Source organism: Streptomyces cinereoruber (assembly GCF_009299385.1).
GTDB lineage: Bacteria > Actinomycetota > Actinomycetes > Streptomycetales > Streptomycetaceae > Streptomyces > Streptomyces bikiniensis.
The window spans coordinates 6,021,507-6,076,704 of the sequence record NZ_CP023693.1; the positions used below are offsets into that span (position 1 = coordinate 6,021,507).

Consider the following 55,198-nt stretch of genomic DNA (forward strand, 5'->3'; position numbering starts at 1 on the left):
CGACGACGCGCTCGCGGCCTTCCACCGCGTGGCGATGTACGGCTGACCGGCCCGGCGACGGGCGCCCTCTCCGGGATCAGGCCGGATCCACCGGAAGCGCCTCCCACGGGGGAGGCGCGAGCCGGTCCGTCCAGGCGGCCAGGGCCTCGCCGTCCACGCAGACGATCCCGCACGTGGCCGCGTACTCGGCGGCCGGCGCGGTGAAGGAGCTGGTGGTCACGACCACGGCCACGTCGGCCCCGTGGACGGTGAAGCAGGTGCCGCCGAACCGCTGGAGGTCCTGGGAGCCCACGCGGTGGTCCTCCGCGTACTGCTTGCACTGGAGTATCACGCGCCGCCCGTCCAGGCTCGTCGCGATCACGTCGGCGCCCAGGTCGCCCGCGCCGCCGACCACCTCCACGGGGGTGCAGCCGTCCCGCGCGCAGAGCGCGGCGACCGTGTGCTCGAAGCCGTCCGGGTCCACCGCCGTGTGGTCCAGCGCCTCCGTCCCGACGTCGGGCACGTCCGGGGCCGGCGCGGCGGGCGTACGGAGGTCTCCGCGCCTCCCGGCGGGCGCCGCGCCCCGCCGGAACAGGGCGAGGGCCACGCCGAGCGCCCCGAGGGCGGCGAGCGCCACCAGGAGGGCGGCCGGCACGCCCGAGCCCCGGTCCCCGGCCGCCCCGGCGGTCTTGAGGAAGAGCGCCAGCCCCCCGACGCACGTCCCCACGAGCCCGATCACGAGCACCAGATCGCGCCCGATCGCCGCGGGGCGACGCCGGAGCGCACCCCTGTCCTCCCCGACGGATCCCATCGGCCCCTCCCTCCCTCGCGTACGACCCTGCCCGTGCGGCCCCCCGCCCACAGCCCACCCGGCTCCGCACGCGCCGCGCCCCCGACCCGCGAGGGGGCCGGGGGCCGCGGCGCGTGCCGGCCCGGAGGGTCAGCGCTTGAAGGCGTCCTTCGTCTTCTCCTTGGCCTCCCGGGCGTCGCCCTTGGCGCGCTCGGCGCGGCCCTCGCCGGCCATCCGCTCGTTGCCGAGCGCACGGCCCGTCGTCTCCTTGATCGAGCCCTTGACCTGCTCGCCCTTGGCCTTCATCTTCTCGTTGCCCGACATGTCGGCTCCTCTCCGAGAACCTGGAAAACCGTTGCCTTGGTGGAATGCCGCATAACCGCGAACCGGCCCCCGAAACGGGGCCGGGGGTTCCGGACCGCGATAATCGCCGTGGGCCACGCGCGCGTGCGTACGGCCGACCATCCCGAGGACGAAGGGCCGACGATGCTGAAAGAGGGCCGGCGAGTACGGCTCGCGGTGGACCTCAGGCTGGCCGGCGAGGTCGTCCCGGCCGGCGGACCCGCGGCGGAGACGGGCACCGGGGCGGGCTTCCTGGCCCTGGCGGCGGGCGTCGGGGGCACCGTCGAGCGGGTGACGGACGAGGACCGCCCCCCGGGCCCGGAAGTACGCGAGTACGAACGGCTCAAGTCCCTCCTGGACGACTTCGGCCACCAGATGCCCCCGGCCAGCAGACGGCAGCTCGAAGAGCAGGTCACCGCCCTGGAACCGGCCTGGACCGCCCACCTGGAACGGAAGCTCCGCACGACCGTCCGCGTCCGCTTCGACAACGGCTTCGTCCTCGACGACGCCCCCGGGGACCTCTTCGCCCCCGCCTGACGGGCCGCCCGGTCAGCGGGCGTCCTCCCCGACGCCGGTCGAGAGGGCCACGTGACGCCATCGGTCGAGTTCGCGCCGCACCAGGTCCAGCTTCGCCTCGACGCGCTCGACCGCGTCCGCGCCCAACTGCAGCCGCAGGGGAGGCTCGGCGGCCTCGGTGACGTCGACGACGGCCCTGGCCGCCTTCGCCGGATCGCCCGGCTGGCGGCCGTCGTTCCGGGCCAGCGCCTCGCGCACCGGCCCCGCGCCGAGGGCGTAGTCCTCGATGACGGCCGGCTCGACCCGGAGGCTGGAGGCGCTGAGGAAGTCGGTGCGGAATCCGCCCGGTTCCACGATCGTGACGCGCACGCCGAGCGGGGCCAGCTCGCCGTGCAGCGCTTCGGAGACGCCCTCCAGGGCGAACTTCGACGCACCGTACAGGCCCGCCGCCGGAGCGGTGGCGAAGCCGCCCACGGAGCCGATGTTCACGACGTGCCCGGACCGTTGGGCGCGCAGCGTCGGCAGGGTCGCCCGCAAGGTGTTGAGCACGCCGAACACGTTGACGTCGAACAGCGCCCGGACGGCCTCGTCGGAGGTCTCCTCGATCGCGCCCACCAGGCCGTGACCCGCGTTGTTGACCACGACGTCGATCCGGCCGAACTCCTTCAGACCCGACTCCACCGCGGCCGCCAGCTGCTCCGGCCGGGTCACGTCCGCGCTCACCGCCAGCAGTCCGTCCGGCTTCTCCTCGTACGCGCGGAGCACCGCCGACGCGTCCCGCGCCGCGGCGATCACGCGATGCCCGCGGCCCAGCGCCTCGCGGGTGATCTCCGCGCCGAGCCCGCGCGAGGCACCCGTGACAAACCAAACACCCATGTTCTCCCACCGTCCGATCGCCTTGTGGCCGACGTCCCGACGCTAGGACTTGGAGTGTTGTCGAAGTCAACAGGGTGGTGACGGAAGGACGTTCGCGGATCCCGCGCGCGAGGCCGTCGCCCGGCCGCGGTCGCGGCGGGAGCCGGGCGGGCGGGCGACGGCCGGGGCGGGCGACGGGCAGGCGGGCCTCAGGCGGCCGGCTCGGCCGGGGCCGCCTTCCGGACGTCCGCGAGGTACGCGGTCATGGCGTCCCGGTTGCGGGTCAGCCGGTCGATCCGCTGCGACATGCGGGCGCACTCCAGCTCCAGGAGCGCGATCGTCTCGGGCGTCGGGTTCGGGATGTCGATGCGGCCGGGCGGCCCGAGGCAGGGCAGGATCCTGCGGATCGTCTGCGTCGAGAGGCCCGCGTCGAGCAGCCCGCGCACCTGTTGGACGCGGTCCACGCAGGGCTCGGGATAGTCGCGGTAACCGTTGGCGCACCGATGGGAGGCGATCAGGCCCTGCTCCTCGTAGTACCGCAGCATCCGGCGGGAGACCCCGGTGCGTTCCGACAGCTCCCCGATGCGCACGCCCCCGCCCTCCCCGCGTTCCCGCGACGCTCTTCCGGATCCCGCTCGACCTTCACACCGCTTGACCTTCACATCAATGGAAGGGTTCGAGCATGCTGCCATGTCGAGCACAGACCTGACCAGAGGGCCCTCGCGCGGCCCCGCCCCCTCTCCGCGACGGGCCGAAAGCCCTTCCCCGCCGGGGAAGTTGAACCTGCCGGCGCTGCTCGCCCTGGCGACCGCCGTCTTCATCACGAGCCTCACCGAGACGCTGCCCGCCGGGCTGCTGCCCGCGATGGGCGGCGACCTGGGCGTCAGCGAGTCCGCCACCGGGCAGACGGTGACGATCTACGCCCTCGGCACCGTCCTCACCGCCGTCCCGCTCTCCGCCGCGACCGCCGGGTGGCGCCGCCGCCGGCTCCTGCTGACCGCGATGACCGGTTTCGCCGCCGCCAACACCGTGACGGCACTCTCCACTTCGTACCCGCTGACGATGACGGCCCGGTTCGCCGCGGGGGTCGCGGCGGGCCTCGCGTGGGCGCTGCTCGCCGGCTACGCCCGGCGGACGGCCCCCGCCCACCTCCAGGGCAAGGCCATCGCCGTGGCCATGGCGGGCATCCCCGTCGCGCTCTCCCTCGGCGTGCCCGCCGGGACGTTCGTCGGCAGGGCCGTCGACTGGCGGACGGCCTTCCTCGTCATGACCTGCCTGACCCTCGTCCTCCTCGGCTGGATCCTGGCCGCCGTCCCGGACTACCCGGGAGACCGCCCGGAGGAGGGTTCCGCGCCGCCGATGCTCGGGGTGCTCAAGGTCCCCGGCGTCGCCCCCGTCCTCGCCGTGACCCTCGTCTTCGTCCTCGCCCACACCCTCCTCTACACCTACATCGCGGCCTTCCTCGACCGGCTCGGGATGGGCGGCCGGGCCGACACCGTCCTCCTGGTCTTCGGCGCCGCCTCGCTGCTGAGCATCTGGGCCGTCGGCGCCCTGATCAACCGCCGGCTCCGGGCCCTGATGATCACCGGCACGCTGCTCGTCGCGGTGGCCGGCGGGATCCTGGCGCTGTTCCCGCGGTCGCCCGCGCTCGTGTACGGGGCGGTGGTGCTCTGGGGCCTGGGCTGGGGCGGCGCGCCGACCCTGTTGCAGACGGCGGCGGGCGACGCGGGCGGGGAGCGGGCCGACGCGGCGCAGGCGATGCTGGTCACCCTCTGGAACGTCGCCATGGCGGGCGGCGGGGTGGTCGGCGGCCTCCTCCTCGACGCGTTCGGCACCGGGGCCCTCCCCTGGAGCGTGCTCGCCCTCCTGGTCCCCGTGGCGGCCGTGGTCGTCGCGGCCCGCACCCACGGCTTTCCCGCCCGTCGGAACGCCCCCTGACGGTCCCTCAGGCGCGGGGCGCGTCCAGGGCCGCCCGTACGGCGGCCAGGACGGCCGTCTCGTCGGCGCCCGCCGCCCGGGCCCCGGCGACGTACGCGCGGGCGAGCCGGGTGAGGGCGGCGGTGTCGACGGGCGCCGCGCCCGGACGCGCGGCGACCCTGGTGCCCGCGCCGCGCCGGGTGCGGACCAGGCCCGCCGCCTCCAGCTCCTTGTAGGCGCGGTTCACGGTGCCGGGGGCGAGCCCCAGGTCGGCGGCGAGCCGGCGGACGGTGGGGAGCCGCTCGCCCTCCGGCAGGACGCCGCCGTCGATGAGCGCCGCGAGCTGGGAGCGGATCTGCTCGTACGGCGGGACCGGACCGGCCGTGTCCACGCGTACGGTCGGACCGTTCACGGCCTGCTCCGGAGGGAGGCCGGCGGGGCGAGGACGGTGAGCAGCGACCACAGGGCCGTGCCGGCGGCGACCGCGGCGACCGGGAGCAGGAGCAGGCCGGCGGTGTGGACCAGGGGGCCCACGCAGGACAGCGAGCGCAGCGCGCCGGAGGCGAAGAGGGCTGTGCCGCCCAGCGGCGCCGAGACCAGGAGGCCCCACGCGGCCGTCACGACCCGGGCGCGTTCCCGGCGCCGGCGCGCGTCGGCCGCCGCCACCGCGGAGTCGCCCCCGGGGACCGGGCGCCCGGTGATCCGGCGCAGCGCGTAGCCGCAGGCGGCGGTGCCGACCGCGAGGGCGACGAGCAGCGGGGCGCCGTAGAAGAGGCCGGGCCAGGGCCCTCGGGACTGGGTGAGGCTCCCGCAGGCGACGCTGAGCGTGCGACCGGCCCTGCCCGTGTCGTCCGGGGAGGCGGTGAGCGCGGCGACGGCGAGCAGGGCGAGGAGCACGGCGGCCTCGGCGGCGAGCAGGAGGGCGAAGCGGGCGGGCAGGACGTCGCGGACGCGACGCGGGACGAGGCTCGCGCGACGTATCGCGCCCCCGGGCCCGGGGGCCTGCGCGTCGGCGGCCAGGACGCCCGCCGTGACGCAGACGGCGAAGACCGGCAGGGCGTGGAGGACCCCGAGGCCGAGGGCGGCGCCGTGGGCGACCGTCCAGGCCGCCGCCGCGCCGACCGCCGCGCCGCCCCACCGGACGAGCAGTTCGGCACGGGCGGGCCGGGTCGGAGGGGACAGGGCGGAATCGAGCATGGGGACCCCCGTCGGAACTCTTGTGTCAAGTGATGAGTACAAGATGGCGGTCACTGCCCCTTGTGTCAAATGGATGACACAAGAGGGTGCGGGTGGGGAGTCGCGGACCCGGCGGCCGACCGGCCCGTGAGCGGTCTCGGCGTCCACCACCGCACCGGTGTTCCCCGGGGCCGGGGTCAGTGCGCCGTCCGCTCCCGTACGGTCGTGGCCCACGCCGGCTGCTCCTCGGCGGCCTCGCCCTCGGGTTCGGTCCGTCGGCCGCCCCGGGCGAAGAAGTCCGCGAGCGGCAGGATCGCCGCGCCGACCGTGACCGCGTCCGGGCCCAGCGTGCCCAGGCCGATGTCGACGTGGGCGGCCGGGTGCTTCAGGGCGTACTCCCGCGCGTACCCCTCGACCGTCTCCAGGAAGCGGGTGCCGAGCTGGAGGCCGGCCCAGCCGCCGACGAGGATGCGCTCGGGCTGGAAGAGGTTGATCAGGTCGGCGAAGCCCGCGCCGAGGTATTCGGCGGTCTCCTCCAGGACGGCGAGGGCGGTCGCGTCGGGCGGGGTTCCGGCCTCGGCCGGGTAGGCGGCGGTGAGCATCGCCGTCAGGGCCGTCTCCTCGTCCGCACCCTCCGGGGGCCGCCCGCCCGCCTCCCGCCAGCGCTCCAGGAGCGCTTCCGCGCCCGCGTACGCCTCCAGGCAGCCCAGGGCGCCGCAGCGGCAGCGCCGGCCCCGCACCCGCACCTTCAGATGGCCCCATTCGACCGCCCGGCCCGGCCCCGTCGGATCGGTGACGACGCAGGCGCCGACGCCGGAGCCGAAGAGGACGACGACGGCGCTGCGCGCGCCCCTGCCCGCGCCGAACCACATCTCGGCCTGGCCGAGGGTCTTGGCGCCGTTGTCGATCCAGTACGGCACCGAGGCCGGGAGCTCCACGCTCCCGCGCAGCAGGCGCTCCAGCGGGACGGCGTCCCAGTCCACGGTCTGGCCGTGCACGACGGCGCCGTCCTCGGGGGTGCGGGCCACGATCCCGGGCACGCCGACCCCGATGCCGAGCAGCTGCTCGGCGGGCACGTCGGCGGTCCGCAGTACCTCCGCGATGCCGTCCCGGACGTGCCCGACGACGACCCCGACCTCGTACCGCTCGTGCGGATGCGGGCCGCCCACGGCCAACGGGCGCTCGGTGCGGGCGAGTTCGGTGAGGGCGAGGTCGAAGAGCTCGATCCTGATCCGGGTCTCGCCGACGTCGACGCCGATCATGAAGCCGCCGCCCGGGGAGACCCGGAGCAGGGTGCGGGGGCGCCCGCCGGTCGAGTCGACGCTGCCCGCCTCCTCGACGATCCCCTCCGCCACCAGCTCCGCGACCACGTTGCTGACCGAGCCGGAGCTCAGCCCGGTCGCGGGGCCCAGCGAGAAGCGGCTCATCGGCCCGTCGAAGTACAGGCGCTGGAGGACGGCGGTGCGGTTCTCGCGCCGCAGATCACGGACGGTGCGTCCGTTCCGCATGGTCACTGGGCCCCCTGATGGAATAGTCCTGATCGCAACATACCGCTGCGGGACCCCGGGAAGCGACTTTATCTTTAGCTTTAAGTCATGACCTGAAATAAGGGAATCGAGTTCCTGTCGCCTTCACTTCCCGAACGCGGGGCCTCCCAGGACGTTCCCTGGGGCGCCCCTAGGCGCCCAGGAGGGTCCGGAGGTGGGCGCAGGCGTCCGTCTCGTCCGGGTGCACCGCGACCGGTTCGTACGCGCCCCGCTCGTACACCCCGGTCTCCCAGCCGCCCCCGCCCGGCGCCGCCCGCATATAGGCGAAGTCGGTCGGGACGGGGGAGGGCTCGTGGACGCCCTCGATCCAGTAGTAGCCGGCGGGCACCCCGGCCTCCCGCAGTGCCCGCTCCAGCGCGCGGCGGTGCTCGGTCACGCGGGGACGCGCACGAGGTAGCCGTTGTCGAGCAGCCACTTCACGTTGAGGCGCTGCCCCTCGCCCGGGTCCAGGAAGGCCGGGTCCAGCTTGATCTGCCGGCCGCCGCCCGGCTGCTCGAACCAGGGTGCGATGGAGCCCTCCCAGACCACGAACGCCCGCGTCACCTCGTACACGTGGTAGTCGCAGGGGAAGGCGGCGTCACGGGTGTTGAGGTTCTGCGGGGGCAGCGCCCGCTCGGCGTAGGCGTCGCCCGCCGGGGCCAGGTAGCCGCCGAACTCCGAACCGAAGCGGTCCAGGTGCTCGCCCTTCACCAGGAGCTCGGGCGCCTTGTCGACCTCGCCGTTCACCTCGCCGAAGCCGTCGTTGGGCGGGTACTTCCAGCCGCCGGTGTCGGCCGGGCCCTCCCAGTACTTCTTGAGGAAGGCGGCGGGGGAGAGCTTGCCGGTCCTGTGGTAGCCGTCGAGCAGCGGCCCGACCGGCTCCTGCCGCTTGTTCGGCAGGTGCTGCGGCCCGAGCCGGGCGTCGCCCCGGAACTCCCCGGTGCAGGGCGCGGGCCGGTGCTTCCCCGCGCTCTCGACGGGCGCGGCCTGCGCCGCCGGGGCGGCGGTGAGGGCGGCGGTGACGCCCATGGCGGCGAGTACGGCGCGGATCCTGGGAACGGTACGGCTGTGCTCCACGCGGAGGTCTCCCTGGGAGGGGTGGTCAGTGGCGCGGCACAGAGTAGTCGAGCGGGTGCGGGGGGTGAGGGAGGGGCGGGGGTGGAAACCGGCCATTCGCGGCGGGGGTCTCGCTGATCGAAGCCTCGGGCCTCAGGCCTCGGGCCTCAGGCCTTTCGGAGGCCGCTGAGGAGGAGTTCGGCGAGCTGGTCGTACGCCTCCGCGTCGGCCAGGCCGGTCGCGGCGGCGACCTGGCGTCGCTGGATGCGGACCATGACCGAGGAGATGACGTCGGCGGCGAAGGTCACGTGCACCTCGCGGAAGACCCCGGCCCGCACGCCCTCCTCGATGAGCTGCTGGACCCGCCCGGCGGCCGCGCGCGTGTTGCGCTCGTACACCTCGGCCGCGGGCTCGAAGGCCGCCACGTCGTCGAAGAACTGCGGCGAGACCGGCGCCAGTTCGGCCGAGACCGCCCGCAGGTAGGCGGCGAGCCGCTCGGCGGGGCCGGTGGCGGCGGCGAGGACGGCCTCGACCCGGCCCGTGGCGCGCCGGAAGAAGTGCACGACCGCCGCCCGGACCAGCTGCTCCTTGCTGCCGGCCAGGCCGTACAGGGTCCGCTTCGAGCAGTGCAGGCGGGCGGCGAGGTCGTCGAGCGTCAGGCCGGCGAAGCCCTCGCCGACGAGGAGGGCGACGAGCTCCTCGAAGAGGGCGGAGCGGCGCGCCGCCCCGCGGCCCGTCAGCTGCGGGGTGTCGGCGGCGGAGGTCTCGATCACCCGCCCAGTATTCCAGGCCGCGCCCGGAGGGGGCCGTGGCCCCGCGCACGCGGTGCCGGTCCGTGCGGCGCGGCTCCAGGGGTTGCGGCCGACCGCCTCTGCGCTACTCTGACCGGTACTGGAGTACCCTCCCCAGTACCACTTTGCGCGCCGCTGGAGTCGCCATGGATGTCGACCGCCTGCTTCCCACCCCCGAAGCCGCGGACCTCATCGCCCTCACCCGGGAGATCGCCGACAAGGAGCTCTCCCCCCGGGTGGACGAGCACGAGGCCGCCGAGACCTATCCCGAAGGGCTCTTCGCGACCCTCGGCGAGGCGGGACTCCTCGGCCTCGCGTACCCGGAGGAGTACGGCGGCGGGGGCCAGCCGTACGAGGTCTACCTCCAGGTCCTGGAGGAACTGGCCGCGCGCTGGGCGGCCGTGGCCGTCGCCACCAGCGTCCACACCCTGGCCTGCCACCCGCTGCACGCCTTCGGCACGCCGGAGCAGAAGGAGCGCTGGCTGCCCGCGATGCTGGAGGGCCGGACCATCGGCGGCTACAGCCTCTCGGAGCCGCAGGCCGGCTCCGACGCGGCCGCCCTCAGCTGCAAGGCGGAGCGGCAGGAGGACGGCAGCGGGTACCGGGTCACCGGCACCAAGGCCTGGATCACCCACGGCGGCCGGGCCGGCTTCTACACCCTCTTCGCCCGTACGGCCCCCGGCAGCCGCGGCGTCTCCTGCTTCCTGGCCCCGGGCGCCACCGAGGGCCTCACCTTCGGCGCGCCCGAACGCAAGATGGGCCTCCAGGCCGTGCCCACCACCGCCGCCTACTGGGACGGCGCCCTCCTGGAGGAGGACCGGCTCGTCGGCGAGGAGGGCCAGGGCCTCCAGATCGCCTTCAGCGCCCTCGACAACGGGCGCCTCGGCATCGCCGCCTGCGCCACGGGCCTCGCCCAGGCCGCCCTGGACACCGCCGTCGCCTACGCCAACGAGCGCACCACCTTCGGCCGCCGGCTCGTCGACCACCAGGGCCTCGGCTTCCTGCTCGCCGACATGGCCGCCGCCGTCGACGCGGCCCGCGCCACCTACCTGGACGCGGCCCGCCGCCGCGACCTCGGCCGCCCCTTCAGCCGCCAGGCCAGCGCGGCCAAGCTCATCGCCACCGACACGGCCATGAAGGTCACCACGGACGCGGTCCAGGTCCTCGGCGGCTACGGCTACACCCGGGACTTCCCGGTGGAGCGCTACATGCGCGAGGCCAAGATCATGCAGATCTTCGAGGGGACGAACCAGATCCAGCGGCTGGTGATCAGCCGGGGGTTGGCGGTCCCGGAGAAGTAGCGGGTCGGGCGTGGTTCCAGTCGGCTTCCCGAGGTGCGAGGCCGGGCGCTTTCTCGTCTTTGTCGGCATCGCCGCGACCCTCGTCCGCCGGCGGTGTCCGGCCAGGACGTAACCCTGACGACGGCAATGGTCCGGCTGGATACGCTGCCCTGTCATGACCGGCTGAAAGGCGCAACGATGAGCCAGTACTTCGACCTGGGCGACGAGACGCTGTGGAACCCGTCCAATGGGGCTTCTCTCATGTTCCAGCGCCAAGTGGCGGTCTTCGAGGCGGAGCTGGAACTTCCGTCGGGCATCGGGCCGATGGAGAACGACGAGTGCCGGATCAGCCCCGGCACCTTCGAGACCTTCGTCGAAGCCCTCCTGGAGGAGCACAGAAGAACGAGCCACACCATCTGGCTCGCGCTTTCCGAAGGCTTCACTGCCACGGTGCTGGTTCTTGCGGAGCGCGCCGGGATCACCGTGGACTGGGCACGGTACGGCGCCACCCCGGAAGCCCCGTTCGAAGACGTGCAGGTTTCCACCGTCACAGGGATGTCCGCCCCGGCGGACGGCGGAGCTTGGGCTGCGGGCCTGCGCGAGAAAGCACGCCAACTCGGACGGCATATGCCTCGTTGACGGCAGCAACGACGTACGACGAACCGATCAGAGCCCTTCGTCACCGCAGCCCGCCATGAGAAACGGCGTCCAAGCCGCAATGCGTTCGGGCGGAGACTTTTCACCTCGCCGACGACGTGACGGGCTTACGGGTCGCTGAAGACCTGGTCGCCGTTCTTGTCGTCCGCCGGCCTCGCGGGTAATGCGGCGGAGCAGACCGATTCGACCTCGCGCTTCAAGTCGTGCTTCCCCCCGACGTCCGTCGGGACGACAGGGGCCTGTCCTCCCGGTGGCCCCTGCGTGTCCTGCTCAACCCGGAGCACGGCGCGGTCGTGTCAGGGACGGCCCGGTTCCTTCTCGGACGTCGGGCCGCAGGCAGGCACCGCGAGCCTCGCGGCCACCCGGCACGCCCGCACCGTGAAACCCCGACTCCACACTGCGGACGGGCTACGTCATCGACTCGATGTGCGGATGCTCGGGCTCCGCCGGGCAGACGAACAGGTGTTGCCGGTAGCCGCTGCCTATCTGGACCCCGGTCGCGTTGTGGCCGCGGTGGCCGGGGTACGGTCCAGCGCCTGGGTGGGGGTGCGGAGACCAGCTGTTCCCGGCATCGTCCCCTTCCTCGAACGTGGCGACGGTCATCAGGAGCTCCATGCCGGTGCCGCACTCGGAGCAGGACTGCGGGCTGGGGTCGGTGGAGTTCCAGGCGGGCCAGCCGCCGACCTTCCAGCCGGGTGCGTTGGACAGCACGCAGTCGTAGTACGTGTCCGGGTCCATGCCCTCCTCTGCCGCCTGCGGCACGCTCCACTGCCTGAGCTGCTCCTGCAGTTCTTCGCTCAGCTCCAGATGGTCGGGGTACTCGGTGATCTGCTCCGGTTCGAGCACGCACGGTTCCGGCAGATAGCCGTCGAACTGCACTGCGGACGGCTCGGGGGGCGCGTCGAGAATGCCGGTGACGGCGGCTGCCGAACGCCAGAAGAGCAGGGTCCTGGGCATGATCGGGTGATCGAAAGGGCACCACAGGACCTGCAGCAGGTCCTTGCCCTCCGGCGGGCTCAGATCGGGCACATCCCGTACGTACAGTTGCGCGACGGGCAGCATCGCTATGGGGCCGTCGTACGCCTGGACCGCCAACCTCACCGGATGCGTCCGAGGGGGCCGGATCCGCTCGAGGGTCTCCCGTTCCTCCGGAGTCAGGTCCCGGCCGTGCGAGGCGGCGAAGATCCGTCGTTCCAGCCGCAGATCCGCCAGGGACAGGGCCGGGTTGATGCCATCCACCACATGCGGTTCCCGGCAGTACGGCCACGGCTCCTCGGCGGGCCACAGCAGCGGCCCGCCGATCGAGCTGTCGTGCCATGTCGGTGCCCCGGGACGGGGGTGCAGGCGGGTCGCCGTGCGGGCCAGCGGAGCCAGTCGGGGAAATACCGCGGCAACGTCGATCGGCCGTGGCGGAGTGACAGGAGTGACGTTCATGGCCGCAATCCTGCCAACCGCCTCTGACAACGGCCCTCGTGGCCATCCCACGAAGAGTTCCGGCACGGGACGCTCGCCGTGAGCACTCGAACAAGGGACACGAGCGTTCACAGAGCAGTTGGAAACGCAGACGGTCGTCCTCCAGCCCGGGTGGACGACGAGCAGAGCGAGCGGCCGCTCCACGGCGTAGATCCTGCACGTTCACTGTCGGCCGGCATGCCGTCGGGCACCGGCAAGCGGTCCGGACCCGCCCTCGGGCCGGACCGCGTCCATGTGCGGCCCGCACTCCGCCGCCAGCCGTTCTTCAGGAATCAGGAGCCCTTGACCTTGACCAGTGTCAGGGTGATGGGTGGAAGTTGACGCGTTCACGGATGACGGGGAAGCCGGCCTTGGTGAAGTTCGCGGCCGTGGGGAAGTCGGCCCGGTCCGTCGCTCCGCCGACGAACTCCGCGCCCTGCTCGACGAGGAGGTGGGTGCACTCCGCGAGGAGGTCGTAGGCGTAGCCGCGACCGCGCCGTTCCGGGACGACTCCGATGAAGCCGATCGTCGGGCCGGAGGGGTTGTGGGCCGGGATGTGGATGCCGGCCAGGTCGCCCTCCGGCGTGTGCGCCGTCCGCCACCACTGCCGTGGGGAGGGGCACCGGTGGAAGAGGTCGAGTTCCTCCCGGGCGGTACGGTCGCGGTTCCCTGCCGCGGCCCCTCCCCGCCGTGTCCTACGCGCAGGACTCCTCGAACTTCACCGCGCGCAGCGTCACCGGCTGGCCGTTGAGGGCGGTGCCCGCGGCCGGTTCCTGGGAGCAGATCTTCCAGTTCGACTCCACGAGGATGAAACGGTCCGCGCCGGAGGCGTCCTCGATCGTGAAGCTGGTCGAGGAGTCCAGGGTCTGGCGGGCGACCTTGACGGACTTGCCCTTGAGGTCCGGCATCGTGGAGCCGGCGCTCTCGGGGACGGCCCCCGCGTCCGTCGCCGGGCAGTCCTCCTCCAGCTTCACGGTGCCGAAGTCCACCTTCGTGTCGCTCGGGTGCCGGCCCGGGGCCGGCGTCTGGGAGCAGACCTTCCAGTTCCGGTCGGAGACCTGGTTGCGGCCGCGGCCGAGCGCGTCGTGCGACGCGAGGTGGTGGAAGCCGAGTTCCTGGGCCTTGTCCTGGGCGGACTGGAGCCCCATCCCCACGAAGCTCGGCAGGGTGCCGGACTCGGCCTTCTTCTCCGGAGCGGCGCTGGTGGGCGCCGCCGTCGTGGGCTCCGGAGCGGGCGTCTTCGCCGCGGTGCTCCCGGCCGCCGCGGGCGGCCTGCCCGCCTTGTCGTCCGTGGGGGTCTCGTCGCCGACCGCGAGGCCGAGGGCGACGAGGAGGACGAACACCCCGCCGACCACCACGGCGATGACCGCGCCGGTGGAGAACCGCTTCCGGGGAGGCCCGTACGGGCCGGGCGCGGCCGGGTGGGGAGGCGGCTGGTGCGGCGGATACTGCTGGCTCACGGGCCCTCGCTTTGTGTCACCGAATTGATTGATCGGTGAACATATCGTGGAGGGCCCGAGAACGCCAAAGTCCGCGTGAGACCCCTGCCCCCGCCCTTTTCAGGGGCCTATGCCGGGGGCGGGCCGGAGGACGGTCAGGTGACCGACCGGCCGAAGAACTCCAGCTCCGCGACGGCCACCTGCTTGCGCGGATCGGCGCGCCAGGCCGTGCGGAGGACCAGGCGGACCGAGAGGGCGTCGCGGACGCGGAGGTCGACGCGCTGGGTGCCGCCGTCGTTGATGCGGTGGTGGGAGACCCGGATCTCGCCCGACGCGTCCTTGACCACCAGGTCGAAGGTGCGCGGGGTCGCCTGGCCGTCCGCCTGGGTGGTGTTCTTCGAACTGCCCGGGGTGATCAGGAGGCTCAGCAGGTCGGTCGGCTCCGCGAACGCCGCCTCCAGGTACTGGCCCTCCGAGTCGCCCGCGTACCCCGTGCCCCACCAGGTGTTGGAGTAGCCGTCGCCCGCCAGCTTCGGCTCCTGGTTCGGCGCCGAGTGGGACGCCGTCCAGGAGACGGGATGGACCGGGACCCGGGTCGCGAAGTGGTCCTGGACCGCGCGGGCCGCCGGGGGACCCCCGAGCACCCCGCCGACCACCACGGCCGCGACCCCCGCCGCGATCAGCGCCCGGACGATCCAGCGGCTCCGGTCGCGGGCCAGACCGGGGCGCCGACCCGCGTACGGGCCCTCGGCCGTGGACAGCCGCTCCGGGACCATCGGCGTCGCGCAGAAGCGGCAGAAGTGGCGGCCGGGCGCGTTCGCGAGCGAGCAGGCCGGGCACGGCGTCCCGCCCGGGACCGGGGTCGCCGCCTCCGCCGCCCGGACCGCCGGCCGCGCCGCCTCCGGGCGCGCCGGGAGCACCGGGGCCGCGACCGCCGGCTCCGACGGGCGGTCCTCCGGGACCGGGACCAGCAGCGAGCGCGCCACCGTGTGCGGGGAGGGGGCGGGGGCGGAGGGGTGGTCGGGCGCCGGGGGTTCCGGGGCGCGGGGTGCTTCCCGTACCGGCTCCGGGGCCCGGGCCGGGGCCTCCGGTTCCGTCTCCCGCTCCGGGGGGACCGCCGGCAGGGGTGTCGTCGTCTCCTCCGGCTCCTCGCGCGTCGCCACAGCCGGGGCGTCCCAGCGCAGGAACGCTCCGCAGCCGTCGCAGAACGACTGGTTCGCCGCGCGCACCGGGCTCGCGCAGTCCGGGCAGGGGCGGGTCTCGGGGGCGTCACTCATCGGGGTCGGGCTCCTCTGCAAGGGGTTCGGGTGTACGGGACGGGGTCACCGCGACCGTGAACGGCAGGTGTGCGGGGCGGGCCGCCGCCACCACCGCGTGCAGGCGGTGCGGGTCCACGGCGGCCGGGTCGGCGACCCGCAGGGCGACGTGCAGTCCGGCCGCCGGCGCCCCCGGGAACGGGCCGAGCGGGCGGGCGGACCAGGCCGCCCCGCCGCTCTCCGTGATCTCCGGCGGCACGCCGAACGCCAGCCGGACCGCCGCCGCGAGCCCCTGCCGGGTGCCCCGCACCCGGTGCAGGGCCACCGCCGAGGCGACCGCGCGCCGGCGCAGCGCCAGGGACTCGGTGCCCTCCAGCTCCGCGCCCACCCACGTCGCCAGGTAGTCCACGAAGTCGGCGGGCGCCAGGGCGGGCGTGAAGTACGCCTCCAGCGAGTCCAGGACGTTGAAGAGGGGGGCGAGGACCACGTCCAGGCCGGACACGAACCGCTGCCCGAAGTCGTCCTCCGCGTAGACGGCCGGCAGCGCCGCCCCCAGCGGGTACGGGGTCGCGAGCCCGGGGACCGTACCCCGCGCCGTCCCCTCGGCCGTACCGCTCATCGCGCCTCGATCACGCGGACGCGGTGGTCGAACGGGAACAGCAGCGCCGACGGGCCCAGTTCGATCCGGTCCGCCGCGTCGCCCCGCCGGCCCGTCAGCGGGTCCGCCGGGTGCAGCAGGACCTCGTCCACCAGCTCCACCCCCGGCACCCGCTGGAGCGCCGCGAAGACCTCCCCGGCCCGCAGCGGGCGCCCGAACGCCCACCCCTCGCCGTGCGCCCCGCCCGTCAGCGGGTCCAGGTACGCGTACAGCACGTCCAGGGCCCCGGCCCGCACCCGCTCCGCGTCCGCCGCGCGGAACGCGTGCAGCGTCGCCACCACCGTCACCCCCTGGTAGAACGGCGGCCCCACGGCGAGCCGGGTGCCCAGCGGGCGCCGCTCGTCCAGGAAGCCGGTCACCCGGGACAGCAACTCCCCGCCCGGCACCAGCTGTTCGAACCGCAGCCGCCCGCCCCGGTCCGGCACCGCCTGCGGCACCACCAGGACCCGGACCGCGTTCTCGCCCGCCTCGGCCGCGTCCGCCGCCAGACACGCGATCCGCGCGGCCTCAGGCGCCGCCCGCCGGGCCAGCTCCTCGTAGTCGCGGGCGGTCACGGCCCGCTCCTGCGCCCGCAGCGTGATGGGCGCGCGGGCCTTCGCCTCCTCGACGGTCTCCCCGTCCACCCCGCCCCGCGCCGCCTCCCGGTTCTCGACCCGCGCGATGTACGGGATGGAGCTGCGCAGCACGCTGATCGTGGACCGGGCCACGTTGCCCGCCCGGCCGCCCCCGGTGCCGTACCGGAGCGCGCGGATCGCCGCCCCCTTCGGCGGTACGGCCCCGAACTGCCTTAGCGTGCCGTCCGGTTGGCGCACGGACGGGCCGAAGGCGATCTCGCCGGTCGTCGCGTCCAGGGTGAAGTGCCGGTCGCCGGGGCGCGAGGACGCGAAGTCGCGGACGGCCGTCCACTCCAGCCAGCCCGCCCCCGGTTCCGAGGCCTCGTCGTCGTCCGCGTGCTCCGCGATCTGCAGCAGCAGCGGCGGCCGGTCCACGACCGGCGCGTGCGCCAGCCGCACCCGCTGCCCCGGAACGCCCTCGGACTCGCCGAGGAGTTCGTTCCGCACCGTCTCGGCGTGCGCCGCGCGGACCGTCCCGCCGATGGTGAACGCCCCCGCCGCCCGTACCGTCGGCGACTCGCTGTACGACGGCAGCCCCGCGGCCGGTTCCACCACCCGGCAGCGCACCCAGCCCGCCTCGTGCCCGCCCAGCCGCGACAGCGCGTGCCCGGACGGCACGTGCAGCACCACCTCGCCCGGCCGGTTGAGCCCGCCCGTCGTGTCCTCGTCCACCTCGCACGCCGTCCAGCCCTCGGCCGCCGACCACGCCTCCCACACCAGCGGCGGCCGGCGCGGGTCCACGCCGACGCCGTCCACCCGACTGTCCAGGTCGAGGACCAGGACGCAGTCCGGCACGGCCGCCGACAGGCCCAGGAGCAGCAGGTCGCCGACGCGCGGCAGCGGCGAGAACGCCGGCACGTCCTCGCCGCCCAGCATCGACTGGAAGCGGTCCTCGGGCGTGCCCCCGGCCTCCTGGCGCAGCAGGTGCGTCAGCGAGCAGGGCACCACCGTCAGGTCGTCGGTGGTCGCGAAGACCACCGCCTCCTCCGTCTCCGTGCGCCCCGTCGACACCTCCGTGCCGGCCGGCAGCAGCACCGGCTCCGGCTGTGGCGCGGACAGCCGGAAGGTGACGTCGGCGCGGGCGGCGGCCGGCGGGAACAGTGTCACCCCGAGCAGGTCGAGGAAGGCCAGGTGGTTCTTCTCCGGGACCCGGTTGAGGCGGTAGACGAGCTGGTCCGCCATGTGCGCGACGGCCTCGACGAGCGTGACCCCCGGGTCCGAGACGTTGTGGTCGGTCCACTCGGGGCACGCCTGCTGGATGTAGCGCTTGGCGTCGTCGACGAACTGCTGGAAGCGCCGGTCGTCGAGATGGGGTGCGGGCAGGGCCATGGCGGCTCTTTCAGTCCTCGGAGGGGATGACGTAGAAGGGGAAGACGAGGTTGCGCGGGTTGTTGGCGCCGCGCACCCGGTAGCGGACGTCGATGTGCAGGGTGGTCGGCTCCTCGGGGGCGGGGGAGACCGTGACGTCCTCCACCTCGATGCGCGGCTCCCAGCGGTCGAGCGAGGACATCACCGCGTACCGGATCCGCCCCATCGTCGCGTCGTTGACCGGCGCGAACACCAACTCGTGCACCGCACAGCCGAATTCGGGCCGCATCGGCCGCTCGCCCGGCGCCGTCGCCAGCACGAGCCGCATCGACTCCTCGATCTCGCGGTCGCGCCGGACGAGCGCGATGGAACCGCTCGGGCCGGTGCGCAGGGGGAAGGCCCAGCCTGCGCCGACGAAGTGCTCACTCAAGGAACGTCCTCCTCGGAAAAGGGTCGCGACGACCACGGGGTCAGAACGGCAGGTTCGCCACGACCGGGTTGGGCATCGGGACGGTGGAGGTGATGAACGACGGCGCGTTGACGACGGCCTGGGTCAGTGCCGACACCTTGAACTTCGCCCCCGCCTTGATGTCCACGCCCATCCCCGCGCTCAGCTCGATCCGGCCCACCGCCGACAGCTTCAGGTCCGTGCCCGACTCGACCGTCACGCCCCGCGCCCCCGTGATGGTGACCGTGCCGTCGCTGTCGATGGTCAGGGTGGTGCGGGCCTCGTTCAGCTCGACGCTCAGGCCCCCCTTCGAGGTGCGCAGCCGGATGCCGTGCGAGGCGCGCGTCCGGCCGCCCTCCTCCCGCAGCTCCACCGTGTGGCCCGTACGGGACGTCAGGGCGCGCCACTGCACCCGCCCGCTCGTCGGATCGACGGGCGGGACCCGGTCGGTGGCCGGGGTGTGCCGGTCGATCCCGTTGTACAGCCCCGCCAGGACGTACGGATGCTCCAGGGAGCCCCGGTCGAAGGCGCACAGCACCTCGTCGTCCACCTCCGGCAGGACCAGGCCGCCGCCCCCGCGCCCGCCGAGCTGCGCCACCCGGCACCAGCCGCTCTCGTACGTCGCCGACAGCCACGGGAACCGCAGCCGGACCCGGCCGAGCGAGAGGGGGTCCTTGGTGTTGGTGACGAGCGCGACCGCCACGCCCGGCATGGGCGGCGCCGGCTCCCCGCCGCCCGAGGCCGTCCCGTACAGCGAGCGGAACTGCCGGCCCGACACCGTCAGCCAGGTGGTGAACTGCCGCCCCGACGCGAAGACGTGACGGACCCCGGTCGCCGTGTACCGCCCTTCGAAGGGGAAGCCCGCGCCCTTCACCGCCACCGGCTGCCCCGGCTTCAGCGCCGGATTGCCCGTGACGGCCACCTCCACCTCCGCGAACGAGCCGGTGACGTCGTCGGCGAGCGCCGCGGCCGCCTGCGTCACCTCCGCCTGGGTCGTGAACGGCGTCCCCGTCGCGGCGAGTTCGGCCGCGCCGAAGGGCGCGGCGAGCTGCGCCGGGGTGATGTCCGAGACGATGTCCCGGCTCGCCACCGCCGGCGTCGGCGAGGTCAGGGCCTGCTTGGTACGCGGGTCCCAGCCCCGCACGTCGACCTTCCCGACCTGCCCGGCGGCCGTCACCGACACCCGGCTGTGCAGCGTGTTCGACCCGAAGTCCAGGACGTACGGGCTGGCCGCGGCCGGCGTGGTGTCGGAGGGCGCGGCGGACGCCGGCGGCAGCGCGGCGAACACCAGTCGGCCCGCCGGGTCCAGGGACAGCCGCACGTCGTTCTCCCGCGCGAGCCGGGACAGGAAGTCCCAGTCCGTGATGTTCGGCTGGGTCGCCAGCTCGTACACCGTCGGCGTGGCGTCCACCCGGCCGATCGGGACGCGGTTGAGCCCGGCCAGCTTCCGCACGATGTCGGAGGCCGTCATGTTCGGATAGCCCTCGACGCGCCGGTTGCGCAGCAGCCGGTGGCCGGGGTCGTACCCGCGCAGGATCAGGTACCGGCCGTGGCCCGGCGCCGCGTCCACCTCGACGGCCGTGACCTCGCCGGTCAGCATCGGCTCGCCGAGCCGCCCGTCGGTGAACGGCGAGAGCACCGCCATCGCCCCGACCTTGAGGAACGGGAACTTCTCGGTGAGGGTGCCGTCCTTGTCCGAGAACGTGAGCTGGAACGCGGACGGCACGTTGACGCTGGCGTCCACCCAGCCCTCGGTGAGCCGGACGGCCAGCGGGTCCGGCAGCGGCGTGCCGTCGAGCTGCACGTGGAGGACGGTGGTGAAGGTCTTCTCGCTCATGGGGCGCCCTGGGTCTCCGGCAGGTCGGTGGTGGACGGGAGCAGCAGTTCCGTGCCGGGGCGCAGCCGCGTCGGGTCGTCGATGCCGTTCGCCTCGGCGATGACCCGCCAGCGGGTCGCGTCGCCGTACTCCCGCCAGGCGAGGGAGGCGAGCGAGTCCCCGGCGACCGTGCGGTGCGCCCGGCGGGCCGAGAGCGCGCCGGAGGTCGGGTTCTGCTTCTTGGTCGCGGTGGCGACCTCGGTGAGGGAGAGCGAACAGGTCGCGCGGATCGGCACGCCGCTGGGGCTGAACAGGGTGTACGTCGCCGCCACCGAGGTCACGTACGCGACGAACTGCACGGTCGAGAACGACCCCCAGGAGAATTCCACCCACGGCGGCGAGGGCGCCTTCGCGTCGATGCTCTGCGGGGTCACCTCGCAGCACGAGAGCAGGAGTTCGACCTGCTGCTGCACGTCCTTCGAGGACGGGGAGGCGGACCGGTCGAGGAACACCTCCAGCTGGAGCCGGGCCGGCTCGCTGCCGGTGAACTTCGGCGGCGCGCCGCGGGTGTACGCGACGGCCGGCTCGGTGTGCCAGTTCGCCGACCGGCTCAGCCGCAGCTGGTCCGGGTTGAACTGGAACCTCACCTCGCCGATCCGGCCGCCCATGGCACCGCCGAGGTCGGTGGGCGGCTGGTGGATGGCGAGCGAGGCGCGGGAGAGGCCTCGGGCCGCGGTCCCGGCCATCTCAGGCGCCCCCCGCGTCGGTGAAGCCGTGGTGCGCGATCTCCAGCGTCTCGGTGGCCACGGCCGGATTGACCGGGTCGAGGGTCGGACCCGTCCAGCGGACCGGCAGCACCTCCACGAGCCCCCACTGGGCGACGACCGAACCGTTCGCGCGCAGCGCCGCGATCTGCGCCGTCGGGCGGGTGATCCCGGTGGCCAGGGACGAGATCCAGGCGGCGACCTTGGCGGTGTCGGCGGTGAGGGGGCGGGTGAGCCGGATCGTGGAGAAGGTCACGCGGGTCGGGAGCTGCCACACGAAGCCGTTGTTGCCGCCCTCCTGGCGCCGCTCCACCTCCACCTCGGAGGCGAGGCCGTCGCAGCCGTTGAACAGGCCGAGGTCCTGGCCGTCGATCGTGAGCTTGAAGAAGACGGTGGACGCGGGGTCCGGCTGGGTGGGCATGAGGCGGTCTCTCGGGTAGGGGGTTCGGATCGGTCGGGCGGGCCCGCCCGGTCAGCGCCCGTGGTCACGGAGCCGACCCACCCGCTCGCGGTCGGCACGCAGCTCGGCGCGCAGGAGCCGGGAGAGGGGAGTGACGAGCCGACGGGCCAACTCGTCGAGCTGGGCGGGGGATTCGGATCCGGAGGGGGCGGCCGGGTCTATGGCGGTGGCCTGCTGTACGGGGGCGGTTGCAGGCCGGGGGGCGGGAGCCGGGGCCGAGGTTCGGGGGAGGGCGACTGCGGTCCGCTGGAGCGGGACGGGGACGGGGACGGGGGCGGGGCCCGGGGTGGGTGCGGGTGCGGGGGGCGTCGGCGCCTCGGGGGCGCTTCGCCGCTGCACGGCGACCGGGCGTGCGACGGCGGGCGGGGCGAGGGGGACGACCGGCCGGGGGGTGGTGGGGGTGGGTACGGCGAGGGGGACGACCGGCTGGGAGGTGGCGGGTGCGGCCTGTACGGCGGGGGTACGGGGGGAGGCGGGCGCGTGTGTGTTGCCCGGCAGGTTCGGGGCCAGCGCCCGACCGGTGGCCAGCGGAAGCACGTCCGGCCGGGGGCGGGGGAGGCGGTGGCCCGGGGGAGGCCGGGGACGACGACGGTGACCGGGGGCTGGGTCGTGGAGCGCTGTACGACGGGGGCGGTGGGTTGCGGGAGATCGGCGGTGGTGTCGGGGGTGGGGACGAGGACAGGGGCAGGGGCGGGAGTCCGTTGGACGGGCGCGGCCTCGGACGCGGCGGGGATCGCCGGAGGTACGGACGGAAGGGCGGGCGGAGGGGTGATCGGCGCCCCGATCGGGGAGCGCCGGGGCGCGCTGTGCGTCCGGGCCGCCGGCGCCTTGCCGACGGCTCGCTGCACGGGCGCCCCGAGCCCGGCCCGGACGGGCCCTTGCGGGGTGGCCGGGCGCGCGGGAACGGCGGTGGGGCGACTCTTCTGGACGGGCGGGACGGATCGGGGCGCCGCCGGGGTCTGGCCGACCGGGGCCGCCGGAGGTACCGAGGGCGCGGGGCCCGCCGGGGACGTCGGGCGCCCGGAGGCGGACGGATCCGTCCGGGGTGCCTGGCGGGACAGAGGCGCGGGGGCCGGCGAGGGCACGGGAGTGGCCGGGGCCGACGGGGCTGCGGTGGCCGGCCTCTTCTGGACGGTCGGAGACGCCGGGGGCGCGGCGACCGTTTCGGACGTGAGGTGTACGGGGGCGGCGGAGGCCGTGGTGACCGGGGCCTTTCGGGCGGTTGGGGGCACCTGGGGTGTCTGGTCGGCCGAGGGGGGCGGGGACGTCCGGTCGGCAGGGGGAGTCGAAGGCGCGGAGGTGATCGGGCTACGTCGGGCGCTCGGTGGTGTGGGTGCGGCGGTGGTCGGGTTCTTCAGGGTGGCCGGAGCCGTCCCGGAGGTCTGGACGGCCGGGGGCGCCGGGGGCGCTGGGGTCGCCAGGTGCGTGGGTGCGGCGGTGGTCGGGTTCTTTCGGGCGGCCGGAGCCGTTCCGGAGGTCTGGATGTTCGGGGGCGCCGGGGTTGCCGGGGGCGCGGACGCAGTGGCCGGGTTGTTTCGGGCGGCCGGAGCCGTTCCGGAGGTCTGGATGTTCGGGGATGCCGGGGTTGCCGGGGGCGCGGGAGTCGCCGGGGGCGCGGTCGGGCTCGTTCGGGCGGGCTGGGGCGTCTGGCGTACGGAAGCGGTCGAGGGCTTGGGCGCGGTGGTGGGCGGGTTCTCGTGGTCCGCCGGGCGTACGGAAGCGGCCGAGCTTCGCTGGACCGCCGGGCGCGCCGACCCGGGCACGGGTACGGCGGCGGGCGCCGGCCGCGGGGGAGCGGTCGGAGCCTCCGGCCGCTTCTGCTGCGCGGGAGCGTCGGCGGCCGACGGCTCCGGAGGCGTGCTGGTCGGCACCGGGCCCCTCCGTACGGCCGGAGCCGGTCGGGGCGCCTCGGCCGGCGTGGGGGCGGGCGCCGGAGGCGTGGAGGCCGTCGTGGTCCAGCCGGCGCCCGGGGCGCGCCGGGTGCGGCGTACGACGGGACGACGCTGGACCGGTGCGCTCGGCGTGCCGCCGGGAGCCCCGGGTCCCGCGGGGGAAACGGGACCCGGGACGTTCTGGGGCCGCTCGGCGCCCGAAGGCTCCGGTGCGGCGGTGGCGGCGGCTGCGGGGGCTTCCCCGTTCCCCGGGGTGGGCGCGGGTGCCGGGCTCGTCGGCGCGGCGGCGCCCACCGGCGCCAGGCGGCGCGGCGGTTGTACCGGCCGGGCGGAGGTCAGCGGCGAACGCCGCACGGGTCCCGGGGCGTCCCCGCCCGTGGCCTTCCGCGACGACCGGGCCGGTTCGCCCGTGGCCGTGACGGCGCGCCGTACGGGCGGGGCCGGGACCGAAGCCTCGGCCGCGCGCGCCGAACCGCCGCCCCGCACCGGAGCGGTGGCGGCCCCGTCCCGTACGGGAGCGGACGCGGTCCCGTTCCGTCCGGCCGGCACCGCCGCCGCGCGCTGAACGGCCCGCGACCCTCCGACCGGGCCCGTTACTGGGGCAGTGGCCGTCCCCGTGACGGCGTCCGTACTCGTACGGACAACGTCCCGGACCCGTCCCTGCGGCACGGCAGCCGCACGGTCGGCCGCGCCCGTACCCGTACGGGCAGCGTCCCCGCCCCGTCCCTGCGGCGCGGCAGCCGCCCGGCTGATGACGCCCGTACCCGTCCCCGTACCGGAAGCGGCGGTGCCCCCGCGTACCTCCTCCGCCCCGGCCGGGTCCGTCCGTCCCGTCGTCGGCAGTCGCAGGCCCGGGAGTTCCGTGGACGACGGGGGGACGGGGCGTACCGCGTCCAGGAGGACGCCCGCGGGGGCGTCCGGGAGGGCGCCGTGGCCCAGGTCGGTCCGGAAGGAGGGGTTCCAGTGGGTCGCGAGGGACGCGGCGAAGCCGCGCTCCGCGACGGTGCGCGGCGCGTCCACGACCCGCTGCACGGGCGGCAGCGACCGCCACGCGTCACCGGACGCCACCGCGTTCTCCACGGCGGCCTCCGCCCCGCGAGGCACAGCGGCCTCCGACCCGCGCCGCTTCCGCGGGCGCCACCTCTCGAACATCCCCACCGTCTCCGACCTCCCTTCCCGTTCCTGTGCCTACTCCCGCGACCGCTCCACCAGCGACGCCGCCCGCGCCACGTACCCGCGCCGGTCCGCGTGTTCCAGATCGAGGATGTCGTCCATGCCCCAGTGGAAGTGGAAGGCGAGGTACGCGGTCTCCTCCTCGATCCGGTCGGCCGGGTACGTCACGATTCCCCCAGGCGGCTCCCGGCCAGCTCGACCTCGAAGGACTCCTCGCAGTGCGGGCACGCGACGGCGGCCCTGGTGTGGCCCTCCGCGTTGATCTGCCGGTAGAAGTCCTGGAGGAACGCCAGGTCGGAGGCGAACATCCCCTCCACCGTCCCGTCGTGGACCGCCGGGAGCGTGCCGAGCCGGGTGATGACCCGGCCGAGCAGCACCACGGACAGATAGGCCGGGTTCTCGCGGACCCGGACGTCCCGCAGCGGGACCAGCTCGTCCCTGGCCGTGGCCAGCCGCATCGCCCCGTCGCGGTGCACGGTGCCCGCCTCGTCGACGAACCCGCGCGGCAGCTCGAACGCGAACTCCGTACGGAGCGGTTCGTGCGGGCTGTGGTCCTGCCGCGCCCCCGCCGTTCCCTCGCGCCGCATCAGCCGATCGTCAGCTCTTCGAAGGTGATGGTGACCTGCTCGGTCAGGGCCGCGGCCTCACCGGCCTTGGCCCCGCTCACCTCCACCTTGGTGCACCAGGCGTTGCGGAGGTTGTACCGCTTCACCGGGTTGAGCTGGTAGTCCATGAAGATGATGGACGCGTTCTTGCGGGCCGCGCCCATGTCGCCCGCGATGGAGGACGCGATCCACTGGCTGAAGGCGGCGGACTGCGTGGCGCCGCGGGTCACCGTGCACTCGCCGGCCTTCTTCACGCCGGGGAGCTTCTTGACGATCGGCTTGCCGTCGGCCGACACCTGCTGGTACTCGATGACGTCCTGCTCCATCGTGAGGCTGCTGACCTCCTGCAGGGTCTCGACCATCACTCCGTCGATCTGCAGGCCGAAGTTGTGGGAGGCGAGGGCGTCGCCCGCGGCGAGGGACATGAGGGGTCACTCCTGTTCGTGTGGAGGGTCCACGGGCCGGATCGGATCGGATCGGATCGGGCCGGGCTCCCGTGGACCGGGGAGAGGGGGTTGGCTTACGGAGGGGGAGGGCGGTGCGGAGGGGGTCACTCCTCCAGCTCGCCGCCCCCGCCCTGGAACTGCGCGAGGCGGAAGACCACGAACTCGGCCGGCTTCACCGGGGCGATGCCGATCTCGCAGACCACGCGGCCGAGGTCGATCGACTCCGGCGGGTTGGTCTCCTCGTCGCACTTCACGTAGAACGCGTCCTCGGCGCGCTGGCCGAACAGGGCGCCCTGGCGCCACTCGTTGACGAGGAACGCGGAGATGTTGCGGCGGATGCGGGCCCACAGCGCGTGGTCGTTGGGCTCGAAGACGACCCACTGCGTACCCACGAGGATGGACTCCTCCAGGTAGTTGAAGTAACGGCGCACGTTCAAGTAGCGCCATGCCGGGTCGGACGCGAGGGTGCGCGCGCCCCACACGCGGATGCCGCGGCCCGGGAAGGCGCGGATGCAGTTCACGCCGACCGGGTTGAGCAGGTCCTGCTCGCCGCGCGTGATCTGGAGCTCCAGATCGACCGCGCCGCGCACGATCTCGTTGGCGGGGGCCTTGTGGACGCCGCGCTCGGCGTCGTTGCGGGCCCAGACGCCGGCCATGTGGCCGGACGGCGGCACCGTACGGGCCTGGCCGGTCGCCGGGTCGAACGACTTGATCCACGGGTAGTAGAGCGCCGCGTACCGCGAGTCGTAACCGGCCACCTCCTGGCGCCACTTGCGGACGTCGCGGGCGTTCAGGGCGGGCGGCGGGTCGAGGATCGCCATCCGGTCGCCCATCAGCTCGCAGTGCGCGATCAGACCGAGCTGCACGGCCTTGACCTGCTCCAGGTCGATGAGCCCCTGCTGGTAGGCGGCCATCAGGTCCGGCACCGCGACCATGTTGACCTCGTCGAGCGCCTCCAGGCCGCCGAAGCCGGTGCGGTCGGCCGAGTCGCCGATGAACCGTCCGGAGTCCAGCGCGGCGGCACCGGCCGTCGTCCGCGCCGCGACCGGCACGGGCGCCCGTGCGGGGGCGGGCGGGGTCAGGGTCACGGTCTGCGCGTCGGGCCTGGCGAGCTGCCCGCCCGCCGCGGCCTCCTCCAGGACGATCGTCTTGGAACGCTGCTTGACCTGCGCCACCACGTAGTTGCGGGCGCTCTTCTTGGCGGAGGCGTCGAAGCTCTCGACCACCTTCTCGCCGTCCTTGACGACCAGCTTGAAGCGCTCGGCCTCGCCCTCGACGTCCTGCACCTCGACGGTGAGCGCCCCGCCCGCCCCGGTCCCGGCGGTCAGCGCGGCGACCCGGAAGGAGCCGAGCGCCACGGCCTCGCCGGCCACGAGCTCCCGCGGCGCGTCGGCCCCGTCGGCCCCGGCGCCCGCCCCGGTCCCGGCGTCCCGCGCGGAGCCCGCCGCGTCCCCGCCGCCGACGCGCACGACGTACGCGGCGCTGCCGCCGTTGTTGAAGAAGCCGTACACCGAGTGGGCGAGGTAGTACCCGTCCGTGAAGTCGCCGAACGCGGCGACGTACTGGGACCAGTTGGTCACCAGCACCGGCTCGTCGAGCGGCCCGGTGGGCGCGAGTCCGACGAACGCGGCGACCGAGGTCCCGATGCCCTCGATGGGCCGGGAGCCGCCGGCGACTTCCTCGATGTAGACGCCGGGGGACAGATAGGTGGGCATGGCGGGGACTCCTGGATGGGCGGACGGGCAGGCGGGCGGGCGGTTCGTGACGGGCCGGGTCCGGACGGAACGGCTCCGGCGAGGCGGGGCCGGCGGAACGGGTCCGCTCGCCCTCCCCGCGGCCGTGGACAGCGGTCGTACGCTTCCGACCCTGCCGTCCCGACCCCGCCCGGACCAGGGAGGAAGGGGCGGTCGCGGGGGCAGCCGCCGCTGCCCTCACGGACACCCCGCTCCCGCCGGACCCGTCGCCGGACCGGCGGACGCCGACCGCGCATGCGACGGCACGGGCCGGGGTAGTACGGCTCCGGTGACGACCGGCCCCAGGCCGCTTCGGGCCGCTTCGGGCCGCGCCGAGCCGCCCCGGAGTGCGCCGGGGCACCCCGTCCTGCCCCGGACCGGGGACGTTCGGGCAACCGGACGCCACCCCCGCGCCCCTAGCCTTCGCCCATGACCATGTGGACCTCTCTGGACCCGGCCGAGACGACTGTCGAGCCAGGGGCCCGGACCTCCGCGCGCCTGCGCGTGCGGAACACCGGCGACACCGTGGAGGAGTACCGGCTCTCGCTGGTGGGCAGGCCCGCGGGCTGGTCCCGGGTGGAGCCCGACGTCCTCCGCCTCTACCCGGGCAGCGAGGGGACCGCCGAGATCTCCTTCGCCCCGCCCCGCTCGTCGGACGTGGAGGCCGGGCCGGTCGCGTACGGCGTCCGCGTCGACCCCCGGGAGAACAGCGGAGCCCGCGACGTGGTGGAGGGCCGGCTGACCGTCACCCCCTTCACCGAGACGCGCGCCGAGGTGCTGCCGCCCGCGCTCTCCGGGCGGCTGCGCGGACGGGCCCGCATCGCCGTGGACAACCTCGGCAACACCCCGTTGACCGCCTCCCTCGTGGTGCGCGACGAAGCGAACCGGCTCACCTTCGACGTGCGGCCGAACGCCGTGCAGATCGCCCCCGGCCGGGCCGCCTTCGGCGAGCTCGTGGTCCGGCCGCAGGCCGTGCGCTGGACCGGGGCCGAGGAGGCGCACCGGTTCACCGTGTCCGTCCGGCGGGCCGGCGACGACACCGCCCTCGACCTCGACGCCACCTTCGACCAGCGCCCCGTCTTCGGGACCTGGCTGGTGGTGGCGGGCGGACTCCTGATGACCGCCGCCATCGCCTTCGGCGTGCTCTGGTTCGGCTTCTCGCCGAAGATCGTCAGCGCGGCCAAGGACCTCCGGGCGACGGGCGAGCCCCGGCCCGCCCCGCAGGGCGGCGGGGACGCGCTCCCCGTCGCGCCCCCGCCCTCCGCCGCCGGGCCCACCCCGGGCGGGGACGGGCCCGGCGGCGCCGCCCCGCCCCCGGCGGACGGCGGAACGCCGCCGCCCGCCGGGGGAGACGGCGGCTCGGGCGGCGGCCCGACCGAGGGCGGACCGGCCGGCGGCGGCTCGGGAGGCGGTACGGGCAGCGGTACGAGCGGCGGTTCGGGCGGTGACGGCGGAGGGAACGGGCAGCCCGCGGCCCCGCCCGTCGCCGCGCCCGTACCGCCCTGGGTGCCCGGCTCCCCGAAGGACCTCGTCGTCGAGTTCGCCCAGGAGCGCCTCGCCCACCTGGGGTCCACCAACCCCTGCCGCCTCAAGCAGGGTTGGAGCCCCGGCGTGATCGACGCGCCGACCCGCGCCTCCCTCGCCTGCTACCAGCAGGCCGTCGTCGACGACGGCGAGAAGAACGGCAAGAACTCCGCCGAGATCTTCAAGACGGACGACAAGGGCACCCTAGGCCCGGCCACGCTCACCTCCCTGTGGGCCCAGGGCATCACGCCCGAGAAGGTGCGCTCCGGCTCCACCACCTGGGAGACCACCCAGCTGATGGCCGCGTTCTGGGCGGCCTACAACCGGCACTACAGCGAGGCCGACCTCACCCGGGCCCGCATCAACGCCCAGTACGGCATCGACCACTTCCGTACGGGCCGGGACGCGACCAGCACCTACAGCAGCCAGGTCGAGACGAAGATCCGCGACTACCAGGCGGCCGTCGGCCTCGAACCGTCCGGCACCGTCGACTGGCCGACGCTCCGCAAGATGATCGGCGGCAGCGTCATGTGAACCCGGCGACCCCGGTGACTCCGGTACGCGGAAGGGGGCCACCCGCACGGGTGGCCCCCTCTCGCGTGCTCGCCGGGCGTCACGGCGCCCAGGGCAGCCCCGCGTCCGGCACCAGCCGGCCCGCCTTCCGGTACTCGCGCCGCGCCCCCTCCCGTACGTCGGCGCCGGTCACCGCCGCACCGCGGGCCGCCGCCAGATAGCCGGCCGTCACCGCCGCCGACCGGATCGCCCCGCCCGCCAGCTCGAACTCCTCCGCGCAGCGCGCGACCTCCGCGTCCACGTCCGCCGCCCTCGGCGTGTCCGCCAGACAGGAGCGCCAGAGCGACACCCGCTGAGCGGCGTCGGGGAACGGGAACTCCACGACCAGGTCGAGCCGGCGCGTGAACGCCTCGTCGATGTTCGACCGGAGGTTGGTGGTGAGCACCGCGAGCCCGTCGAACGCCTCCAGGCGCTGGAGCAGGTACGCGCTCTCCAGGTTGGCGTACCGGTCGTGCGAGCTGCGCACCTCCGACCGCTTCCCGAAGACCGCGTCGGCCTCGTCGAAGAGCAGCACGCAGTCCGTGCGGTCCACCTCGGCGAAGATCCGCTCCAGGTTCTTCTCGGTCTCCCCGACGTACTTGTCGACCAGTGACGACAGGTCCACCACGTACAGGTCCAGGCCCAGTTCGCCCGCGACGACCTCGGCGCCGAGCGTCTTCCCGGTGCCCGACTCGCCCGCGAAGAGCGAGACGACGCCGCGCCCGCGCCCGCCGCCGGTCCGCAGCCGCCACTCGCCGAGCACCCGGTCCCGGTCGCGGGCCCGCCCGGTCAGCTCGCGCAGCAGCCCCAACGGCTCCTCGGGGAGCACCAGATCGGCGAAGCCGACGGCGGGCCGGACCCGCCGCGCCCGGCTGTCGAGCAGCGGCGCGGAGACCAGCCGGGCGCTGTGCCGCACGTGCGCGAGGGTCGGAGCGGTCCCCTCGAACGCGGCGAGGGCCCGCGCCGTACGGGCCGCCCGGCGGATCTGGTCCTCGCCGAGGCGGTACGCGGCGGTGGCCCGGTCCAGGTCGGAGTCGTCCTCCAGCGGGCCGAGCTCGCGCCGCCACAGGTCGCCGCCGCCCGTCGCCCCGCCCGGCGCGTCCAGGGCGAGCAGAACGGCGCCCGTCGCCCACCGGGGGTCGGGCGCGTCGGTGCCGGCGAGGACCACCGTCACGTCGGACGGGACCAGCGCGCGCACCAGCGGCCCCGGGTCCGGCGGCAGCGGCTCGACGACCACGGCGGCCTCGCGCAGCCGGGCCTCGCGCAGCAGAGCCCGCACCGTAGGCACGTCCACGGACTCCGGCCGGTACCGCAGCACGGGCCGTCCGGCGCCCCGCAGCGCGGCGGCCACCGCCGCGGCCCCGGCTCCGGGCACGCGCTCCCGCAGGTGTACGGCGACGGGCCCGGCCGCGGCGATCCGCGCCCCGAGCGCGGAGGGCTCCGGGGGAGCACCAGCGACCACCGACGGCGGCATCAACTCGACTCCTCTTCCCAGGAGTTCCGCGTCGAGGCGCCCGTCGTCGCCGAGGAGGTGGGCCACCACCCGCTCCGGCACGCCCAGCGCCCGCCCCGGCAGCGGCCGGTCCTCGTCCGCCACCTCCAGGAGGCCCCCGGCGCGCAGCGGGGCGGCCGGGTGGAAGCGGTCGCGGCCGGCCGGGTCGGAGGGGCCGGTGCCGGCCAGGTCGAGGGCGAGCGCCACGGTGGCGCGGCGCCGGCCGACGTCGTCGTTGAGATAGCCGTAGAGCGTCTCGAAGCCCCGGTCCACCTCCGGCGCGAGCGCCACGAGGAGGATGTGCGCGTCGAGCGCGGAGAGGCCGAAGGCCCGCGCGAGCCGGGCCGTCCGGCCCGCCCCGCCGATGTCCGGCAGGACGGGGTCCGCGCCCCGCACGGCGTCGCCCGCGTCCCGTACCGCGGTCCGGCGGGCCGTCTCCTCGCCGACGTACAGCCCCCGCAGCGGGTCGCCGGCCGTGGGGTCCCCGGCGCTGCGGGCCTCCACGAGGGCGGCGACCCGGGCGCGCAGGGCGGCGATCAGACCGAGCACGCCGCCGCCGTCGCCCGTACCCGTACCCGTACCGTCACCCGTACCCGTACCCGTACCCGTACCCGTACCGTCAGCGCCCACGGCCGGCACCGTCCTCGCCCCTCACGGCGGGGGCCGCCGGCCGCCGCAGCATCCGGGGCCTGGAGTCGCCCGGTACGCCGTCGATCCCGCGCACGACGAGCTCCGCGCCCACGGTGACCGGCGGCGCCGCCTCGTACACGGGGGTGACCGGGAACGGCGTGACGACCACGACGTCCAGGGACGGCTTGAGCTCGCCGCCCAGCGCCGACCAGATGTCCGCGAGCGAGCGCGACTCGGCCGGCGGCACCGCGACGGAGAGAGGAAGCGTCGTGGAGACCGGGCGCACCGACTCCGGCACCGCGTCCTCCGGCAGCACCTCGTGGGGCAGCAGGAGCGCCAACGCGCCGGACAGGAGCCGGTGTTCGTCCTCCGGGCGGGCGGTCCAGGCCGTCACCAGGTACGAGAGCCGGAACCAGCGCGTCGGCCGGCGGTGCCGCGTCACGATCCCCCGCGCGTCCCGCTCGGCGAAGGCGCCGCGCTCGCGCCGCTCCACGTCCTCCCGGATGTCGTACAGATAGGCGTTCAGGGTCGGCGCGGTGCGGCGGGCCGCCCAGTCCCGGGTCGGCGCGTCGAAGGCGACGTCGCCGGTCACGGCGGGCGCGAGGAGGCGGCGCAGCGCCTCGTCGATCTCGTGGATCATCAGATGTAGCCTTCGCGGAGCGCGTACGCGACGGCATGCGCCCGGTTGGTGAGCTGGAGACGGGTCATCAGCGCGTGCAGGATGTTCTTGACGGTGCGTTCGGAGTAGGCGAGCCTCTCGCTGATCTGCCGGGTGTCCAGGCCCTCGGCGAGCAGCCGCAGGACGTCCACCTCGCGCGGCGCCATCCCGAAGAGCGGCGCCGTCCCGCCGGCCGTCGCGCCCGCCGCCGTCGCCCGACGGAGCCGGCCCACCTGGTTCAGGAGCCGGCTGACCAGGTCCGGCGGCAGCTCTCCCTCGCCGCGCGCCGCGCTGTGCACGGCGCTCAACAGGCGTTGCTCGGTGGCCTGGTGGCGCCAGATGATGGCCCGTACCCCGTACTCGACCACCGACAGCAGGTCCGGTTCGCGCAGCTCGCCCGCGACGAGGACGACCCGCTGGTCCCGGCCGCGCAGCAGGCGCCGCAGCTCGGCCGTGGTGGACTCGTCGATCCGGTCGGCGAGCATCACGGCGACGGCGGGGGAGTCCCGTTCCCTCTCGACCCGCTCCCCCTCGGCCCGTTCCCTGTCGGTCCGCTCCCCCTCGGTCCGTCCCCTCCCGGCCCGTTCTCCGTCGCCCCGCTCCTCCCCGGCCCGTTCCCCCTCGGTCCGCTCCGGCAGGACGTCGAGGGACGGCTGATGCCGCAAGTGGCTGATCAGCCCGGCCCGGCTGAGCGGATCGGACGCGTGGACGGTCACCGTCACCCGCTTGGTGAGCACTTCCGCTACCTGCTCCTTCTCGCACGCCCCGGCCGTCCGGGCGTGGTCGGGCGTCCGGTACGGAAGGCGGGGCGGCCGCGCCGGTGCCCCCGGGCCGGTGTACGGCACGCACGGCAGTCCCCCGCGGTCTGCTGGCCGTGGCCGGCGCAGGCCGGCCACGATGGTCGGCACCAGCCTGCCGTGCGCTGCTCACGTCCCGCTGCCGTCGCGCTAACGCTCCCGCCGCGGCCGTTACCGTCGGCGTGACGCGCGTCACCGCCCGGGTGCCGGAGGCCGGGGATGCGTGATCATGGCCGGATGGATGCTCGTTTCCTCGGGATTCCCGAGCTGGCCGAAGTCCCCTCCACGGCCGTCGTGGTCGACGTCATGCGCGCCTTCACCGTGGCCGCCTGGGCCTTCGGCCGGGGAGCGGAGCGGATCGTGCTCGCCGGTTCGCCGGACGAGGCCCTGGCGCTGAAGGCCCGTCACCCGGACTGGGTGGCGCTCAAGGACGGCCCGCCCGCGCCCGGGTTCGACGCCGTCAACTCGCCGGGCCTGCTGCGCTCCGCCGACCTCGGCGGACGGACCGTCGTGCAGAAGACCACGGCGGGGACGGTCGGCGCCCTCGCGGTCAAGGACGCGCCGCTGGTGCTGTGCGCCGGCTTCGTGGTGGCGGAGGCGACGGCCCGGCTCCTGCGGGCGCGCGGGTGCGACGACGTCACGTTCGTGGTCACCGGCGAGGACGGGCGCGCCGAGGAGGACCTGGCGTGCGCCCAGTACATCGCGGGGAGGGCCGCCGGTACCGGGACGGACTCGGCCGGGTTCCTCGACCGGGCCGCGGGGTCGCGGGCCGCCGCCGAGCTGACGGAGGGCGTACGGGAGGGGGCCCATCCCGACGACGTGGCGCTCTGCCTCGAACTCGACCGGTTCTCCTTCGCCATGGCGGCGGCCGTGGAGGACGGGTTCATGGTCCTCCGCCCGTACGCCGTGCCCTCGGACTGACCGCCACCCCGGCGCCGGGGGCCCGGCCTCCGCTTCCGGGGGCGCGGCGCGCGGTTCTATGGTGGGCGGCGCAGATCGCGCGGACCGCGCGGTCCTGACGCGGGCACGCGCCCGATCCGGCGGCCATCCCGGCGGCAGGGTCGCCCCCGCACGACACGAACGAGGAGTTCCATGGACATCGCAGGCTCCGCCGCTCTCGTCACCGGCGCCGCCTCCGGCCTCGGTGCCGCCACCGCCGCCGCGCTCGCCGCCCGGGGCGCCACCGTCTACGGCCTGGACCTGGACAAGGCCGTGGCCGCCGCCGGGGACCTCCCCGAGGGCGTCCGGCTGCTCGCCGCCGACGTCACCGACGAGGAGCAGGTCCGCGCGGCCCTCGCGGAGATCGACGCCGACGGGGCCGAGCTGCGGCTCGCCGTGAACTGCGCCGGCATCGCCCCCTCCGCCCGGATCCTGGGCCGCAGGGGGCCGCACGACCTCGACCTGTTCCGCGCCGTCGTGAACGTCAACCTGATCGGCACGTTCAACGTGATGCGGCTCGTCGCCGAGTCCATCGCCCGGCACGAGCCCGACGCGCACGGACAGCGCGGCCTCGTCGTCAACACCGCCTCGATCGCCGCCTTCGAGGGCCAGGTCGGCCAGATCGCGTACGCCGCCTCCAAGGCGGGCGTCGCCGGCATGACCGTCACCGCCGCCCGCGACCTCGCGCAGTTCGGCATCCGGGTCGTCACCGTCGCCCCCGGCATCGTGGACACCCCGATGATGGCCGGGTTCACCGAGGACGTCCGGGCCGGTCTCGCCGCGAGCGTCACCTTCCCGCAGCGCCTCGCCCGCCCGGAGGAGTACGCCCGGCTCGTCACGATGATCGCCGAGCACGACTACCTCAACGGCGAGACGATCCGCATGGACGGCGCGCTCCGGATGACCGCGCGCTGACCCTCCGTACCCTCGGAAAAGCACTGGGTGCCGGATTCGTCCGGCACCCAGTACCGCGGACGTGTCCCTCCAGTGCTAGTTTCGACGCATGGGAACAGCGTCGACGAACTCCACGAAGCCCGCGATGCGGGACTCCCTCATCGCCGCGGCCTTCCAGCTCTTCCTGGAGCGGGGCTACGAGCAGACCACCGTCGACGACATCGTGACCCTCGCGGGCGTCGGCCGGCGGTCCTTCTTCCGGTACTTCCCGTCGAAGGAGGACGTGGTCTTCCCCGACCACGAGCAGTGCCTCGACGACATGACCCGCTTCCTCGCGGCGAGCGCCGACTCCGACGACCCGATCGTCCGGGTCTGCGGCGCCGCCCGGCTCGTCATGCGGATGTACGCCGAGAACCCCACCTTCTCCGTGCAGCGCTACCGGCTCACCCGTGAGGTGGCCGGGCTCCGCACGTACGAGCTGTCGGTGGTCTGGCGGTACGAGAAGACCCTCGGCGACTACCTGCGCACCCGCTGGGCCGACCGCAGGGACGGCACCCTGCGCGCCAACGTGGTCGCGGCGGCCGTGGTCGCCGCCCACAACCACGCCCTGCGCCACTGGCTGCGCTCGGGCGGCGAGGGCGACCCGCTGGCGGCGGTGGACGAGGCCCTGGAGTTCGTGCGCGCCACCTGGAGCTCCGCCCCGGCCCCGGACGCCCCGGCCGAGGAGACGGAGGACGTCGTGGTGGTCATCACCAAGCGGTCCACCCCGATGTGGCGCGTGGTGCGCGAGGTGGAGTCGAGCCTCGGCGAGGGCTGAGGGGCGTCCGGACGCCGCCGCCCGGCGCCCGGGGATCTCAGTATCTCCAATTGAGGGAACTCAGGTCTTTATTTGATGGCACTCAGTGCCATATCTTTGCTCCATGCACGGTCGAGCCGCCGAGTGCGAGGAGAAGGCATCGTGTTCCACACGGGACTGAGGAGCGGGACCGCCGTCCAGGCCGAGGAGTCGGCCCCCGACTCCGAGCTCTACTTCCAGCGCTGCCGCTGGTGCCACACCACCACCTTCCAGCGACTGCTCTGTCCGACCTGCGGGTCGACCGACCTCGCGCCCGAACTCAGCGGGGGCGAGGGCGTGATCTCCGTACGGCGCGGGGTCGCCGCGGCCGACGCCGACCTCTGGCCGGTGCACATGACGGAGGGCTTCGTGGTCCGCTGCCGGGTCGACGGACCGCCGCACGCGGTGCGCCCCGGGGCCCGGGTCAGGCTCTTCTCGGGCGTCGGAGTCTCCGGCCGCCGCCCCGTCGTCCGGCTCTGCGAAGAGGTCCCGCTCGACGGCTGGATGTGAGCGGGCCCTCCGTCCCACCTCACGGGAAAGGGGCGGTTGGGTGGCACAGAGTGCCACCCAACCGCCCCTTTCCGCTGCCTGAGGTCAGCGGGTGCCGATCTCGTCCGTCAGCTGCGGCAGCACCTCGAAGAGGTCGCCGACCACGCCGTAGTCCACGAGGTCGAAGATCGGGGCCTCCGGGTCCTTGTTGACCGCGACGATCGTCTTCGACGTCTGCATGCCGGCCCGGTGCTGGATCGCGCCGGAGATGCCCGCCGCGACGTACAGCTGCGGCGAGACCTGCTTGCCGGTCTGGCCGACCTGGTTGGCGTGCGGGTACCAGCCGGCGTCCACGGCGGCGCGGGAGGCGCCGACGGCCGCGCCGAGCGAGTCGGCCAGCTTCTCCACGACCCCGAAGCCCTCGGCCGCGCCGACGCCGCGGCCGCCGGAGACCACGATCGCGGACTCGGTCAGCTCGGGACGGCCGGTGGAGACGCGCGGGGTGCGCGAGACGACCTTCGCCGCGTTGCCCGTGAAGGCGACGGAGACGTTCTCGACCGTGCCGGCGGCCGGGGCGGCCTCCGGGGCGGCGGAGTTGGGCTTGACGGTGACGACCGGCACGCCCTTCGAGACCGTCGACCTCACCTGGTACGAGGCGGCGAAGACGGACTGGGTGGCGACCGGGCCGTTCTCGCCGGCCTCCAGCTCCACGGCGTCGGTGATCAGACCGGAGCCGAGGCGGAGCGCGACGCGGGCCGCGATCTCCTTGCCCTCGCCGGAGGAGGTCACCAGGACGGCGGCCGCCCCCTTCTCCTTGGCGATCTGGGTGAGCGCGTCGACCTTCGGGACGACGAGCTGCTCGGCGAACTCGGCGCCGTCCGCGACGTACACGGTGGCCGCGCCGTACTCGCCGGCGGTCGCGGCGATCGACGCGGCGGCCTCGCCGGCGCCGAGGACGACGGCCGAGGGCTCGCCGATGCGGCGGGCGATCGTGAGCAGTTCGAGGGCCGGCTTGCGGACCGCACCGTCGGCGTGGTCCACGAGAACCAGGATCTCAGCCATGATTCGTTGCTCCTGTGTGGGTGTCGTGCCGGGGCGGGTCAGATGAACTTCTGGGCGGCGAGGAAGGCGGCGAGCTGCTTGCCGCCGTCGCCCTCGTCCGTGACGATCGTGCCCTGGGTGCGGGGCGGACGCGGGGTCGCGGAGTCGACCAGGGTCCAGGACCCGCCGAGGCCGACCTCGTCGGCGTCGACGTCCAGGTCGTCCAGGTCCAGCTCCTCGACCGGCTTCTTCTTGGCGGCCATGATCCCCTTGAAGGAGGGGTAACGGGCCTCGCCGGACTGGTCGGTGACCGACACGACGGCCGGCAGCGGGGCCTCCAGGAGCTCGGTGGCGGCGTCGCCGTCCCGGCGTCCCTTCACGGTGCCGTCCTCGACGGAGACCTCGGAGAGCAGGGTGACCTGCGGCAGGCCCAGGCGCTCGGCGAGCAGCGCGGGCAGCACGCCCATGGCGCCGTCGGTCGAGGCCATGCCGCAGACGACCAGGTCGAAGCCGGTCTTCTCCAGGGCCTTGGCGAGGATCGCGGAGGTGGCGAAGACGTCCGAGCCGTGGATGTCGTCGTCGTTGACGTGGACGGCCTTGTCGGCGCCCATCGACAGCGCCTTGCGCAGCGCGTCCTTGGCGTCGTCCGGGCCCACGGTGACGACGGTGACCTCGGCGTCGTCCGCCTCCTCGGAGATCTGCAGGGCCTGCTCGACGGCGTACTCGTCCAGCTCCGAGAGCAGGCCGTCGACGGCCTCGCGGTCGGTCGTCAGGTCGTCGGCGAAACCGCGGTCGCCGGTCGCGTCGGGGACGTACTTCACACAGACAGCGATCTTCAGGGTCACGGCCTGTCTCCTTTCAACAGCTCAACGGTCGTGGGATTACGGGAGGTTGCGGGCCATGACGATGCGCTGGACCTGGTTGGTGCCTTCGTAGATCTGGGTGATCTTGGCGTCGCGCATCATGCGTTCGACGGGGTAGTCGCGGGTGTAGCCGTAGCCGCCCAGGAGCTGGACGGCGTCGGTGGTGACCTCCATGGCGACGTCGGAGGCGAAGCACTTGGCCGCCGCCCCGAAGAAGGTCAGGTCCCCGTCCACGCGCTCGGACTTGGCGGCGGCGGCGTAGGTGAGCTGGCGGGCGGCTTCGAGCTTCATGGCCATGTCGGCGAGCATGAACTGCACGCCCTGGAAGTCGGCGATCGGCTTGCCGAACTGCTTGCGCTCCTTGACGTAGCCCTTGGCGTAGTCCAGGGCGCCCTGGGCGATGCCGATGGCCTGCGCGGCGATGGTGATGCGGGTGTGGTCCAGGGTCTTCATGGCGGTGGCGAACCCGGTGCCCTCCGCGCCGATCATGCGGCTCGCGGGGATGCGGACGTTGTCGAGGTAGACCTCGCGGGTCGGGGAGCCCTTGATGCCCAGCTTCTTCTCCGGCGCGCCGAAGGAGACCCCCTCGTCGTCCTTGTCGACCACGAAGGCGGAGATGCCCTTGGAGCGCTTGTCGGGGTCGGTGACGGCCATCACCGTGTAGTACTGCGACACCCCGGCGTTCGTGATCCACCGCTTGACGCCGTTGAGGATCCAGAAGTCGCCGTCGCGCACCGCGCGGGTCTTCATCCCGGCCGCGTCCGAGCCGGCGTCCGGCTCGGAGAGGGCGTAGGAGAACATCGCGTCGCCCTTGGCCAGCGGGCCCAGGAACTTCGCCTTCAGCTCCTCCGAGCCGGACAGGACCACCGGCAGCGAGCCCAGCTTGTTCACCGCCGGGATCAGCGACGAGGACCCGCACACCCGGGCGACCTCCTCGATCACGATCACCGTCGCCAGCGCGTCCGCCCCCGCACCCCCATAGGACTCGGGCACGTGCACCGCGTGCAGGTCATTGGCGACCAGCGCGTCCAGGGCCTCCTGCGGGAACCGCCCCTCCTCGTCCACCTCCGCCGCGAACGGCGCGATCTTCGCCTCCGCCAGCGCACGCACCGACTCCCGGAGCATGTCGTGCTCCTCCGAAGGACGGTACAGATCGAAGTCCTTGCCCATGATGTGGAGCTCCCCTAGACGCTTGTGGCACTGAGTACCCTCAGCAAAGCACACTCAGTGCCACAAACGCCAGGGCGCCCCGACGCGTCGTGCGTCGGGGCGCCCTGGCGGGGCGGTCGGTTGTGTGCGCGGGCGCTTCCGGTTCTACGCGCGGGCGCTTTCCGTCAGGTTCTCCTCGTGGCGAAGCCGATTCGCGTCGTATTCGACGGCCAGTTGCCGCGCGCGGCTCTCGGTCATTTCCAGGCGGATCAGCACGGCCGGAGTACATATGGTCGGCATGACATGCCGGAGCAGCACCAGAACGCGGTGGGTCAGGTCATTCCGGTCGCACAGGATCTGGGACATCGTCTGGATTCCGGCGAAAGCCCCCGAGAAGAGCTCGGCCGTGTCCGTCACGTTCACGTGGACGAGGAGTTCTCCCTGCGCCTTCGCCGCCATCAGGACCTCCGACACCTGGTCGATCCAGGCCCGGAACGGAGCGGCCCGGTCGATTCCCATGGCGCCGCTGTCCAGTGCCAGCGCGACGCTCGCCCGCACCAGCGGGTCGCACTGCAGCCGATGGGCGAGGAGAAAGCCCTGGTCGACGAGTTCCTGCAGCTTGACGGGCTGCGGCGTGAGCGGTTCGTCGAGCATCTGGGCCGCCAGCACGCCGAGGGCCAGATCCTCCTTGGAGGCGAAGTGGAAATACAGGGCCCCCTTGGTCAATCCGGCGCGCACCAGGATCTCCCCGATGGTCGTCCGTTCGTAGCCACGCTCGGCAAAAACGGCGGCGGCCGACTCCAGAATCACCCGCCGGGTCCGAATTGCACGCGCTTGCTGCGCCAAGGCGCCTCCCGCTGTCTCGCTGTCTGTGCTCACCTTGTGACATGAAGCATTGAAAAGAAAACCGCGCTCTCAGTACCCTACGCCGGGCGGCTTTGACGTCCGGGGTGTGCAGGGGAAGTGCGAGGGGGAACCATGGAACAGCACCACCGAGAAGTGACGGCACCCGTTCCGGGGGAGTTCGTCCACCGGCACGACCCGGCCGACATCCTCCCCACGGGCTGGACGCGGTCCCAGGAGAACCGCTACTCCGTCTCCGCCCGCTGGCCCGCCTCGCATCCCTTCTTCTCCCCGGCGGCAGAGGGCCGGCACGACCCGGTCCTGGTGGCCGAGACGATGCGTCAGGCCACCATGCTCGTGGCTCACGCCGGGTTCGGGGTACCCGTGGACGATCAGTTCGTCATGTGGGACCTGTATTACACCGCCGACCCCGAGCGGCTCTTCCTCGACGGTTCCTCCCCGGAGATCACCGCCGACCTCTTCTTCCCCGAGTACAACGGACGTCCGGGCCGGGTGCGGAGCCTGCGCGTGGACATCGTCCTGACCCGGGACGGACACCGGCTCTCGACCGGTGGCGGAACGATTCGCTGCACCTCCGCACCGGCGTACCGCAGGATGCGCGGCGAGCGCATGGCCGCCCTGGACCGCCCGGTCCCCCTGATACCGGCGGTCGCCCCCCACCTGGTCGGCCGCGAGGACGCCAAGGACGTCGTCCTGGGCCCCGGCGACCGCCCCGACCGGTGGCGGCTGCGGGTCAACACCGCCCACCCCACGCTCTTCCGCCGCCCGAACGACCACGTCCCCGGGATGGTCCTGCTCGAAGCGGCCCGCCAGGCCGCGATGCTGGCGACCGGCAGCACCGGATACCTCCCCACCGCCGTGGACCTCTCCTTCTCGCGCTACGCCGAACTCGACACCCCCTGCTGGATCGAGGCCGAGGTGGTGACCGCCCCCGGCGACCCGGCGACCACCGTCCGCGTCACCGGACAGCAGGAGGACCTGCCCGTCTTCGTCTGCACGCTCTCCTCCCCGCCCCGGGAACCGGCGGTGGCCGGCCCCGCCGCCGGTTCCCGGCCGGCCCGCTGAACGGCCGGAGGACGACGATGGCTCCCCGCATCCTGATCACCGGCGCGTCCGGATTCGTCGGCGCCCGGGTGGCGGCCGCCGCCGCGACCGCGCCGGAACCCACGCACGTACGGCTCCTCGCCCGGGGCCCGCTCGCCCCGCCGGCCGCCGGGGCGCACGGCGCCCCACCCGTGGAGACCGTCGGGGGCGACCTGCGGGACCCCGAGTCCCTGCGCCGGGCCTGCGAGGGGATCGACGTACTGATCCACTGCGCCTCCGCGATCGGCGGGGACGAGGAGACGGCCCGCGCCGTCAACGACGAGGGCACCCGGTCCCTGGTCGACGCGGCCGTACGCGCCGGGGCGACCAGGATCGTCGCCCTGGGCACGGCCTCCGTCCACGGCCGCGGCCCCTTCCGCGCCGCCGCCCCCGGCACCCTGCCGATCGCCCCGGTCTCGGCCACCAGCCGCACCCGCGCGGCGGGCGACCGGCACGTCATGGAGGCCGGCGGGACCGTCCTGCGCCCCCACCTCGTGTACGGGACCGGGGACCGGCAGCTGATCCCCGGCCTGGTCAAGCTCCTCGGCGCACTGCCCGGCCCGCTCGACGGCGGCACCTCGCTGCACTCCCTGGTCGAGGTGGGCACCCTGGCCCGGGTCCTGCTCGCCGCCGCCCTCTCACCGGACACCGAGGCCGGCCCGTACCACGTCAACCACCCCGAGCCGGTGCCCGCCGGGGAACTGCTCGCGGTGGGCGAGGAGTTGCTCTCCCACCGGGCCGGACCGCGCCGGGGGCCGGGCCTCGACATCGCGGAGGCGCGCGCCCTCCTGGCGGCCCACCCCTTCGCCGTCCACCACCTCGACATGCTCGCCGTCGACCACTGGTTCTCCGACGACCGGCCCTGGAAGGAACCGGGCCGGGACCCGGGCCCCGGCTTCGCCGAGGGGGTCGTGGATCATCTGGAGTGGTACCGGGACGCGCTCGCCCCGGCGGCCGGACCCCGGACCTCCTGACCGGCGGCGCCGCTCCCCGAACCGAACCACCCGCACCGCACCCCCGACCCGAACGACCCGGACGACCCGAGAGAAGGCACCACCGACATGTCCGCGCTGGCCGGCAGGACCGCGATCGTCACCGGAGCGAGCCGAGGCATCGGAAGAGGCATCGCCGACCGTCTCGCCCGGGACGGCGCCCTGGTCGCCGTGCACTACGGCAGCGACGAGGAGGCCGCCCGCGAGACGGTGGCGACCGTCGAGAAGAACGGCGGCCGGGCCTTCGCGTTCCGCGCCGACCTGGCGGCGCCGGACGCCGTCGACGCGTTCTACGCCGCCCTGGACGCCGGCCTCGCGGAGCTGGGCGAGGGGCCCGGCTTCGACATCCTCGTCAACAACGCGGGCGCGAGCGGCTCCGGCCGCATCCACCAGCTCACCCCCGAGACCTTCGACCGGCTGTTCACGATCAACGTGAAGGCCCCGCTCTTCCTCGTCCAGCGGGGCCTGGACCGGCTGCGCGACGGCGGCCGGATCGTCAACATCTCCTCGGCGACGACGAAGCACGCCTTCCCCGACTCCGTCACGTACGCGATGACCAAGGGGGCCGTCGACACGATGACGCTCGCCCTCGCCAAGGAGCTGGGGCCCCGGGGGATCACGGTCAACGCCGTAGCCCCCGGCTTCATCGCGACGGACATGAACGCGCGGCGCCGGGCGACGCCCGAGGCGCACGCCGCCCTCGCCGCGCTCTCGGTCTTCAACCGGCTCGGGACGCCCGCCGACGTGGCGGACGTGGTCGCCTTCCTCGTCTCCGACGACGCCCGCTGGATCACCGGCCAGTACGTGGACGTGACGGGCGGCACCGCGCTCTGAGACCCCCTCGCGCACCCCTCCTCCGGGCGGTGCCCGGTCGATAAAGTGGGGGCACGATGACACGTTTCCGCGAGAGCGTCCGGTCCCTGCTGCGCGAGCAGGTGCTCGACGCCGCCTACCGCCTCGTCGCCGCCGAGGGCTGGAGCGGGCTGCGCATGACCTCCATCGCGCGGGCCGCCGGCATCAGCCGCCAGACCCTCTACAACGAGTTCGGGGCGAAGGAGGCCATCGGGAACGCCCTGGTCCAGCGCGAGCTGGAGGGCTTCCTGATCGGCATCGAGCGCGAACTCGACGCGCACCGCGGCGCGTTGGAGGAAGCGGCGGCCGCCGGAGTCGGCTACACGCTCCAGCAGACCGTGGACAACCCCCTCATCAAGAGCGTCCTGGTCGCGGCGCGGGGCGGCGAGGACGACCTCCTCGCCTACCTCACCACCCGCACGGAGCCGGTCTTCGGCACGGCGATGGCGATGCTCGACGCGTACGCGATCGAGGCCTGGCCCGACGTGGACGACGCGTCGCGCGGCCTCGCCGTCGAGACGGTCGTGCGGCTCACCGTCAGCCACATCGTCCAGCCGGTGGCCCCGCCCGCGGAGACGGCGGCGCGCATCGCCAGGATCACGGCGAGGATCGCGTACCCGGGCGGCGCCTGAGTCGCACCCCGTCTCCGGGCCGGACGTACGAAGCCAGGGCCGTACGCGCGACTTCCGGGCCGGACGCACGACGAGGTCCGGTGCCGAACACGGGGGATCTTCGGCACCGGACCTCTGTTGAATATTCTACGAGATCCCGGGGAGTGCTCCGCGCACGCCCCGCCCGCCGACGGGCGAACCGCGGCCCGACGGGGTACACCTCCCCTGAGACGCGGATGCGGCCGGACCCGGCCGGGACACCCCTCGCCCGCGTCCCCGACGCCGAGGAGGAGGCCGCCGTGGAAGGCAGGAGCAAAGGGTTCGTGCAGTCCTTCAACCGTCTCGGGGGATACGGCTTCGTCGTCCCCGTCGGCTCCCGGGAGCAGGTCTGGTTCAGCGCGGAGGACATCGAGGACGAGAGCCGGACCGTCTCGGAGGGCCAGCAGGTCTCCTTCGTCCTGGTCCTCGGGGACGGCCGCTTCGAGGCCAAGGAGCTGCGCCTCTGACGCCCGCCACCGCCCCGGGGCGCGCCTCCGGGGCGGTGGTACTGTGCCGGGGCCAGTCGCACCTTTGCACGCACCCGAACGGGTGGGTGTACGGGTCAGGGAATCCGGTGCGAGACCGGAACTGACGCGCAGCGGTGAGGGCGACGGGCGGAGCATCGGCCACTGGGCGGCGACGACGGCCCGGGAAGGCGCCCCGTCCGGACGACCCCGAGTCCGAAGACCTGCTGGCGGCCCCGGCGGCACGCGCGCGCCCGGGGAGCACCGTACGACAGGCTCCGCGCATGAGCCCTGGCCGCAGAGGAAGTCCCGTGCCGCTCGCACAACCCGTCCGCTCCGCCGTGCTGTTCCTCACCGGAGCCCTGCTCCTGACCGCGACCGGCTGCGGAGCGGAGACGACCCCCGCACCCGACCGGCCCGCGGGCGGTGCCGCCGGGAAGGCGAAGGCCGGATACCCGGTCACCCTCGACGACAACTGCGGACGGCCCGTCCGCGTCGAGCGCGCGCCGGAGCGGGCCGTCGCCCTCGACCAGGGCGCGGCGGAGATCATGCTCTCCCTCGGCCTCGCCGACCGCATGGTGGGCACCGGCACCTGGACGGACCCCGTCCTCAAGGGCCTGGAGAAGGAGAACGCCAAGGTCCCGCGCCTCGCCGACCGCTACCCCTCCTTCGAGAAGGTCCTCGACACCGAACCCGACTTCGCCGCCGCCTCCTTCACGTACACCCTCGGCAAGGGCGGCGTGGCGGCCCGCGAGCGGTTCGAGGAACTCGGCGTCCCCACGTACCTCTCGCCCACCGACTGCGTCGGCAAGGACAACAGCGGCGACGGCGACGGCGTCCGCGTCCGGCCGCTCACCATGGAGACGGTCTACGGCGAGATCCGCGACCTGGCCCGGATCTTCGGGGTCCGGGAGCGCGGCGAGAAGCTCGTCGCCGAGCTCAAGGCCCGCGTGACGAAGGCGACTTCGGGCGGAAGCTTCGAGGACGCCACGGTCCTCTACTGGTTCGCCAACTCCGAAGCGCCCTACATGGCGGGCTGCTGCGGCGCCCCCGGCATAGTCTCCCGCGAACTCGGCGCGAAGAACGTCTTCGACGACACCAAGGAGGAGTGGCCCCAGATCAACTGGGAGACCGTCGCCGACCGCGACCCCGACGTCCTCGTCATCGGTGACCTCACCCGCCGCTCGCAGTCGGCCGAGAGCGCCGCCAAGAAGATCGAGTTCCTGGAGTCCGACCCGGTCACCCGCAGCATGACGGCGGTGAGGAACAAGCGGTACGTGCTGCTCAGCGGCCAGGCGCTCAACCCCACGATCCGCACCGTCGAGGCCGTCGAGAAGGTGGCGGCCGCCCTCCGCTCGTACGGCCTCGCCAAGTGACGCCCACCGCCCCTCCGGCCGCCGCCTCGGTACGGAAGGGAGCCGCGGCCCTGCTGGGGACGGTGGCCGGGCTCGCGCTCCTGGCCGCGTCGGTCGCCGCGGCGATCACCATCGGCCCGGCCCGCATCGGCGTCGCCGACGTGTGGGCGACGGTCGCCGCCCACCTCGGCGGGGGCGTCTCGGACCTCTCCCCGATCCGCGACGGGATCGTGTGGGACCTGCGGCTTCCCCGCACCCTCCTCGCCGCCGTCTGCGGCGCCGGACTCGCCCTCTGCGGCGCGGTGATGCAGTCGCTGCTGCGCAACCCGCTCGCCGACCCCTTCGTCCTGGGCGTCTCCTCCGGCGCCTCGACCGGCGCGGTCGCGGTCGTCGTCCTCGGGGTCGGCGGGGGAGTCCTCTCCGTCACCGGCGGCGCGTTCCTCGGCGCGGTCTGCTCCTTCGCGCTGGTGCTGCTGCTCAGCCACACCCTCGGCGGCTCCACGGACCGCGTGGTCCTCTCCGGCGTCGCCGCCATGCAGCTCTTCTCCGCCCTCACCTCCTTCGTCGTGATGACGGCCGCCGACGCGGAGACCACCCGGGGCGTCCTCTTCTGGCTGCTCGGCTCGCTCGCCGGGGCCGGCTGGACCGACGTGTGGGTCTGCCTCGGCGTCCTCGCGGCGGCCCTGACCACCTGCCTCGGGTACGCGCGGACCCTGGACGCGTTCGCCTTCGGCGAGGAGGCCGCCGCCTCCCTCGGCGTCGCCGTCGCCCGGACCCGGATCGTCCTCCTGTGCGTCACCGCACTCCTGACGGCCGCCCTGGTCTCCGCCGCCGGGGCCGTCGGCTTCGTCGGGCTCGTCCTGCCGCACGCCGCCCGCGCGCTCGTGGGCCCCGGCCACGCCCGGCTCCTGCCGGTCACCGCCCTGGCCGGAGCGGTCTTCCTCGTCTGGGCCGACACCCTCGCCCGTACCGTCCTCGACCCCCAGGAGGTCCCGGTGGGCGTGGTCACCTCGCTGATCGGCGTACCGGCCTTCGTCCTGGTCCTCTACCGCACGAGGAGCACGCGATGATCCCGACGGCCCCCGGGACGGAAGGCCTGCGCGCCGACCGGGTCTCGCGCACCGCCGGCGGCACCCTCGTCCTCGACGGCGTCAGCGTCGCCCCGGTCCCCGGCACCGTCACCGGTCTCCTCGGCCCCAACGGCTCCGGCAAGTCCACGCTCCTGCGCCTGCTCGCCGGCGTCCTCGCCCCCGACTCCGGGACCGTCACCCTCGACGGCGACCCGCTCGCCGGACTCGGCCGCAGGACCGTCGCCCGGCGCCTCGCCACGGTCGAGCAGCAGTCCGACACGCAGACCGACCTGACCGTCCTCGACGTCGTGCGGCTCGGCCGCGTCCCGCACCGCAGGGCCTGGACCCCGCCCTCGGCGGCGGACGAGGCCGCCGTCCGCTCCGCCCTCGCCCGCACCGGGCTCGCCGACCGGGCCCGCCAGCCCTGGCGGACCCTCTCCGGCGGCGAGCGCCAGCGCGTCCAGATCGCCCGCGCCCTCGCCCAGGAGCCGCGCGAACTCCTCCTCGACGAGCCCACCAACCACCTCGACGTCCAGCACCAGCTGGACCTCATGGAGCTGGTCTCCGGCCTGCGCCTCACGGCCGTCGTCGCCCTGCACGACCTGAACCTCGCGGCCGTGTACTGCGAGCGGCTCGTGGTCCTCTCCGGCGGACGCGTCGTGGCCGCCGGCACGCCGGACGAGGTGCTCACCGAGGAGCTGATCGCGGACGTCTACCGGGTCCGGGCCGCCGTGACGCACCCGGACCCCGGCGGCCGCCCCCACGTCCGCTTCCTGGGGACGGCCGGACCGTCCTACTCCCCTTCGCCCGGCTCCGGCGCCAGCGCGTCCATGAAGGAGCTGACCGAGAACACCGCGCGCCCGGGACCGGCCGGACCGTAGCCGGGAGGGGCGGTCAGGTTGTTCTCCCTGAGCGTCTCCGTGTACGCCTCCAGGAGCCGCAGGTGGTACTCCAGCGGGGCGCCGTCCGGGTTCTCGCGGCCCAGCGGCGTCGTCGGCTCCGGGCACCAGGTGGTGAACCGGGGCGTGATCCCGCGCGACATGAAGAACCGCAGCCCCTCCCGCGTGGAGGCGATCGCCTCGTCCACGGTCAGGAAGCCCGTCGGGCGCGCCATCTCGACCCCGGCGACGAAGTTCGGGATGACGTTGCGCGGCCCGAAGACCTCCGCCGAGTCCAGGATGCGGCGGTGCCACTCGTCCCGGCCGATGTAGCGCTCCTTGCCGGGGCAGTACAGCTCGAACAGGCGCCGGTCCCACACCTCGTAGTTCGGGTGGTAGATCCGGATCCCGTAGTCGTGGAACCGCTGCACGTCCTCCTTGGGCAGGGCCTGCGCGACGACCTTGCCGATCCAGCGGCCCGGGAAGCGCTCCTCGATGGCCTGCGCGTACTGCCCGTAGAAGTCGGCCTCGTCCTTCCCGCCGACCTTCGAGGTGACGGCCCCGCCGGTCAGGGTGTACGCCGTCGACGCGCGGGCCGTGTCGTGCCGGTCGATGATCTCCAGCGCCTCCAGGACCTCGTCCACCGGCTTCACCCCGGTGTACGGGCGGCCCGCCGCCTTGTGCTGGCGCCAGTTGTGGTTGATGTCGCAGTACTGGCACTCTTCCTTGGCGCCGAAGTACTGGCACACCCGGAAGACCGTCAGATAGATCAGGTAGCCCCACTGGATCGTCGGCGCCACCTCCATCACGGACTTGCCGTTCGACAGCGGGTGCCGGTAGTACTCCGGCATCGGCGGCAGGCCGACGTCCGCGATCCGCGCCCCGTCCAGGAACAGGGCGAGCGCCCCGTCGGCGTCCGGCGCGACCCGGTACGGCGAGGACGGGTTCACCCGCACCGACACCACCGTGCGGCGCAGCCCGTACGGGCCGCCGGTCAGCACGATCTCCTCCGGCGGGCGGTTCAGGGCCGCCTCCCCGAGCTCCGGCAGCGTCCGGTGGTCGAAGGAGAAGATGAAGTACGACTTCGGCTTCACCTCACCCCCTTCGTTGCCGGACAGGGCGGAGGGGTCGAAGGCGACCCCGCCGCGCAGCAGGTCCTCCTTGAGCACGGCCTCCCGGGGAATCCCCGGGAAGCGCTCCATGAGGGACTCCACGACGGACGTGCGGGTGGGTGCGACGCTGGACACAGACGGATCTCCGGAGGTGAGGGGCTTGGCTTGTTCTTTGTCTTCGGCGGTCTGCGGCTGAGGAGGACGAACCCGTGAAGGCGTCGAGCCGTTCTATGGTCCCGCGGAGTTCGCGGGCTCCGCGAGGAGACATCGCTCGGAGCACGCCGTCGAGCAGGGCACGGCCTTCGAGGGGGTCGCCGCAGCAGTACCGGTGCACGTCGCCGAACTCGTCGTCGTGCCGGAGCTCGCGCTCGGGACGGTGGACGTAGTCCTTCCACATGCGCAGTGCCGCGCTGGTGTCTCCCGGCTGGAGGTGGTTTCGCGTGCGTTCAAGGCGAACGATTTCGGACAGCGCTCGCGGTGAGAGGCGGTCGACGGCCGGCCATGAGCGCCGTGAGTGCTGCTGGTCCGGGATTCCGGCCCGGATGCGCCCTGGCCGTCTACGCGGCATGGACCTTTCGGTTGGTCGTCATGCCGTACATGGTGCCACGAGCTCGGACGGTGCCTCGAACGGGTTCGCTCACCCGGGTGTTCGCCGGACGCGGGGGGCCGCCTTCGTCCGATCATGTGCTCCGACCGAGGAACACGCGCGACCACGACGAAGGCCGTGAGGGCGAGTCCGCTGCACCACGACGTCCGGCGGGAAGCGTTCGCGGACGGTGCCGGCCGGGCTGTCGTTGCCGCGGTTCGAGGACGGGCGTCCGGTGCCGGGGCCCGCGGCGGGAGCGGACGGGCGGAACGCCTCGCGCGAGCGGTTCCGGGCGGGCCGACGGCACTGCGTCTGGCACATGTTCCTGGCGCATACCCCCCAAGCGATCGGCATTACCGCTGTGGTCGCGACGCCTATTAGAGTCGACGCCGAACGCGCTCCACAAATGTATTCCGCATGAACCAGTGCGGAGTGCTCGGCGAATCTCCAGCCGATGTTCCGGTGATATTCAGGTGAGGTTCACCGACGACTCCACGAGAGGAGCAAGGCGGCAATGCCCGTTTCCACCCCCCAGAGCCTGCGAGAAATGCAGGAACTGCTCGTCGACTGGGTGAGCGAATTCCTCGAGACCGATGTCTCCCTGGAGGACAACTTCCTGGACCTGGGCGGTCACTCACTTCTCGCCATGAACCTCAACGTACGTGTGCAGCAGCGCTTCGGGCACGAGCTCGACGTGAAGACCCTCTTCGAGCGGCCGCTCGGCGACGCCGTCGGGGAACTGCACGAGCGGGTGGCCGCGCAGCAGGCCGCCTGACCCGTCCACCACACCGTCCCAACCAGATCCTGGAGTAGTCGTGGGTGACCACACGTCGAATTTCCGGCTGACCCCTGAAGAGCTCGCGCAGTTCGAGGAGCAGGGTTTCATCGGACCGATCAAGGTATACGAACCCGACGAGATGGAGAAGCGCTGGAACGAGATACGCCGGGCCATTCCCGACCGATCGCGGGCCATTTACCCGGAGGACTCGCTGGGGGCGGTCACCAACCTCTCGAACTACGACCGGCACCTCGACATCGACCTGCTCAGCGAGCACATCATGCAGCGGGCCATCGTCGAGCGCGTGGCCTCCATCCTCGGCCCCGACCTGCTCTGCTGGCGCACCGAGTTCTTCCCCAAGTACCAGGGTGACGAGGGGACGGACTGGCACCAGGCGGCGACGTTCGCCCACTCCAGCGGCCGTCCGCAGATCCAGTGGCCCTCGGAGAACGACGCACCCGCCTTCGGCGGCACCATCACCGCCTGGACCGCGTTCACCCACTCCACCAGGGAGAACGGCTGCCTGCAGCTCATGCCGGGTACGCACCGAGTGATGAACTACGACGAGTCCCGCGGCATGTCCTACAACCCGGAAACGATCAACAAGCGGGAGAAGGAGAGCGTCAAGCGCGGTTTCTTCGGCTACGACTACCGCGAGCTGCAGAAGGACCCCGACTGGCGGCCCGACGAGTCGAAGGCGTTCTCCCTCGTCATGCAGCCGGGCGAGTGCGTCATCTTCTGGTCGACCCTCATGCACGGTTCCCTGCCGCACACCGGCAGCAAGAAGGACTACCGCATGGGGTTCGCCACCCGGTACGTACCGACCCAGGTCAAGGTGTACCCGGACCTGGACGACGTCTCCGAGTACGGCGGCACGATCCCGCTGGAGGACTACGCGGCCGTCCTGGTCGCCGGCCGGGACGAGTACGGGATCAACAAGCTGACCGACCGCAGCCGGCGCGGTCACCGGTTCACCCCGTGGGACTTCCGGCAGACCGTCGGGAGCTGACGCCGGCGCCGCTCCCCGGCCCGCCCGGCCGTCGGCCGGACACCGGGCCCAGGGCCGGGGCACGCGGCGACCCCCGGCCGTGAAAGGGCGGCGGGGCAGGAGACTGCCCCGCCGCCCTCCCCGCCGCCGACCCCCACCGGTCCGTCGCACCGCCCCGGCCCCTCCCCCCTTCCGGAAGGAGCACCCATGGCTGTGCTCGCCCTGCTCCACCACGCCGGCGGTTCGGCGGCCGTGTTCCGCCGACTCACCCGTCTGCTGCCCGGCCACGTCGAACCGCTGGCGGCCGAACTCCCCGGCCGCGGCCGCCGCTGGCGCGAGCCCGCCGTACACACCGCGCAGGAGGCGGTGGACGACCTGACCGACCTGCTGGCCCGGAACGTCGGCGCCGACGAGGAGCTGTCGATCCTCGGTCACAGCATGGGCGCCTACCTCGGGCTCGGCGTGGCGGCGGCCCTCGAACGGCGCGCCGGGCCGCGGTGCCAGGTGCTCTTCGCCTCCGCCAACCTCGCGCCGCGCCTCGCCGCTCCGCTCTTCGCCGAGGACGAGGCTCCCGCGTCCGACGAGGAGGTGCTCCGGCGCGCGGCGCGGTTCGGCGCGCTGGACGCCCGCTTGCTGCGCGACCCGCACATCGCCGCCCGCGCGGTGTCCGTGCTGCGGGCCGACTTCGCCGTCTGCGACTCCTTCGTCCGCACCATGGCCAGGACGGTCACCGAGAGCCGCGTCGTCGTCTGCCGCGGCCGGGAGGACGTCTTCGGCGACGAGCACACCGACCAGTGGCAGTGGAACAGCACGCAACCGCTCTCCACCCGCACGTTTCCCGGCGGCCACCTCTACCTGGAGTCGGCCGGCGCCGAGCCGCTCGCGGCGACGATCGCGGCGGCCCTGACCGAACCGGCCCAGTCCCGCACCTGATCCCTCCAGGGAGCTTCCATGATCGAGACCACGGCACGCCGTCCCGCCGGAGGGACGGCCCCGCTCGCCCACGAACTGTTCGAGGCGGCACGCGCCCGTCACCCCGACCTGCCCGCGGTCGTCTGGGGGGAGAGGTCGCTCGGCTACGAGGAGCTGGGGCGCGAATCGGACCGGCTGGCCCGCGCGCTGCTCGCGGCCGGCGTCGCCGGAGAGCCGGTCGGGGTGTTCTTCGAGCGAGGCTTCGCCATCACCGTCGCCGTGCTCGGCGTCCTCAAGGCCGGCTGCGCCTACGTGCCGCTGGATCCCGCCTACCCGGACGAGCGGCTCACCGCCATGGTGCGCGACAGCGGCGCCCGGGTCCTGCTGGCCGACAAGGCGTCGGCCGACCGCCTCGCGCTGCCCGACGGCGTCCGCGTCACGGTGCTCGACGACCTGCTGTCCGCCGCGGCGTACGAACAGGCCCCGCCGGACGGGCCGGGGCGGCCGCCGGCGGTCGGGCCCGACGCGCTGGCCTACGTCATCTACACCTCGGGGTCGACCGGGACGCCGAAGGGCGTGGCCATGCCACACGGTCCGCTGGCCAACCTCGTCGACTGGCAGTGCCGGGTCTCCCCGGCCGGCCGGGGAGACCGCACCCTGCAGTTCTCCGCGCTCAGCTTCGACGTCTCCTTCCAGGAGCTGTTCAGCACCTGGGCCTCCGGCGGGACCCTGGTGGTGGTGGACGACGCCACGCGGCGCAGCTGCCGCGCCCTGATCGAGCTGATGGACCGCGCCTCGGTGCGGCGGGTGTTCCTGCCCTTCGTCGCCCTCCAGGCGGTGGCCGAGCACGCCGCCGCGACCGGCGCCTGGCCGGCCAGCCTCCGCGAGGTCGTCACCGCCGGCGAGCAGCTCCAGGTGACCCCCGCCGTGCGGGCCCTGTTCCACGCCCTGGGCGACGGCGCGGTGCTCGTCAACCAGTACGGCCCGTCCGAGACCCACGTGGTCACCTCGCTGGAACTCCGCGGGGACCCGGACGCCTGGCCGGACCAGCCCAGCATCGGACGGCCCATCGACAACGCCGAGGCGTACGTCCTCGACGAACACCTGCGCCCCCGGCCACCCGGCACGGCCGGCGAGCTGTGCATCGGCGGCCCGGTGCTCGCCCGGGGCTACCTGGGCAGGCCCGAGGCGACCGCGGCGCGCTTCCGCACGGTCCCCGGGGTGGCCGGCGGCGGTCGCCTCTACCGCACCGGCGACCTGGTCGAGGTCCTGCCGGACGGGGACATCAGGTTCCTCGGACGGCTCGACGACCAGGTGAAGATCCGGGGCCACCGCGTGGAGCCCGGCGAGGTGGAGGCCCACCTGCGCAGGCTCCCCGAAGTGGCCGATGCCGCCGTGGTGGTGCGCCGGGGAGCGGCGGGGGCCGGCCAACTGGCCGCCTACTGCGTACCGTCGCACGGCGCGGAGGTGACGCCGTCCGCGATCCGGCGGAGCCTGGCGGCCCGACTGCCCGACCACATGGTCCCCACGACGATCCGGAGCCTGCCCGCGCTGCCGCTCACCCCGAGCGGCAAGGTCGACCGCAAGGCGCTGGCGAACCGGTCCTGACGCGTCCCGCCGCCCGGCCGGCGGTCCCCCACCGCCGGCGCGGCCGGTTCCCCGACACCGGACGCGCCCACCCCAGCCAGGAGGAGAAGAGTGTCGACACAACACGTGGCCGCCAGCGCGGGGGAGGCCGGCGGCGTCGCCGGGATCGTCCTCGTGGACCTCGCCCTGGTGCTGTTCACCGCCTTCCTGTTCGCGGCCCTCGCCAAGCGGGTCAGACAGCCCGCCGTGATGGGGGAGATCGTCGCCGGCGTGGCGCTGGGCCCCAGCCTGCTCGGGCTGCTGCCCGGCGACCTGCCCCGGCTGCTCTTTCCGCCCGAGGTCCGTCCCTACCTGGACGCGCTGGCCCAACTGGGCCTGGTGCTCTTCATGTTCGGCGTCGGCTACCAGCTCAGCCTGTCGCACGTGCGCGGCGTCGGCCGGCACATCGCTGTGGTCTCGTTCGCCTCGGTGGCCCTGCCGTTCGCCATGGGCGCCGGACTGGCGCTGCTGCTGTACCCGTGGCTGGACCAGAGCCAGCTCGCAACGGGCGGCGCCCTCGGACCCGCGCTGTTCCTGGGCGCCGCGATGTCCATCACCGCCTTCCCGGTGCTCGCCCGGATCATCACCGAACGGGGCCTGCAGAAGCAGCGCGTGGGCACGGTGGCCCTGGTGAGCGCCGCGATCCAGGACGTCGTCGCCTGGAGCGTGCTCGCCGCCGTCGTCGCGGTCGTCACGGTCAGCGGGCCCTGGTCGTTCGCCCTCACCGCGGGCGGCGCGGTCCTCTTCGTCCTCGTCCTGGTCTGGCTCGTGCGCCCGGCCCTGGTCTGGCTGCTGGCCCCGCGACGGCGCTGGGCCGGCAGCGGCGCGACCGTCCACGTGGTGCTCTGCTCCGGCCTGCTGACCAGCGCCTGGATCACCGACGAGCTGGGGCTGCACGCGGTGTTCGGTGCCTTCCTGTTCGGCGCCGTCGTGCCCCGCCACCGCATCGACGCGATCGCCCCCGAGGCGCCGGAGCGCATCGAGCAGACCAGCCTGCTCCTCCTGCCGGTCTTCTTCGCCGTGACCGGGCTCACCGTCGACCTGGCAGGACTGGGTACGCAGGGCCTGGTCATGGTCCTCGCCGTGGTGGCGGTGGCCTGCGTCGGCAAGTTCGTCGGCGCGGCGGGCGCCGCCCGCCTCACCGGGGCCGGCCGGCGCGAGTCCACCGTCCTGGGCGTCCTGCTCAACGCCCGCGGGCTGACCGAGTTGATCGTCCTCAACGTCGGGCTCGGCCTGGGTGCCCTGGACGACCGGCTGTTCACCGTCATGGTCGTGATGGCCCTGGTCACCACGGTGATGACCGGACCGCTGCTGACCCGGTTGCGGTTCGAGGCCGAACCGGCCCCACCGGCGGCCCGGCAACCGAAGGAGCCCGTGGGGAAGGGGGCGGCCCGATGACGACGGCCACCAGCGGCCCGACGACGGGCGCCCCCGGACAGACCCCCACCGGACCCTTCGCGCCGCCCTCGCCCGGCCTGCCGCTGCGGGGCCGCGAGCACGAGACGGCCCGCGCGCTGCGGGCCCTGCGCTTCGTGGCCGGCGGCGGCAGCGCCCTGGTGGCCGTCGAGGGGCCGTCCGGCTCCGGCAAGACGCGGTTCCTGGACGAGTGCGTGGCTCTCGCCCGGCGGCTCGGGTACCCGGTCTGCCACCGCTCGCCGCTCCTGGCCGCCACGGACGCGCCCGCCACCGGGACCGCCGGCGGGCCCGCGCTGGTCGTCCTGGACGACGTGCACCTCCTGGGGGAGGAGGTCGGCGACGCGCTGCTCGCCCGGTGCCGGCCCCGGTACGGCGGCTCCGTCGCCTGGCTGGTCGCCCGCCGCACCGGGGCGGGGCCCGGCCGCCTCGACGCGCTGCTGGCCGGCTCGGCCGGGCACACCGAGCGGATCACCCTGGACGCGCTGCGCGCCCCCGCCTCCCTCCAGGTCGCCGCCGACATCCTGGGCGCCCCCGCGTCCGCCCCGCTGGCCCGGGTCCTGGACGGGGCGGGCGGACACCCGGGGCTGCTGGTGGAGCTGGTGCGGGGGATGCGGGAGGAGCACCTCGTGCGGGTGGAGGGGCATCAGGCCCTGCTGGTGGAGGAACGCATCCCGCAGCGGGTGCGGGAACTGCTGCACGGCATGCTCCGCGACCAGCCGGGCGAGTACCGGCAGCTGCTGCGGGTGGCGGCCGTCCTGGG

57 protein-coding genes, 1 pseudogene and 1 riboswitch (2 of these 59 only partly in view) are annotated in these 55,198 nt (G+C 74.1%); of the genes and pseudogenes, 25 read left to right on the forward strand and 33 right to left on the reverse strand.

Going from position 1 to position 55,198, the window contains the following annotated elements:
- A protein-coding gene (locus tag CP977_RS27135) for a serine hydrolase domain-containing protein (protein ID WP_152370971.1) crosses the window boundary here: on the forward strand, positions 1-46 show its end. 1,076 nt of this gene lie to the left of the window's left edge; the window shows 46 of its 1,122 coding nt (coding positions 1,077-1,122); its start codon lies off the left edge, out of view; it ends in the stop codon at positions 44-46.
- A gap of 30 nt (positions 47-76) precedes the next feature.
- Here CP977_RS27135 and CP977_RS27140 read toward each other — a convergent pair whose 3' ends face one another.
- Positions 77-790 carry a restriction endonuclease gene (locus CP977_RS27140; protein ID WP_152370972.1) on the reverse strand — a complete coding sequence of 238 codons (714 nt, stop codon included), beginning with the start codon at positions 788-790 and terminating at the stop codon, positions 77-79.
- A 129-nt stretch (positions 791-919) separates the two neighbouring features.
- Positions 920-1,093 carry a CsbD family protein gene (locus CP977_RS27145; RefSeq protein ID WP_079130969.1) on the reverse strand — a complete coding sequence of 58 codons (174 nt, stop codon included), beginning with the start codon at positions 1,091-1,093 and terminating at the stop codon, positions 920-922.
- Positions 1,094-1,255: 162 nt separating this feature from the next.
- Between CP977_RS27145 and CP977_RS27150 the strand changes: the two genes are divergently transcribed.
- Positions 1,256-1,648: a hypothetical protein gene (locus CP977_RS27150; RefSeq protein WP_062756783.1), complete on the forward strand. Its 393-nt coding sequence runs from the start codon at positions 1,256-1,258 to the stop codon at positions 1,646-1,648.
- Between the two features lie 12 nt (positions 1,649-1,660).
- Here CP977_RS27150 and CP977_RS27155 read toward each other — a convergent pair whose 3' ends face one another.
- Together CP977_RS27155 and CP977_RS27160 are read right to left on the reverse strand one after the other, a co-directional pair.
- Entirely contained in the window at positions 1,661-2,503 is an 843-nt protein-coding gene (locus CP977_RS27155; protein WP_062751621.1) for an oxidoreductase, read from the reverse strand.
- Positions 2,504-2,691: 188 nt separating this feature from the next.
- Entirely contained in the window at positions 2,692-3,072 is a 381-nt protein-coding gene (locus tag CP977_RS27160; RefSeq protein WP_062751620.1) for a MerR family transcriptional regulator, read from the reverse strand.
- Positions 3,073-3,172: 100 nt separating this feature from the next.
- Between CP977_RS27160 and CP977_RS27165 the strand changes: the two genes are divergently transcribed.
- Positions 3,173-4,420 carry an MFS transporter gene (locus CP977_RS27165; protein WP_079130968.1) on the forward strand — a complete coding sequence of 416 codons (1,248 nt, stop codon included), beginning with the start codon at positions 3,173-3,175 and terminating at the stop codon, positions 4,418-4,420.
- A 7-nt stretch (positions 4,421-4,427) separates the two neighbouring features.
- On the opposite strand, the gene CP977_RS27170 is transcribed toward CP977_RS27165, so the two are convergent.
- The 6 genes from CP977_RS27170 to CP977_RS27195 form a co-directional block, all read right to left on the reverse strand.
- A complete protein-coding gene (locus CP977_RS27170) occupies positions 4,428-4,811 on the reverse strand; it encodes a GntR family transcriptional regulator (RefSeq protein WP_062751618.1) in 384 nt (127 codons plus the stop codon).
- Positions 4,808-5,596: a hypothetical protein gene (locus CP977_RS27175; RefSeq protein ID WP_152370973.1), complete on the reverse strand. Its 789-nt coding sequence runs from the start codon at positions 5,594-5,596 to the stop codon at positions 4,808-4,810. The genes CP977_RS27170 and CP977_RS27175 overlap by 4 nt, the downstream gene beginning before the upstream one ends.
- Before the next feature lie 176 nt (positions 5,597-5,772).
- The gene (locus CP977_RS27180) at positions 5,773-7,089 is read right to left on the reverse strand and encodes an ROK family protein (protein ID WP_152370974.1); all 1,317 of its coding nucleotides are present in this window, start codon (positions 7,087-7,089) and stop codon (positions 5,773-5,775) included.
- Positions 7,090-7,252: 163 nt separating this feature from the next.
- Positions 7,253-7,498 (reverse strand): hypothetical protein, encoded by a 246-nt coding sequence (locus tag CP977_RS27185; RefSeq protein WP_062751615.1) that lies wholly within the window; start codon positions 7,496-7,498, stop codon positions 7,253-7,255.
- On the reverse strand, positions 7,495-8,130 hold the full coding sequence (locus CP977_RS27190; RefSeq protein ID WP_183953362.1) for a TNT domain-containing protein: 636 nt from the start codon (positions 8,128-8,130) through the stop codon (positions 7,495-7,497). Before CP977_RS27190 ends, CP977_RS27185 begins: the two co-directional genes overlap by 4 nt.
- A gap of 194 nt (positions 8,131-8,324) precedes the next feature.
- Positions 8,325-8,930: a TetR/AcrR family transcriptional regulator gene (locus CP977_RS27195; RefSeq protein WP_062751614.1), complete on the reverse strand. Its 606-nt coding sequence runs from the start codon at positions 8,928-8,930 to the stop codon at positions 8,325-8,327.
- 164 nt (positions 8,931-9,094) lie between these two features.
- On the opposite strand from CP977_RS27195, the gene CP977_RS27200 reads away from it, so the two are divergent.
- Positions 9,095-10,249: an acyl-CoA dehydrogenase family protein gene (locus CP977_RS27200; RefSeq protein WP_109184315.1), complete on the forward strand. Its 1,155-nt coding sequence runs from the start codon at positions 9,095-9,097 to the stop codon at positions 10,247-10,249.
- Between the two features lie 177 nt (positions 10,250-10,426).
- Positions 10,427-10,867: a DUF6086 family protein gene (locus tag CP977_RS27205; protein ID WP_152371650.1), complete on the forward strand. Its 441-nt coding sequence runs from the start codon at positions 10,427-10,429 to the stop codon at positions 10,865-10,867.
- Between the two features lie 426 nt (positions 10,868-11,293).
- On the opposite strand, the gene CP977_RS27210 is transcribed toward CP977_RS27205, so the two are convergent.
- The 11 genes and pseudogenes from CP977_RS27210 to CP977_RS27265 all read right to left on the reverse strand — a co-directional run bounded on the left by CP977_RS27210 (position 11,294) and on the right by CP977_RS27265 (position 21,637).
- Positions 11,294-12,319 carry a hypothetical protein gene (locus CP977_RS27210; RefSeq protein WP_152370976.1) on the reverse strand — a complete coding sequence of 342 codons (1,026 nt, stop codon included), beginning with the start codon at positions 12,317-12,319 and terminating at the stop codon, positions 11,294-11,296.
- 337 nt (positions 12,320-12,656) lie between these two features.
- Positions 12,657-13,010, reverse strand: a pseudogene (locus tag CP977_RS27215) (GNAT family N-acetyltransferase); the annotation flags it as partial.
- Between the two features lie 22 nt (positions 13,011-13,032).
- Positions 13,033-13,797: a PASTA domain-containing protein gene (locus CP977_RS34940; protein WP_229991694.1), complete on the reverse strand. Its 765-nt coding sequence runs from the start codon at positions 13,795-13,797 to the stop codon at positions 13,033-13,035.
- 134 nt (positions 13,798-13,931) lie between these two features.
- Positions 13,932-15,053, reverse strand: a complete 1,122-nt coding sequence (locus CP977_RS27230; RefSeq protein WP_152370977.1) for an NADase-type glycan-binding domain-containing protein — start codon at positions 15,051-15,053, stop codon at positions 13,932-13,934.
- On the reverse strand, positions 15,046-15,651 hold the full coding sequence (locus CP977_RS27235) for a phage tail protein (RefSeq protein ID WP_062751610.1): 606 nt from the start codon (positions 15,649-15,651) through the stop codon (positions 15,046-15,048). Before CP977_RS27235 ends, CP977_RS27230 begins: the two co-directional genes overlap by 8 nt.
- Entirely contained in the window at positions 15,648-17,633 is a 1,986-nt protein-coding gene (locus CP977_RS27240; protein ID WP_152370978.1) for a putative baseplate assembly protein, read from the reverse strand. Before CP977_RS27240 ends, CP977_RS27235 begins: the two co-directional genes overlap by 4 nt.
- A 10-nt stretch (positions 17,634-17,643) precedes the next feature.
- A complete protein-coding gene (locus CP977_RS27245) occupies positions 17,644-18,042 on the reverse strand; it encodes a GPW/gp25 family protein (protein ID WP_109184320.1) in 399 nt (132 codons plus the stop codon).
- 40 nt (positions 18,043-18,082) lie between these two features.
- Positions 18,083-19,897, reverse strand: coding sequence for a VgrG-related protein (locus CP977_RS27250; protein WP_109184321.1), 1,815 nt, complete (start codon positions 19,895-19,897; stop codon positions 18,083-18,085).
- Positions 19,894-20,622 carry a CIS tube protein gene (locus CP977_RS27255; protein ID WP_062751606.1) on the reverse strand — a complete coding sequence of 243 codons (729 nt, stop codon included), beginning with the start codon at positions 20,620-20,622 and terminating at the stop codon, positions 19,894-19,896. The genes CP977_RS27250 and CP977_RS27255 overlap by 4 nt, the downstream gene beginning before the upstream one ends.
- 1 nt (position 20,623) lies before the next feature.
- Positions 20,624-21,061, reverse strand: coding sequence for a phage tail protein (locus tag CP977_RS27260; RefSeq protein ID WP_062751605.1), 438 nt, complete (start codon positions 21,059-21,061; stop codon positions 20,624-20,626).
- 51 nt (positions 21,062-21,112) lie between these two features.
- Positions 21,113-21,637 (reverse strand): extensin, encoded by a 525-nt coding sequence (locus CP977_RS27265; RefSeq protein ID WP_152370979.1) that lies wholly within the window; start codon positions 21,635-21,637, stop codon positions 21,113-21,115.
- 1,731 nt (positions 21,638-23,368) lie between these two features.
- Between CP977_RS27265 and CP977_RS27270 the strand changes: the two genes are divergently transcribed.
- On the forward strand, positions 23,369-23,557 hold the full coding sequence (locus CP977_RS27270) for a hypothetical protein (RefSeq protein ID WP_152370980.1): 189 nt from the start codon (positions 23,369-23,371) through the stop codon (positions 23,555-23,557).
- Between the two features lie 623 nt (positions 23,558-24,180).
- Here CP977_RS27270 and CP977_RS34215 read toward each other — a convergent pair.
- The 4 genes from CP977_RS34215 to CP977_RS27285 form a co-directional block, all read right to left on the reverse strand.
- Positions 24,181-24,333, reverse strand: a complete 153-nt coding sequence (locus tag CP977_RS34215) for a DUF6760 family protein (protein WP_167308971.1) — start codon at positions 24,331-24,333, stop codon at positions 24,181-24,183.
- Positions 24,330-24,752 carry a hypothetical protein gene (locus CP977_RS27275; protein ID WP_062751602.1) on the reverse strand — a complete coding sequence of 141 codons (423 nt, stop codon included), beginning with the start codon at positions 24,750-24,752 and terminating at the stop codon, positions 24,330-24,332. Before CP977_RS27275 ends, CP977_RS34215 begins: the two co-directional genes overlap by 4 nt.
- On the reverse strand, positions 24,752-25,195 hold the full coding sequence (locus CP977_RS27280; protein WP_062751601.1) for a phage tail protein: 444 nt from the start codon (positions 25,193-25,195) through the stop codon (positions 24,752-24,754). The genes CP977_RS27275 and CP977_RS27280 overlap by 1 nt, the downstream gene beginning before the upstream one ends.
- A 125-nt stretch (positions 25,196-25,320) precedes the next feature.
- Positions 25,321-26,931, reverse strand: a complete 1,611-nt coding sequence (locus CP977_RS27285; protein ID WP_062751600.1) for a phage tail sheath family protein — start codon at positions 26,929-26,931, stop codon at positions 25,321-25,323.
- A 447-nt stretch (positions 26,932-27,378) separates the two neighbouring features.
- Between CP977_RS27285 and CP977_RS27290 the strand changes: the two genes are divergently transcribed.
- Complete coding sequence (locus tag CP977_RS27290) at positions 27,379-29,007, forward strand: COG1470 family protein (RefSeq protein ID WP_062751599.1); 1,629 nt, start codon at positions 27,379-27,381, stop codon at positions 29,005-29,007.
- A gap of 79 nt (positions 29,008-29,086) precedes the next feature.
- Here the strand turns inward: CP977_RS27290 and CP977_RS27295 are convergent, their stop codons facing one another.
- The 3 genes from CP977_RS27295 to CP977_RS27305 are packed head-to-tail and all read right to left on the reverse strand — an operon-like array spanning position 29,087 to position 32,542.
- Positions 29,087-31,147 carry an ATP-binding protein gene (locus tag CP977_RS27295; RefSeq protein ID WP_152370981.1) on the reverse strand — a complete coding sequence of 687 codons (2,061 nt, stop codon included), beginning with the start codon at positions 31,145-31,147 and terminating at the stop codon, positions 29,087-29,089.
- Positions 31,137-31,787 carry a Pvc16 family protein gene (locus CP977_RS27300; protein ID WP_062751598.1) on the reverse strand — a complete coding sequence of 217 codons (651 nt, stop codon included), beginning with the start codon at positions 31,785-31,787 and terminating at the stop codon, positions 31,137-31,139. The genes CP977_RS27295 and CP977_RS27300 overlap by 11 nt, the downstream gene beginning before the upstream one ends.
- On the reverse strand, positions 31,787-32,542 hold the full coding sequence (locus CP977_RS27305; RefSeq protein ID WP_152370982.1) for a helix-turn-helix transcriptional regulator: 756 nt from the start codon (positions 32,540-32,542) through the stop codon (positions 31,787-31,789). Before CP977_RS27305 ends, CP977_RS27300 begins: the two co-directional genes overlap by 1 nt.
- 297 nt (positions 32,543-32,839) lie before the next feature.
- Here CP977_RS27305 and CP977_RS27310 point away from each other — a divergent pair, with 297 nt between their 5' ends.
- The 4 genes from CP977_RS27310 (at position 32,840) to CP977_RS27325 (ending at position 35,780) form a co-directional block, all read left to right on the forward strand.
- On the forward strand, positions 32,840-33,523 hold the full coding sequence (locus CP977_RS27310; protein ID WP_152370983.1) for a 2-phosphosulfolactate phosphatase: 684 nt from the start codon (positions 32,840-32,842) through the stop codon (positions 33,521-33,523).
- Between the two features lie 171 nt (positions 33,524-33,694).
- Positions 33,695-34,456 carry an SDR family NAD(P)-dependent oxidoreductase gene (locus CP977_RS27315; RefSeq protein ID WP_062751595.1) on the forward strand — a complete coding sequence of 254 codons (762 nt, stop codon included), beginning with the start codon at positions 33,695-33,697 and terminating at the stop codon, positions 34,454-34,456.
- Positions 34,457-34,544: 88 nt separating this feature from the next.
- Entirely contained in the window at positions 34,545-35,252 is a 708-nt protein-coding gene (locus CP977_RS27320) for a TetR/AcrR family transcriptional regulator (RefSeq protein ID WP_062751594.1), read from the forward strand.
- 141 nt (positions 35,253-35,393) lie between these two features.
- Positions 35,394-35,780 carry a zinc ribbon domain-containing protein gene (locus tag CP977_RS27325; RefSeq protein WP_152370984.1) on the forward strand — a complete coding sequence of 129 codons (387 nt, stop codon included), beginning with the start codon at positions 35,394-35,396 and terminating at the stop codon, positions 35,778-35,780.
- 84 nt (positions 35,781-35,864) lie between these two features.
- Here the strand turns inward: CP977_RS27325 and CP977_RS27330 are convergent, their stop codons facing one another.
- The 4 genes from CP977_RS27330 to CP977_RS27345 all read right to left on the reverse strand — a co-directional run bounded on the left by CP977_RS27330 (position 35,865) and on the right by CP977_RS27345 (position 39,658).
- Complete coding sequence (locus tag CP977_RS27330) at positions 35,865-36,821, reverse strand: electron transfer flavoprotein subunit alpha/FixB family protein (protein ID WP_062751592.1); 957 nt, start codon at positions 36,819-36,821, stop codon at positions 35,865-35,867.
- 38 nt (positions 36,822-36,859) lie between these two features.
- The gene (locus CP977_RS27335) at positions 36,860-37,645 is read right to left on the reverse strand and encodes an electron transfer flavoprotein subunit beta/FixA family protein (RefSeq protein ID WP_062751591.1); all 786 of its coding nucleotides are present in this window, start codon (positions 37,643-37,645) and stop codon (positions 36,860-36,862) included.
- 36 nt (positions 37,646-37,681) lie between these two features.
- The gene (locus tag CP977_RS27340) at positions 37,682-38,833 is read right to left on the reverse strand and encodes an acyl-CoA dehydrogenase family protein (protein ID WP_109184328.1); all 1,152 of its coding nucleotides are present in this window, start codon (positions 38,831-38,833) and stop codon (positions 37,682-37,684) included.
- 144 nt (positions 38,834-38,977) lie between these two features.
- Positions 38,978-39,658 (reverse strand): ScbR family autoregulator-binding transcription factor, encoded by a 681-nt coding sequence (locus CP977_RS27345; RefSeq protein WP_062751590.1) that lies wholly within the window; start codon positions 39,656-39,658, stop codon positions 38,978-38,980.
- A 132-nt stretch (positions 39,659-39,790) separates the two neighbouring features.
- On the opposite strand from CP977_RS27345, the gene CP977_RS27350 reads away from it, so the two are divergent.
- From CP977_RS27350 to CP977_RS27385, 8 genes are all read left to right on the forward strand, one after another.
- The gene (locus CP977_RS27350) at positions 39,791-40,741 is read left to right on the forward strand and encodes a ScbA/BarX family gamma-butyrolactone biosynthesis protein (RefSeq protein WP_152370985.1); all 951 of its coding nucleotides are present in this window, start codon (positions 39,791-39,793) and stop codon (positions 40,739-40,741) included.
- A 17-nt stretch (positions 40,742-40,758) separates the two neighbouring features.
- Entirely contained in the window at positions 40,759-41,733 is a 975-nt protein-coding gene (locus CP977_RS27355) for an NAD-dependent epimerase/dehydratase family protein (RefSeq protein WP_152370986.1), read from the forward strand.
- 87 nt (positions 41,734-41,820) lie between these two features.
- Entirely contained in the window at positions 41,821-42,585 is a 765-nt protein-coding gene (locus tag CP977_RS27360; protein WP_062751587.1) for a glucose 1-dehydrogenase, read from the forward strand.
- Between the two features lie 56 nt (positions 42,586-42,641).
- Positions 42,642-43,235, forward strand: coding sequence for a TetR/AcrR family transcriptional regulator (locus tag CP977_RS27365; RefSeq protein ID WP_109184331.1), 594 nt, complete (start codon positions 42,642-42,644; stop codon positions 43,233-43,235).
- Positions 43,236-43,513: 278 nt separating this feature from the next.
- Positions 43,514-43,720 carry a cold-shock protein gene (locus CP977_RS27370; protein WP_062756777.1) on the forward strand — a complete coding sequence of 69 codons (207 nt, stop codon included), beginning with the start codon at positions 43,514-43,516 and terminating at the stop codon, positions 43,718-43,720.
- Positions 43,721-43,756: 36 nt separating this feature from the next.
- Positions 43,757-43,963: riboswitch (cobalamin riboswitch) on the forward strand.
- A 38-nt stretch (positions 43,964-44,001) separates the two neighbouring features.
- Complete coding sequence (locus CP977_RS27375) at positions 44,002-45,093, forward strand: ABC transporter substrate-binding protein (protein ID WP_062751585.1); 1,092 nt, start codon at positions 44,002-44,004, stop codon at positions 45,091-45,093.
- Positions 45,094-45,143: 50 nt separating this feature from the next.
- Complete coding sequence (locus tag CP977_RS27380) at positions 45,144-46,142, forward strand: FecCD family ABC transporter permease (protein WP_208421320.1); 999 nt, start codon at positions 45,144-45,146, stop codon at positions 46,140-46,142.
- Positions 46,139-47,023 carry an ABC transporter ATP-binding protein gene (locus CP977_RS27385; protein WP_079130966.1) on the forward strand — a complete coding sequence of 295 codons (885 nt, stop codon included), beginning with the start codon at positions 46,139-46,141 and terminating at the stop codon, positions 47,021-47,023. The genes CP977_RS27380 and CP977_RS27385 overlap by 4 nt, the downstream gene beginning before the upstream one ends.
- Here CP977_RS27385 and CP977_RS27390 read toward each other — a convergent pair.
- Entirely contained in the window at positions 46,936-48,222 is a 1,287-nt protein-coding gene (locus tag CP977_RS27390) for a radical SAM protein (RefSeq protein ID WP_109184332.1), read from the reverse strand. The genes CP977_RS27385 and CP977_RS27390 overlap by 88 nt on opposite strands.
- A 1,010-nt stretch (positions 48,223-49,232) precedes the next feature.
- On the opposite strand from CP977_RS27390, the gene CP977_RS27400 reads away from it, so the two are divergent.
- The 6 genes from CP977_RS27400 to CP977_RS27425 all read left to right on the forward strand — a co-directional run.
- Positions 49,233-49,493 (forward strand): acyl carrier protein, encoded by a 261-nt coding sequence (locus CP977_RS27400; protein ID WP_063915144.1) that lies wholly within the window; start codon positions 49,233-49,235, stop codon positions 49,491-49,493.
- Positions 49,494-49,533: 40 nt separating this feature from the next.
- Positions 49,534-50,505 (forward strand): chlorinating enzyme, encoded by a 972-nt coding sequence (locus tag CP977_RS27405; RefSeq protein ID WP_062751583.1) that lies wholly within the window; start codon positions 49,534-49,536, stop codon positions 50,503-50,505.
- Positions 50,506-50,691: 186 nt separating this feature from the next.
- The gene (locus tag CP977_RS27410) at positions 50,692-51,417 is read left to right on the forward strand and encodes a thioesterase II family protein (RefSeq protein WP_079130965.1); all 726 of its coding nucleotides are present in this window, start codon (positions 50,692-50,694) and stop codon (positions 51,415-51,417) included.
- An 18-nt stretch (positions 51,418-51,435) separates the two neighbouring features.
- Entirely contained in the window at positions 51,436-53,004 is a 1,569-nt protein-coding gene (locus tag CP977_RS27415) for an amino acid adenylation domain-containing protein (protein ID WP_109184333.1), read from the forward strand.
- Between the two features lie 90 nt (positions 53,005-53,094).
- Positions 53,095-54,420, forward strand: a complete 1,326-nt coding sequence (locus CP977_RS27420) for a cation:proton antiporter (protein ID WP_152370988.1) — start codon at positions 53,095-53,097, stop codon at positions 54,418-54,420.
- A protein-coding gene (locus CP977_RS27425; RefSeq protein WP_062751579.1) for a helix-turn-helix transcriptional regulator crosses the window boundary here: on the forward strand, positions 54,417-55,198 show its 5' portion. 526 nt of this gene lie beyond the right edge of the window; 782 of the gene's 1,308 nt are visible here — the first part of the coding sequence; the start codon lies at positions 54,417-54,419; its stop codon lies beyond the right edge, outside the window. The genes CP977_RS27420 and CP977_RS27425 overlap by 4 nt, the downstream gene beginning before the upstream one ends.

What these genes read in the sequence shown, in the direction of transcription:
- CP977_RS27205 (WP_152371650.1), top strand. Translation starts at nt 10,427, where the DNA reads ATGAGCCAGTACTTCGACCTGGGCGACGAGACGCTGTGGAACCCGTCC.
- CP977_RS27200 (WP_109184315.1), top strand. Translation starts at nt 9,095, where the DNA reads ATGGATGTCGACCGCCTGCTTCCCACCCCCGAAGCCGCGGACCTCATC.
- CP977_RS27145 (WP_079130969.1), bottom strand. Translation starts at nt 1,093, where the DNA reads ATGTCGGGCAACGAGAAGATGAAGGCCAAGGGCGAGCAGGTCAAGGGC.
- CP977_RS27350 (WP_152370985.1), top strand. Translation starts at nt 39,791, where the DNA reads ATGGAACAGCACCACCGAGAAGTGACGGCACCCGTTCCGGGGGAGTTC.
- CP977_RS27280 (WP_062751601.1), bottom strand. Translation starts at nt 25,195, where the DNA reads ATGTCCCTCGCCGCGGGCGACGCCCTCGCCTCCCACAACTTCGGCCTG.
- CP977_RS27375 (WP_062751585.1), top strand. Translation starts at nt 44,002, where the DNA reads ATGAGCCCTGGCCGCAGAGGAAGTCCCGTGCCGCTCGCACAACCCGTC.
- CP977_RS27330 (WP_062751592.1), bottom strand. Translation starts at nt 36,821, where the DNA reads ATGGCTGAGATCCTGGTTCTCGTGGACCACGCCGACGGTGCGGTCCGC.
- CP977_RS27165 (WP_079130968.1), top strand. Translation starts at nt 3,173, where the DNA reads ATGTCGAGCACAGACCTGACCAGAGGGCCCTCGCGCGGCCCCGCCCCC.
- CP977_RS27365 (WP_109184331.1), top strand. Translation starts at nt 42,642, where the DNA reads ATGACACGTTTCCGCGAGAGCGTCCGGTCCCTGCTGCGCGAGCAGGTG.
- CP977_RS27150 (WP_062756783.1), top strand. Translation starts at nt 1,256, where the DNA reads ATGCTGAAAGAGGGCCGGCGAGTACGGCTCGCGGTGGACCTCAGGCTG.
- CP977_RS27385 (WP_079130966.1), top strand. Translation starts at nt 46,139, where the DNA reads ATGATCCCGACGGCCCCCGGGACGGAAGGCCTGCGCGCCGACCGGGTC.
- CP977_RS27400 (WP_063915144.1), top strand. Translation starts at nt 49,233, where the DNA reads ATGCCCGTTTCCACCCCCCAGAGCCTGCGAGAAATGCAGGAACTGCTC.
- CP977_RS27310 (WP_152370983.1), top strand. Translation starts at nt 32,840, where the DNA reads ATGGATGCTCGTTTCCTCGGGATTCCCGAGCTGGCCGAAGTCCCCTCC.
- CP977_RS27340 (WP_109184328.1), bottom strand. Translation starts at nt 38,833, where the DNA reads ATGGGCAAGGACTTCGATCTGTACCGTCCTTCGGAGGAGCACGACATG.
- CP977_RS27155 (WP_062751621.1), bottom strand. Translation starts at nt 2,503, where the DNA reads ATGGGTGTTTGGTTTGTCACGGGTGCCTCGCGCGGGCTCGGCGCGGAG.
- CP977_RS27235 (WP_062751610.1), bottom strand. Translation starts at nt 15,651, where the DNA reads ATGAGCGGTACGGCCGAGGGGACGGCGCGGGGTACGGTCCCCGGGCTC.
- CP977_RS27315 (WP_062751595.1), top strand. Translation starts at nt 33,695, where the DNA reads ATGGACATCGCAGGCTCCGCCGCTCTCGTCACCGGCGCCGCCTCCGGC.
- CP977_RS27355 (WP_152370986.1), top strand. Translation starts at nt 40,759, where the DNA reads ATGGCTCCCCGCATCCTGATCACCGGCGCGTCCGGATTCGTCGGCGCC.
- CP977_RS27285 (WP_062751600.1), bottom strand. Translation starts at nt 26,931, where the DNA reads ATGCCCACCTATCTGTCCCCCGGCGTCTACATCGAGGAAGTCGCCGGC.
- CP977_RS27300 (WP_062751598.1), bottom strand. Translation starts at nt 31,787, where the DNA reads ATGATCCACGAGATCGACGAGGCGCTGCGCCGCCTCCTCGCGCCCGCC.
- CP977_RS27290 (WP_062751599.1), top strand. Translation starts at nt 27,379, where the DNA reads ATGACCATGTGGACCTCTCTGGACCCGGCCGAGACGACTGTCGAGCCA.
- CP977_RS27210 (WP_152370976.1), bottom strand. Translation starts at nt 12,319, where the DNA reads ATGAACGTCACTCCTGTCACTCCGCCACGGCCGATCGACGTTGCCGCG.
- CP977_RS27320 (WP_062751594.1), top strand. Translation starts at nt 34,545, where the DNA reads ATGGGAACAGCGTCGACGAACTCCACGAAGCCCGCGATGCGGGACTCC.
- CP977_RS27275 (WP_062751602.1), bottom strand. Translation starts at nt 24,752, where the DNA reads ATGCGGCGCGAGGGAACGGCGGGGGCGCGGCAGGACCACAGCCCGCAC.
- CP977_RS27255 (WP_062751606.1), bottom strand. Translation starts at nt 20,622, where the DNA reads ATGGCCGGGACCGCGGCCCGAGGCCTCTCCCGCGCCTCGCTCGCCATC.
- CP977_RS27410 (WP_079130965.1), top strand. Translation starts at nt 50,692, where the DNA reads ATGGCTGTGCTCGCCCTGCTCCACCACGCCGGCGGTTCGGCGGCCGTG.
- CP977_RS27240 (WP_152370978.1), bottom strand. Translation starts at nt 17,633, where the DNA reads ATGGCCCTGCCCGCACCCCATCTCGACGACCGGCGCTTCCAGCAGTTC.
- CP977_RS27230 (WP_152370977.1), bottom strand. Translation starts at nt 15,053, where the DNA reads ATGAGTGACGCCCCCGAGACCCGCCCCTGCCCGGACTGCGCGAGCCCG.
- CP977_RS27190 (WP_183953362.1), bottom strand. Translation starts at nt 8,130, where the DNA reads ATGGGCGTCACCGCCGCCCTCACCGCCGCCCCGGCGGCGCAGGCCGCG.
- CP977_RS27260 (WP_062751605.1), bottom strand. Translation starts at nt 21,061, where the DNA reads ATGCCCACCCAGCCGGACCCCGCGTCCACCGTCTTCTTCAAGCTCACG.
- CP977_RS27360 (WP_062751587.1), top strand. Translation starts at nt 41,821, where the DNA reads ATGTCCGCGCTGGCCGGCAGGACCGCGATCGTCACCGGAGCGAGCCGA.
- CP977_RS27390 (WP_109184332.1), bottom strand. Translation starts at nt 48,222, where the DNA reads ATGGAGCGCTTCCCGGGGATTCCCCGGGAGGCCGTGCTCAAGGAGGAC.
- CP977_RS27140 (WP_152370972.1), bottom strand. Translation starts at nt 790, where the DNA reads ATGGGATCCGTCGGGGAGGACAGGGGTGCGCTCCGGCGTCGCCCCGCG.
- CP977_RS27415 (WP_109184333.1), top strand. Translation starts at nt 51,436, where the DNA reads ATGATCGAGACCACGGCACGCCGTCCCGCCGGAGGGACGGCCCCGCTC.
- CP977_RS27250 (WP_109184321.1), bottom strand. Translation starts at nt 19,897, where the DNA reads ATGAGCGAGAAGACCTTCACCACCGTCCTCCACGTGCAGCTCGACGGC.
- CP977_RS27175 (WP_152370973.1), bottom strand. Translation starts at nt 5,596, where the DNA reads ATGCTCGATTCCGCCCTGTCCCCTCCGACCCGGCCCGCCCGTGCCGAA.